At 71.6% G+C, this 41,032-nt stretch carries 42 protein-coding genes (1 of these 42 running past the window's edge); 24 read left to right on the forward strand and 18 right to left on the reverse strand.

Translation table 11 applies throughout. The annotated features are described in order from the left end of the window. Nucleotides 1–77 carry the end of an alkaline shock response membrane anchor protein AmaP gene (amaP, locus tag ACFWEE_RS21935; protein ID WP_386891357.1) on the forward strand. The gene continues 502 nt to the left of window position 1, outside the view, so the window shows 77 of its 579 coding nt (coding positions 503–579); its start codon lies off the left edge, out of view; its stop codon occupies nt 75–77. Nucleotides 78–99: 22 nt separating this feature from the next. On the opposite strand, the gene ACFWEE_RS21940 is transcribed toward amaP, so the two are convergent. The 5 genes from ACFWEE_RS21940 to ACFWEE_RS21960 form a co-directional block, all read right to left on the reverse strand. Continuing rightward, complete coding sequence (locus ACFWEE_RS21940) at nt 100–855, reverse strand: SDR family oxidoreductase (RefSeq protein WP_386891358.1); 756 nt, start codon at nt 853–855, stop codon at nt 100–102. Nucleotides 856–859: 4 nt separating this feature from the next. Next, the gene (locus ACFWEE_RS21945) at nt 860–2,653 is read right to left on the reverse strand and encodes a glycoside hydrolase family 15 protein (RefSeq protein ID WP_386891360.1); all 1,794 of its coding nucleotides are present in this window, start codon (nt 2,651–2,653) and stop codon (nt 860–862) included. A 75-nt stretch (nt 2,654–2,728) separates the two neighbouring features. Continuing rightward, nucleotides 2,729–3,535 (reverse strand): SURF1 family protein, encoded by an 807-nt coding sequence (locus tag ACFWEE_RS21950; RefSeq protein WP_386891362.1) that lies wholly within the window; start codon nt 3,533–3,535, stop codon nt 2,729–2,731. 60 nt (nt 3,536–3,595) lie between these two features. Continuing rightward, a complete protein-coding gene (locus ACFWEE_RS21955) occupies nt 3,596–3,829 on the reverse strand; it encodes a hypothetical protein (protein ID WP_136320436.1) in 234 nt (77 codons plus the stop codon). A gap of 69 nt (nt 3,830–3,898) precedes the next feature. Then, nucleotides 3,899–4,879 (reverse strand): DEDDh family exonuclease, encoded by a 981-nt coding sequence (locus ACFWEE_RS21960; RefSeq protein ID WP_386891364.1) that lies wholly within the window; start codon nt 4,877–4,879, stop codon nt 3,899–3,901. A 105-nt stretch (nt 4,880–4,984) separates the two neighbouring features. On the opposite strand from ACFWEE_RS21960, the gene ACFWEE_RS21965 reads away from it, so the two are divergent. The 4 genes from ACFWEE_RS21965 (at nt 4,985) to ACFWEE_RS21980 (ending at nt 8,516) form a co-directional block, all read left to right on the forward strand. Next, on the forward strand, nt 4,985–5,707 hold the full coding sequence (locus ACFWEE_RS21965) for a VIT family protein (protein ID WP_386891366.1): 723 nt from the start codon (nt 4,985–4,987) through the stop codon (nt 5,705–5,707). Nucleotides 5,708–5,846: 139 nt separating this feature from the next. Continuing rightward, nucleotides 5,847–6,749, forward strand: a complete 903-nt coding sequence (locus tag ACFWEE_RS21970; RefSeq protein ID WP_386891367.1) for a sterol desaturase family protein — start codon at nt 5,847–5,849, stop codon at nt 6,747–6,749. Further along, the gene (locus ACFWEE_RS21975; RefSeq protein ID WP_386891369.1) at nt 6,746–7,453 is read left to right on the forward strand and encodes a lysoplasmalogenase; all 708 of its coding nucleotides are present in this window, start codon (nt 6,746–6,748) and stop codon (nt 7,451–7,453) included. Before ACFWEE_RS21970 ends, ACFWEE_RS21975 begins: the two co-directional genes overlap by 4 nt. Before the next feature lie 19 nt (nt 7,454–7,472). After that, complete coding sequence (locus ACFWEE_RS21980; RefSeq protein WP_386891371.1) at nt 7,473–8,516, forward strand: zinc-dependent alcohol dehydrogenase family protein; 1,044 nt, start codon at nt 7,473–7,475, stop codon at nt 8,514–8,516. 62 nt (nt 8,517–8,578) lie between these two features. On the opposite strand, the gene ACFWEE_RS21985 is transcribed toward ACFWEE_RS21980, so the two are convergent. Further along, complete coding sequence (locus ACFWEE_RS21985; protein ID WP_386891373.1) at nt 8,579–10,102, reverse strand: S8 family serine peptidase; 1,524 nt, start codon at nt 10,100–10,102, stop codon at nt 8,579–8,581. A 306-nt stretch (nt 10,103–10,408) separates the two neighbouring features. Here ACFWEE_RS21985 and ACFWEE_RS21990 point away from each other — a divergent pair, with 306 nt between their 5' ends. The 3 genes from ACFWEE_RS21990 (at nt 10,409) to moaA (ending at nt 13,644) form a co-directional block, all read left to right on the forward strand. Then, complete coding sequence (locus ACFWEE_RS21990) at nt 10,409–10,774, forward strand: DUF485 domain-containing protein (protein WP_386891375.1); 366 nt, start codon at nt 10,409–10,411, stop codon at nt 10,772–10,774. Further along, a complete protein-coding gene (locus ACFWEE_RS21995; protein WP_386891376.1) occupies nt 10,771–12,411 on the forward strand; it encodes a cation acetate symporter in 1,641 nt (546 codons plus the stop codon). Before ACFWEE_RS21990 ends, ACFWEE_RS21995 begins: the two co-directional genes overlap by 4 nt. A 243-nt stretch (nt 12,412–12,654) precedes the next feature. Further along, nucleotides 12,655–13,644, forward strand: coding sequence for a GTP 3',8-cyclase MoaA (moaA, locus tag ACFWEE_RS22000; RefSeq protein WP_386891427.1), 990 nt, complete (start codon nt 12,655–12,657; stop codon nt 13,642–13,644). Nucleotides 13,645–13,722: 78 nt separating this feature from the next. On the opposite strand, the gene ACFWEE_RS22005 is transcribed toward moaA, so the two are convergent. Together ACFWEE_RS22005 and ACFWEE_RS22010 are read right to left on the reverse strand one after the other, a co-directional pair. Then, complete coding sequence (locus tag ACFWEE_RS22005; protein WP_386891378.1) at nt 13,723–13,968, reverse strand: hypothetical protein; 246 nt, start codon at nt 13,966–13,968, stop codon at nt 13,723–13,725. A 222-nt stretch (nt 13,969–14,190) separates the two neighbouring features. Next, nucleotides 14,191–14,613 (reverse strand): DUF3099 domain-containing protein, encoded by a 423-nt coding sequence (locus ACFWEE_RS22010; RefSeq protein WP_386891380.1) that lies wholly within the window; start codon nt 14,611–14,613, stop codon nt 14,191–14,193. A 206-nt stretch (nt 14,614–14,819) separates the two neighbouring features. On the opposite strand from ACFWEE_RS22010, the gene ACFWEE_RS22015 reads away from it, so the two are divergent. Continuing rightward, nucleotides 14,820–15,098: a GlsB/YeaQ/YmgE family stress response membrane protein gene (locus tag ACFWEE_RS22015; protein WP_266702929.1), complete on the forward strand. Its 279-nt coding sequence runs from the start codon at nt 14,820–14,822 to the stop codon at nt 15,096–15,098. Between the two features lie 71 nt (nt 15,099–15,169). Here the strand turns inward: ACFWEE_RS22015 and tyrS are convergent, their stop codons facing one another. The 3 genes from tyrS to ACFWEE_RS22030 all read right to left on the reverse strand — a co-directional run bounded on the left by tyrS (nt 15,170) and on the right by ACFWEE_RS22030 (nt 19,563). Then, nucleotides 15,170–16,438, reverse strand: a complete 1,269-nt coding sequence (gene tyrS, locus ACFWEE_RS22020) for a tyrosine--tRNA ligase (RefSeq protein ID WP_386891382.1) — start codon at nt 16,436–16,438, stop codon at nt 15,170–15,172. Nucleotides 16,439–16,648: 210 nt separating this feature from the next. Next, entirely contained in the window at nt 16,649–18,043 is a 1,395-nt protein-coding gene (locus ACFWEE_RS22025; RefSeq protein WP_386891383.1) for a metallopeptidase TldD-related protein, read from the reverse strand. Then, nucleotides 18,040–19,563 (reverse strand): TldD/PmbA family protein, encoded by a 1,524-nt coding sequence (locus ACFWEE_RS22030; RefSeq protein WP_386891386.1) that lies wholly within the window; start codon nt 19,561–19,563, stop codon nt 18,040–18,042. The genes ACFWEE_RS22025 and ACFWEE_RS22030 overlap by 4 nt, the downstream gene beginning before the upstream one ends. 262 nt (nt 19,564–19,825) lie before the next feature. Between ACFWEE_RS22030 and fabG the strand changes: the two genes are divergently transcribed. The 3 genes from fabG (at nt 19,826) to ACFWEE_RS22045 (ending at nt 22,038) form a co-directional block, all read left to right on the forward strand. After that, complete coding sequence (gene fabG, locus ACFWEE_RS22035; RefSeq protein WP_386891388.1) at nt 19,826–20,545, forward strand: 3-oxoacyl-[acyl-carrier-protein] reductase; 720 nt, start codon at nt 19,826–19,828, stop codon at nt 20,543–20,545. A 5-nt stretch (nt 20,546–20,550) separates the two neighbouring features. Continuing rightward, nucleotides 20,551–21,318: an enoyl-ACP reductase FabI gene (gene fabI / locus ACFWEE_RS22040; protein ID WP_327175012.1), complete on the forward strand. Its 768-nt coding sequence runs from the start codon at nt 20,551–20,553 to the stop codon at nt 21,316–21,318. 330 nt (nt 21,319–21,648) lie between these two features. Next, complete coding sequence (locus ACFWEE_RS22045; RefSeq protein WP_386891389.1) at nt 21,649–22,038, forward strand: hypothetical protein; 390 nt, start codon at nt 21,649–21,651, stop codon at nt 22,036–22,038. 20 nt (nt 22,039–22,058) lie between these two features. Here the strand turns inward: ACFWEE_RS22045 and ACFWEE_RS22050 are convergent, their stop codons facing one another. After that, nucleotides 22,059–22,733, reverse strand: coding sequence for a FadR/GntR family transcriptional regulator (locus tag ACFWEE_RS22050; protein WP_386891390.1), 675 nt, complete (start codon nt 22,731–22,733; stop codon nt 22,059–22,061). Nucleotides 22,734–22,982: 249 nt separating this feature from the next. Between ACFWEE_RS22050 and ACFWEE_RS22055 the strand changes: the two genes are divergently transcribed. The 4 genes from ACFWEE_RS22055 to ACFWEE_RS22070 all read left to right on the forward strand — a co-directional run bounded on the left by ACFWEE_RS22055 (nt 22,983) and on the right by ACFWEE_RS22070 (nt 25,498). Further along, the gene (locus tag ACFWEE_RS22055; RefSeq protein WP_386891391.1) at nt 22,983–24,287 is read left to right on the forward strand and encodes a CynX/NimT family MFS transporter; all 1,305 of its coding nucleotides are present in this window, start codon (nt 22,983–22,985) and stop codon (nt 24,285–24,287) included. A 17-nt stretch (nt 24,288–24,304) separates the two neighbouring features. After that, nucleotides 24,305–24,421 carry an SGM_5486 family transporter-associated protein gene (locus ACFWEE_RS22060; RefSeq protein ID WP_327175008.1) on the forward strand — a complete coding sequence of 39 codons (117 nt, stop codon included), beginning with the start codon at nt 24,305–24,307 and terminating at the stop codon, nt 24,419–24,421. 255 nt (nt 24,422–24,676) lie between these two features. Then, entirely contained in the window at nt 24,677–24,889 is a 213-nt protein-coding gene (locus ACFWEE_RS22065) for a hypothetical protein (protein ID WP_386891392.1), read from the forward strand. A gap of 90 nt (nt 24,890–24,979) precedes the next feature. Continuing rightward, a complete protein-coding gene (locus ACFWEE_RS22070) occupies nt 24,980–25,498 on the forward strand; it encodes a SixA phosphatase family protein (protein ID WP_386891394.1) in 519 nt (172 codons plus the stop codon). Nucleotides 25,499–25,632: 134 nt separating this feature from the next. Here the strand turns inward: ACFWEE_RS22070 and serB are convergent, their stop codons facing one another. Then, complete coding sequence (gene serB, locus ACFWEE_RS22075) at nt 25,633–26,889, reverse strand: phosphoserine phosphatase SerB (RefSeq protein WP_386891396.1); 1,257 nt, start codon at nt 26,887–26,889, stop codon at nt 25,633–25,635. 274 nt (nt 26,890–27,163) lie between these two features. On the opposite strand from serB, the gene ACFWEE_RS22080 reads away from it, so the two are divergent. Then, on the forward strand, nt 27,164–29,737 hold the full coding sequence (locus ACFWEE_RS22080) for an FHA domain-containing protein (RefSeq protein ID WP_386891398.1): 2,574 nt from the start codon (nt 27,164–27,166) through the stop codon (nt 29,735–29,737). 136 nt (nt 29,738–29,873) lie between these two features. On the opposite strand, the gene ACFWEE_RS22085 is transcribed toward ACFWEE_RS22080, so the two are convergent. Then, a complete protein-coding gene (locus tag ACFWEE_RS22085) occupies nt 29,874–30,674 on the reverse strand; it encodes a transglycosylase SLT domain-containing protein (RefSeq protein WP_386891399.1) in 801 nt (266 codons plus the stop codon). A gap of 485 nt (nt 30,675–31,159) precedes the next feature. Here ACFWEE_RS22085 and ACFWEE_RS22090 point away from each other — a divergent pair, with 485 nt between their 5' ends. Beyond that, nucleotides 31,160–32,305 (forward strand): GAF domain-containing sensor histidine kinase, encoded by a 1,146-nt coding sequence (locus tag ACFWEE_RS22090; RefSeq protein WP_386891401.1) that lies wholly within the window; start codon nt 31,160–31,162, stop codon nt 32,303–32,305. Further along, nucleotides 32,298–32,942, forward strand: a complete 645-nt coding sequence (locus ACFWEE_RS22095) for a response regulator (protein WP_386891403.1) — start codon at nt 32,298–32,300, stop codon at nt 32,940–32,942. Before ACFWEE_RS22090 ends, ACFWEE_RS22095 begins: the two co-directional genes overlap by 8 nt. A gap of 93 nt (nt 32,943–33,035) precedes the next feature. Here the strand turns inward: ACFWEE_RS22095 and ACFWEE_RS22100 are convergent, their stop codons facing one another. Then, entirely contained in the window at nt 33,036–33,824 is a 789-nt protein-coding gene (locus ACFWEE_RS22100; protein WP_386891405.1) for a hypothetical protein, read from the reverse strand. A 145-nt stretch (nt 33,825–33,969) separates the two neighbouring features. Here ACFWEE_RS22100 and ACFWEE_RS22105 point away from each other — a divergent pair, with 145 nt between their 5' ends. The 4 genes from ACFWEE_RS22105 to ACFWEE_RS22120 all read left to right on the forward strand — a co-directional run bounded on the left by ACFWEE_RS22105 (nt 33,970) and on the right by ACFWEE_RS22120 (nt 37,510). Further along, on the forward strand, nt 33,970–34,767 hold the full coding sequence (locus ACFWEE_RS22105) for an ABC transporter ATP-binding protein (protein ID WP_386891406.1): 798 nt from the start codon (nt 33,970–33,972) through the stop codon (nt 34,765–34,767). A 260-nt stretch (nt 34,768–35,027) separates the two neighbouring features. Beyond that, nucleotides 35,028–35,450, forward strand: a complete 423-nt coding sequence (locus ACFWEE_RS22110) for an NfeD family protein (protein WP_386891408.1) — start codon at nt 35,028–35,030, stop codon at nt 35,448–35,450. A gap of 132 nt (nt 35,451–35,582) precedes the next feature. Next, nucleotides 35,583–36,527, forward strand: coding sequence for an SPFH domain-containing protein (locus ACFWEE_RS22115; protein ID WP_386891409.1), 945 nt, complete (start codon nt 35,583–35,585; stop codon nt 36,525–36,527). A 215-nt stretch (nt 36,528–36,742) separates the two neighbouring features. Continuing rightward, nucleotides 36,743–37,510 (forward strand): sulfite exporter TauE/SafE family protein, encoded by a 768-nt coding sequence (locus ACFWEE_RS22120; RefSeq protein ID WP_386891410.1) that lies wholly within the window; start codon nt 36,743–36,745, stop codon nt 37,508–37,510. 174 nt (nt 37,511–37,684) lie between these two features. Here ACFWEE_RS22120 and ACFWEE_RS22125 read toward each other — a convergent pair whose 3' ends face one another. The 3 genes from ACFWEE_RS22125 to ACFWEE_RS22135 all read right to left on the reverse strand — a co-directional run bounded on the left by ACFWEE_RS22125 (nt 37,685) and on the right by ACFWEE_RS22135 (nt 39,786). Next, nucleotides 37,685–38,197: an HNH endonuclease gene (locus ACFWEE_RS22125; protein ID WP_386891412.1), complete on the reverse strand. Its 513-nt coding sequence runs from the start codon at nt 38,195–38,197 to the stop codon at nt 37,685–37,687. A gap of 142 nt (nt 38,198–38,339) precedes the next feature. Continuing rightward, nucleotides 38,340–38,873, reverse strand: a complete 534-nt coding sequence (locus ACFWEE_RS22130; protein WP_386891413.1) for a YbhB/YbcL family Raf kinase inhibitor-like protein — start codon at nt 38,871–38,873, stop codon at nt 38,340–38,342. A gap of 130 nt (nt 38,874–39,003) precedes the next feature. Continuing rightward, nucleotides 39,004–39,786 carry a sporulation protein gene (locus ACFWEE_RS22135; protein ID WP_386891415.1) on the reverse strand — a complete coding sequence of 261 codons (783 nt, stop codon included), beginning with the start codon at nt 39,784–39,786 and terminating at the stop codon, nt 39,004–39,006. Nucleotides 39,787–39,875: 89 nt separating this feature from the next. Between ACFWEE_RS22135 and ACFWEE_RS22140 the strand changes: the two genes are divergently transcribed. After that, on the forward strand, nt 39,876–40,541 hold the full coding sequence (locus ACFWEE_RS22140) for a DNA-3-methyladenine glycosylase (RefSeq protein WP_386891416.1): 666 nt from the start codon (nt 39,876–39,878) through the stop codon (nt 40,539–40,541). The last annotated feature ends 491 nt before the right edge of the window (nt 40,542–41,032 follow it).

Below are 41,032 nucleotides of genomic sequence, written 5' to 3' on the forward strand. Positions count from 1 at the left end.
CCTCGGCCGGACTGGACGAGCTGCCGGCCGAGGTGCTGCTGAAGGCCGTCAAGCACCGCGCGGAACGCGTCACCTGACGGAGCGGTACGCGGTCCGGGCTCAGAACCCGCGCCGGGTACCGCCGTCCACCGGCAGCATGACGCCGGTCAGATAGGACGCGGCGGGGGAGAGCAGGAAGGCCGCGGTCTTCCCGAACTCCTCGGGCGTGCCGTACCGGCGCAGCGGGATGCCGGCCTCACTCGCGGCCCGCGCCGCTTCCGCGTCGCCCGAGAGCGCGTCGAGCTCGCGCACCCGGTCGGTGTCGATCCGCGAGGGCAGCAGCCCGATCACCCGGATGCCGCGCGGCCCGAGCTCGCTCGCCAGGGACTTGGCGAAACCGGCCAGCCCCGGGCGCAGCCCGTTGGAGATGGTGAGGCCGGGGATCGGCTCGTGGACCGATCCGGAGAGCACGAAGCCGATGACCCCGCCCTCGCCGAGTTCGGCCGCCGCCGCGCGGGCCAGGCGCACCGCGCCGAGGAAGACCGACTCGAAGGCCGACTGCCACTGCTCGTCGGTGTTCCCGGCGGCGGTGCCGGGCGGCGGGCCGCCGACGCTGATCAGCACCCCGTCGAGTCGGCCGAACCGTTCCTTCGCGGTGTTCAGCATCATCCGGGCGGCCGTCGGGTCGCCGTTGTCGGCCGCGACGCCGAGGGCGTCCGGTCCGAGTGCGGTGGCGGCGGCCGTGACGCTCTTCTCGTCCCGGCCGGTGATGAGCACCTTCGCGCCGTCCGCCGCCAGGGCGGTCGCCGCGGCGTTGCCCAGCCCCCGGCTGGCCCCGGTGACGACGTAGACGCGGTCCTTCAGTCCAAGATCCATGGCCCTATCCTGCCGCCTCCTCCCCGGCGAGGGCCACCGCCGTGTTCACCAGGCCGATGTGGCTGAACGCCTGCGGGTAGTTCCCGAGCTGACGGCCGGCCACCGTGTCGTACTCCTCGGCCAGCAGGCCCACGTCGTTGCGGAGCTCCAGCAGCCGCTCGAAGATCTCCTCGGCCTCGGCGGCCCGCCCGGTCCGCAGCAGCGCGTCCGCGAGCCAGAAGGTGCAGACGATGAAAGCCCCTTCCTCGCCCGGCAGCCCGTCGACCGACGCCCCCTCGGTGCTGTAGCGGCGGACCAGGCCGTCACTGCCCAGCTCCGCGCGGATCGCGTCGACCGTGCCGACGATCCGCGGGTCGTCCGGCGGCAGGAAACCCGTACGGACCATGAGGAGCGTCGCCGCGTCCAGCGCCTTCGACCCGTACGACTGGGTGAAGGTGTTCCGCACGGGGTCGTACCCCTTCTCGCACACCTCGGCGTGCACCGCGTCGCGCATCGCCCGCCAGCGGTCCGGGTCGCCCGGCAGCGAGGGGTCGGACTCCAGGGAGGCCACCGCCCGGTCCGCCGCGACCCAGGCCATCACCTTCGAGTGGACGAAGTGCTGCCGCTCGCCCCGGATCTCCCACAGGCCCTCGTCCGGCTCGCGCCAGGTGGACTCCAGGAAGCCGAGCAGGCTGAGCTGGAGGTTCCAGGCGTGCGGCTTGTCGGTCAGACCGGCGTCCCGGGCGAGGCGGAGGGAGTCGATGACCTCGCCGTACACGTCGAGCTGGAGCTGACGGACCGCCGCGTTGCCGGTGCGGACCGGCCGGGAGCCTTCGTACCCGGCCAGCCAGGGCAGCTCCGTCTCGGGCAGCCGGCGCTCACCGGCGAGCCCGTACATGATCTGGAGGTCGGCCGGGTCTCCGGCGACGGCGCGCAGCAGCCAGTCCCGCCAGGCCGCCGCCTCGTCCAGGTAACCGACCGCGAGCAGCGCGCCGAGGGTCAGCGTGGCGTCCCGCAGCCAGCAGTAGCGGTAGTCCCAGTTCCGTACGCCGGCGATCTCCTCGGGCAGCGAGGTGGTCGGGGCCGCCACGATCCCGCCGGTCGGCCGGTAGGTCAGGGCCTTCAGCGTGATCAGCGACCGGACCACCGCGTCCCGGTACTTCCCCCGGTACGCGCAGGTCTCCGCCCACTTCGCCCAGTCCTTCAGGGTGTGCTTGAGCGCCTTGTACGGGTCGATCAGCTTGGGGCGCGGCGAGTGCGAGGGGTGCCAGGTCAGGACGAAGGCCACCTGCTCGCCCTCGGCGACCGTGAAGGAGGAGCACGTACTGAACTGCTGCCCCCACGTCTTGACCGGCGGGTCGCTGCGCAGCCAGACCGAGTCCGGACCGGCGACCGCCACCCGGTGGCCGTGGGAGCGGCGCATCCACGGCACGATGGAGCCGAAGTCGAAGCGGAGGCGCAGCACCGAGCTCATCTCGACGCTCCCGCTGACCCCCTCGACGATCCGCATCACGTCGGGCGACTTGTCGCGCATCGGCATGAAGTCGATGACCTTGACGGTGCCGGTGGGGGTCTCCCAGTACGTCTCCAGGACGAGCGAGTCACCGGCGTAGCCGCGGCGGGTGCAGGTGTCGGACGCGGCGGTGCCTTCGGGCGCGATCCGCCAGTGGCCGTTGTCCTCGTCGCCCAGCAGCGCCGCGAAGCAGGCGCCCGAGTCGAAGCGGGGCAGGCAGAGCCAGTCGACGGAACCGTTTCTGCCGACGAGTGCGGCCGTCTGGAGATCGCCGATGAGGGCGTAGTCCTCGATACGTTGAGTCACGCAGTTGCGTTTTCCCGAAGGGGGCTGTTGCTAAGCAGGCCGGGCCGACCGGGTGGGTACGGCCCGGCGCGCGCTTCACGCGTGCGCGGGCTCCGGCTCCTCGGCGCCGCCCGCGGCCCCGGCGGCCTTCGCCGCCGCCTCGGCCCGATCGGCCCTCTCGCGGCGCACCAGGACCGTCCAGCCCACCGGGACGGCGGCGGCGAACAGCCACCACTGCACGGCGTACGCCATGTGCGGGCCGATGGAGTCGTGGTCGGGGGTGGCGATCTGCTCGGGAGAGTTCCCCGCCGCCTCGGGCGCGGTCATCTCGATGTAGCCGCCGAGGACCGGGCGGGAGAGCAGCGCGGACTGCTGGGCGCTGTTGATCAGCATCACCTGGCGGTCCGGCAGACCCTTGAGGTCCTTGATGCCGCTGGTGCCCGTCGTCTCGTCCGCCATCAGGCGCCCGGTGACGGTGACCTCGCCCTTCGGGGCGGCCGGCACGTCGGGGAAGGCCTCCTGGTCGGCGGCGGACTCGACCCAGCCGCGGTTCACCATGACGGTGCCGCCGCCGTCGAGGTCGAGCGGGGTGAGGACGTGCACCCCGATCCGGCCGTCGTCGGAGGTGCGGCGGCGCACCACGACCTCGTGGGCGGTGTCGAAGGTGCCGCGGGCGCTGACCGTGCGCCAGTAGTCCGCGCGGGGCACCGTGTGGCCGGGCGACGTGAGCCGCTGGACCGGTTCCGGATCGGCCGCGAGGTTCCGCGCGATCAACGCGTTCTGCGCGACCTTGTGCTGGTGGCGGTGCAGCTGCCAGAAGCCCAGCTCGACCATGGTCGGGATCAGGACGAGGACGAGGAGGGTGACGAGCACCCACTGCCGGGTCAACAGGAAGCGGTACACCCCATGACCGTACAACCGGGGTCATGGGGTGCGTCACGCTGGGGTGGTCCGTCGGGCCCGTCACACTTTGTCCACGATGCCCGCCTTCCCCTCGGCGCGGGCGCAGTGGCCGCCGCAGAACCAGTGTCCGTCCACCTCGACGCCCTGCCCGATCACCTGCACCCGGCAGTGCTCGCAGATCGGCGCCATGCGGTGGATGGCGCAGGCGAAGCAGTCGAAGACGTGCACCGCGCCCTGCGCGTGCACCTCGAAGGACATCCCGTAGTCGTTTCCGCAAACCTCACAACGTGCCATGCGCCACAGGGTGGGACGCGGGCGCGCGGCGGGCGAGCGGGCGGCGGGCGAGTCGCCGCCGGTTCACTCCTATGCCGGTGGTGAAGCCGGTGCCACGTCCCGCAGCAGATGGGTGAAGGCCGCCTCGTCCACCACCGGTGTACCGAACGACTTCGCCTTGACCGTCTTCGAGGTCGCGGAGTCCGGGTCGTTGGTCACCAGCAGGCTGGTGAGCCGCGACACACTCGTCGCCACATGGAGTCCGGCCTCCACCGCGCGGTCCTCCAGCAGTTCGCGGTCGACCGAGGTGTCCCCGGAGAACGCCACCCGCATGCCCTGCATCAACGGCCGGTCCGGGCTGTAGCGCCCCGGGTTGGGGTACGGGCAGGCCGGCCGCTTCCGCGCGGGGCGCCAGCTGTTCTGCCCGTACGACGGCTGGTGGCCGATCTTCGGCCGGACCGGCGAGTCCGACCACTCGGTCAGCGGCCGGCACTCCAGCAACGGCAGCCGCACCCCGTCCCGCGCCGCCGCCCGCAGGCTCGGCCGGAACGCCTCGGCCAGCACCCGGGCGTCGTCCAGCGCGTGGTGCGCGTGCTCCTGGACCACCCCGAAGTGCGAGGCCAGCGAGGAGAGCTTGTGGTTCGGCAGCGGCAGCCGCAGCTCCTTGGCGAGCGCGATGGTGCAGAGCCGCTGCTCGACCGGGGCGACCACGGAGGCGCGGGCGTACTCCCGGGCGATCATCGACCAGTCGAACGCGGCGTTGTGGGCGACCAGCACCCGGCCGGCGAGGTACTCCGAGAACCGTGCGGCGATGTCCGTGAAGAGCGGGGCGCCTTCGAGCATCTCGGAGGTCAGACCGTGGATCCACACCGGCCCCGGGTCGCGCTCCGGGTTGACCAGCGTGTACCAGTGGTCCTCGATCTCGCCCCGGGCGTCCAGGCGGTAGACGGCGGCGGAGATTATCCGGTCGTCGCGGGCGAGGCCGGTGGTCTCCACGTCGACGACCGCGTACCCCTGGGGATACGCGGCCGGCCACGGCGCTGCGGTCTGACGGTCGTCGAGCATGGTCACAGAGAATACGGGCCCCGACCGACAGTCCCCTATTCGGCCGCGTCCCGGACGCCGACGCGGTACGGGTCCTCCCTCCCGCGCCTCGTGCGGTGAGACGATCCGGAGGTGACGGAGACCCAGCCCCGAAACGGGCACGACGAGCCCCACGACGGGGCCCTCGGAACCCGGCTGAACTGGCTGCGGGCCGCCGTCCTCGGAGCCAACGACGGGGTGGTCTCCACCGCCGGCCTCGTCGTCGGTGTGGCGGGCGCCACGGGCGACCGGAGCGCGCTCCTGACGGCGGGACTCGCCGGCCTGCTCGCCGGATCGATGTCCATGGCCGCCGGGGAGTACGTCTCCGTCTCCACCCAGCGCGACTCCGAGAAGGCCGCCCTCGCCACCGAGCGCCGCGAACTGCGGGACGAACCGGAGGCCGAACTCGTCGAGCTGACCGACCTCCTGGAGGGCAAGGGCCTCAGCCGCGAGGTCGCCCGCGAGGCCGCCCTCCAGCTCACCGAGCGCGACGCGCTGCGCGCCCACGCCGAGGTGGAGCTCGGCATCGACCCGGACGAGCTCACCAACCCCTGGCACGCGGCGGGCGCCAGCTTCCTCGCCTTCACGGCGGGCGCGCTGCTGCCGCTGCTCGCGATCGTGCTGCCCCCGCCCTCGTACCGGCTGCTGGTGACCGTGGTGTCGGTGCTCGTCGCCCTCACCGCGACCGGCTGGTGGAGCGCCCGCCTGGGCGACGCGCCGGTGGGCCCGGCGGTGCTGCGCAACGCGGGCGGGGGAGCGGTGGCGATGGGCGTCACCTACGCGGCGGGGACCCTGCTGGGGATGGCCGGGGCGTAGGTGGTGTCCGACCTTGATCCGCCGGACACCACCCGGGCCGCATTGGAGGAACTCACCAAACATCAGGGGTGGTTGACCCTGCTTACTTGGTGGTAACAACATCTGTTCGACCACCCTTCGGCGGCCCTAACGTCGTCGCATGGAGCCGAACCTGCCCGATGTCGTGCTGTGGTCCCTGCCGGCCTTCGTCCTGCTCACCGTCGTCGAGATGATCAGCTACCGCCTCCATCCCGACGAGGACGCCGCCGGGTACGACGCCAAGGACGCGGCGACCAGCGTGACCATGGGGCTCGGCTCGCTCGGCTTCGACCTGCTGTGGAAGATCCCGGTCGTCGCGGTCTACACGGCGCTGTACGAGCTCACCCCGCTGCGGGTCCCCGTCCTGTGGTGGACGGTCCTGCTCATGCTGCTCGCCCAGGACTTCCTCTACTACTGGTCCCACCGGGGCCACCACGTCGTCCGCCTGCTCTGGGCGTGCCACGTGGTCCACCACTCCAGCCGGAACTTCAACCTCACCACCGCGCTGCGCCAGCCCTGGACCTCCGCGACCGTCTGGCCCTTCTACCTGCCGCTGGTCGCCTGCGGAGTGCACCCGGCCGCGCTCGCCTTCTGCCAGTCGGCCAACCTCGTCTACCAGTTCTGGGTGCACACCGAACGCGTCGGGAAACTGCCCCGGCCCTTCGAGTACGTCCTCAACACGCCCTCCCACCACCGGGTGCACCACGCCTCCCAGGGCGGCTACCTGGACCGGAACTTCGGCGGCATCCTGATCCTCTGGGACCGGGCCTTCGGATCGTTCACCGAGGAGACCGAACGGCCCGTCTACGGCCTCACCAAGAACATCGCCACCCACAACCCGCTGCGCGTCGCCACCCACGAGTACGCGGCGATCGCCCGGGACGTCCGCGCGGCGACGAGCTGGAGCGAGCGCGCCGGACGGGTCTTCCGCGGCCCCGGGTGGCAGCCCGCCGCACATTCCACCACCGCCCCCGCCACAGCCGCGCCCCCGCAGCACCCTCCGGTCGCCGGGACCACCGGATGACCGGCGGCGCGGAAGCCCGCCCCGAGGGCAGGACGCGCCACGCGCGGGCCGGCCGGATCGCGTCCCTGCTGCTCGCCGGATACCTCCTCGTGTCGGCCGTCGACCTGGGCGGGCTGCTGGCCGGGGCGGACACCGCCCACCTCCTCGCCAAGCCGCTGCTGATGCCGCTGCTCGCCGCGTACGCCGCCGTCCGGGGCGGACCCCGGTGGCTCGTCGCCGCGCTCCTCTTCGGATGGGGCGGCGACGTGGCCCTGATGGTGGACCACGACACCGCCTTCCTCCTCGGCATGGGCTCCTTCGCCGCCGGACACCTCTGCTACCTCCGGCTCTTCGGCCGGGCACCCGCCCCGCGGGTCGCGGGCGGCGCCTACGCGGCCCTGCTCACCGCCGTCCTGGTGGCGATGTGGGGCGACCTGCCGGCCGGGATGCGCCTGCCGATGGCCGGGTACAGCCTGCTGCTCGCCACCATGGCCTGGCGCTCCGGCGCCCTCGGCCGGCACGCCGCCGCGGGCGGGGCGCTCTTCCTGCTCTCCGACTCCCTGATCGCCACCGGCGTCGCCGGCTGGCCGCAGCCGCCCGGCCACGACGTCCTCGTCATGCTCACCTACCTCGCCGCCCAGCTCCTGCTGACCACCGGAGCACTCGGGGGCATCGGGAGGCCCACGCGGGCCAGGGCGTACCGTGGAAAGGTTGAAACCGCCTGAAACCAGCAAGGACCCCCACATGCGCGCCACCGTCATCCACGCCCCGCACGACATCCGGGTGGAGGACGTGCCGGACCCGGTCGTCCAGCAGCCCACCGACGTCGTGGTCCGGGTGCTGCGCGCCTGCATCTGCGGCAGCGACCTGTGGGCCTACCGGGGCGAGTCCGCCCGCAAGCCCGGCCAGCGCATCGGCCACGAGTTCCTCGGCGTCGTGGAGCAGGCCGGTTTTGACGTCACCGGCTTCACCGCCGGCGACCTCGTCGTCGCCCCCTTCGTCTGGTCGGACGGCACCTGCGCCTACTGCGCCGACGGCCTCCACACCTCCTGCCCGCAGGGCGGGTTCTGGGGCTCCGAGGGCTCCGACGGCGGCCAGGGCGAGGCCGTCCGGGTCCCCTTCGCCGACGGCACCCTCGTCAAGCTCCCCGCCGAGGCCGCGTCCGACGACCGGCTGCTCACCGCGCTGCTGGCCCTCTCCGACGTGCTCGGCACCGGCCACCACGCCGCCGTGGGCGCCGGGGTGAAGCCCGGTTCCACCGTCGCGGTCGTCGGTGACGGCGCGGTCGGCCTCTGCGGCGTCATGGCCGCCAAGCGCCTCGGCGCCGACCGGATCATCGCGCTGGGCCGCCACACCGCCCGTACCGACATCGCGCGGGCCTTCGGCGCCACCGACGTCGTCGCGGCGCGGGGCGAGGAGGCCGTGGCCGCCGTGCGCGAGCTGACCGGCGGCGCCGGCGCGCACAGCGTCATCGAGGCGGTCGGCACCGAGCAGTCCATGCGGACCGCGTTCGGCATCGCCCGCGACGGCGGGGCGGTCGGCTACGTCGGCGTCCCGCACGGCAGCGGCACCGGCCTGGACCTCGGCGACATGTTCAACCGCAACGTCGCCCTGCGCGGCGGGGTCGCCCCGGTCCGCGCGTACATCCCCGAGCTGCTCCCCGACGTGCTGGACGGCACCATCGACCCCTCGCCGGTCTTCGACCTGACGGTCGGCCTGGACGAGGTGCCCACCGGATACAAGGCGATGGACGAGCGGACCGCGCTGAAGGTCCTCGTCAAGCCGTAGGGAACGGACGCCGGAGGGGCCCGGAGCGCCGACGCGCTCCGGGCCCCCGCGTTCGGGCGTCGTCAGTAGCGGACCGCGTCCAGCGCGTCCGCGTTGCCGGCTCCGTAGAAGCCGTTGTACGCCTTGCCGCCCTTGCAGACCGCGTCGACGGTGCCGTCGCTGTCGATGTCGTACGGGGCTCCGCACGCGGTGGCGTCGGCCTCCAGGGCCAGCAGCGCCTTCACCGCGGCGGGCGAGGCGTGCGGGTGCTTCGACTCGATCAGGGCCACGACGCCCACGACGTGCGGGGTCGCCATCGACGTACCGGCCTTGTAGCCGTACTGGCCGCCCGGCAGCGTCGAGAGGATGAGGCCGCTGGTCGCCGGGGCCTCGGGCTTCTGGTAGATCGTCGAGTCACCGCCCGGGGCGGCCACGTCGACCACGCCGTAACCGTAGTTCGAGTACGACGCCTTGAGGCCCTTCGCCCCCGTGGCGGAGACGGTCACCACGCCCGGCAGCATCGACGGGATGTCGAGGCAGGTGCGCGGGTCGATGACCCGGTCCTCGGTGACGGTGTCGTTGGGGCTCGTCGAGTCCTCGATCGTCTTGGCGGCCAGGTCCTCGGCGGAGTTGCCGGCCGCCGCGACGTTCACGACGCCCTTGCCCTCGGCGTAACGGGTGGCCCGGCCGAGCGCCTCGACCAGGGCGCCCTGGTCGGGGTCGTTCTTGCAGTTGTAGAGCCACGGGTCGGTGTAGTAGCTGTTGTTCGTCACGTCGACACCGTGCTCGGCGGCCCAGACGAAGCCGCAGACGACGGCCTCCGTGTAGAAGAACCCGTCCGAGGTCGCGACCTTGATCCCGGCGACCTTCACGCCCGGGGCGACGCCCGTGACGCCGATCCCGTTCTTCGCCGCGGCGATCGTGCCGGCCACGTGGGTCCCGTGGTCGCTCTCACCCGCGGCGGGGCGCCAGGAACCGGGCGTGGTGTCGGGGGCGCCGGAGACGCAGTTGGCGGAGGCCGCCGCGTCGAAGTTGGGCGCCAGGTCCGGGTGGGTGTCGTCGACGCCCGTGTCGATCACGGCCGCCGTGACGTTCCTGCTGCCGAGGGTGATCTCATGGGCCTTGTCCGCCTTCATCGCGGGCAGGTCCCACTGCAGGGGCTCCAGCGGGTCCTGCGACGCGGTCGCCCCCTCGGCCGCGCCGGCCGCCTCCGCCGCCGTGAGCGGCTGTGCCGCCGCGCCCACGTCGGTCGTCGCCTGCGGGACGATCGGGTTGGTGCGGGTGGCGCCGGCCGACTCGACACCGCGCACCTTGCGGATGGTCTCCGCGAACGCGGGGTTCTGCGAGTGGACGACGATGACGCCGATCTGGTCGTACGAGACGACGATCGTGCCGCCGGCCTTCGTGATGGCCTTCTCGACCTGCTCGACGGTCTTGTGACTGCCTTCGGTGTTCACGACGTAACTGAGCTTCGGGCCGTCTAGCGACACGGCCGGGGCCGACGCGGCCGAGGCGGTGGTGGCCGGAAGGAAGCCGAGGGAAGCGGTGAGCGCGATTCCTACGGGCAGCGCGACTGCACGTACGCGCCTGGATGCCAGATGAGCCATGGGTTCTCCACATCATCCGTATCAGCCGGCCGGACACCTTGCGTGTCTGGTCGGGTACATGACCAGTGAAGTTAGCGTCGATCATCGCCACGCATCAACGAATTGAGGCAAACGAGTTCGAAGGGTGATCTACGCGGGCCGTTCGGGGGGCTTTCGCGTCATCCGCTACGGCCGAAAGCGGGAGTGAACCGCTTCGTCGCGCCGCACGTGCCGTTGTCAGGGGAGTCGCACGACCGATTCCGGCGGAGGTTCCCCATGAGACCGATCACGTCGCCCACCACCACACCCGCGTCGCGAGGAGAATCCGTGGCTACCGATGCACCGCCGCCCGAGCGCGGTACGGACACCAGTCCGGCCCAGCCCACCACCGAGGCCTACCTGGAGGTCCAGGAGAGCGCGGAATTCGCCGAACTGCGCCGCTCGCACCGGTCGTTCGCGTTCCCGCTGACCGTCGCCTTCGTCGCCTGGTACCTGGTCTACGTCCTGCTCTGCAACTACGCGGGCGACTTCATGGGCACCAAGGTCGCCGGCAACATCAACGTCGCGCTCGTCCTCGGGCTCGCCCAGTTCGCCACGACGTTCCTCATCGCGTGGTTCTACTCCCGCCACGCCGCCACCAAGCTCGACCCGAAGGCTGCGGCCATCAAGTCCCGTATGGAGGCCGACGCATGAGCGCCGCCCAGGTCGCGCACCCCGCCGTCCAGCTCGCCGCCGAGGGCGCGAGCGACCACCGGACGCTGATCATCACCCTCTTCGCGGTCTTCGTCGTCGCCACCCTCTGCATCACCGTGTGGGCCGGCCGCCAGACCAAGAACGCCGCCGACTTCTACGCGGGCGGACGCCAGTTCACCGGCTTCCAGAACGGACTCGCCGTCTCCGGCGACTACATGTCCGCCGCGTCCTTCCTCGGCATCGCCGGAGCCATCGCCCTCTTCGGGTACGACGGCTTCCTCTACTCCATCGGCTTCCTCGTCGCCTGGCTCGTCGCCCTGCTCCTGGTCGCCGAACCCCTGCGCAACTCCGGCCGCTACACGATGGGCGACGTCCTCGCCTACCGCATGCGCCAGCGCCCCGTACGCACCGCCGCGGGCGTCTCCACCATCGTGGTCTCGATCTTCTACCTGCTCGCCCAGATGGCCGGGGCCGGCGTCCTCGTCTCGCTGCTCCTCGGCATCACCAGCGACGGCGGGAAGATCGCCATCGTCGCCCTGGTCGGCCTGCTCATGATCGTCTACGTCACCATCGGCGGCATGAAGGGCACCACCTGGGTCCAGATGGTCAAGGCCGTCCTGCTCATCGCGGGCACCCTGCTCATCACCTTCCTGATCCTGCTGAAGTTCCACTTCAACATCTCGGACCTGCTGGGCACCGCCGCCACCAACAGCGGCAAGGGCTCCGCCTTCCTGGAGCCCGGCCTCAAGTACGGCGCCACCGGCACCTCGAAGCTGGACTTCCTCTCCCTCGGCATCGCCCTGGTCCTCGGCACCGCCGGACTGCCGCACATCCTGATCCGCTTCTACACGGTGCCCACCGCGAAGGCGGCCCGTAAGTCCGTCAACTGGGCCATCGGCATCATCGGCGCCTTCTACCTGATGACGATCGTGCTCGGCTTCGGTGCCGCCGCGCTGCTCAAGCCGGACGACATCATTGCCTCCAACAAGGCGGGCAACACCGCGGCCCCGCTGGCCGCCCTGGAGATCGGCGGCGGCTCCGGCTCCACCGGCGGAGCCGTACTGCTCGCGGTGATCTCCGCCGTCGCCTTCGCCACCATCCTCGCCGTGGTCGCCGGACTCACCCTGGCGTCCTCGTCGTCCTTCGCCCACGACATCTACGCCAACGTCATCCGCAAGGGGAAGGCGACCGAGAAGGAGGAGGTCCGCGCCGCCAAGTGGGCCACCGTCGCCATCGGTATCGTCTCCATCGGCCTCGGCGCCATGGCCCGCGACCTCAACGTGGCCGGACTCGTCGCCCTGGCCTTCGCCGTCGCCGCCTCCGCCAACCTGCCGACGATCCTGTACAGCCTCTTCTGGAAGCGGTTCACCACCCAGGGCGCCCTCTGGTCCATCTACGGCGGGCTCGCCTCCTCCGTCCTGCTGGTGCTCTTCTCGCCGGTCGTCTCCTCCAAGCCGACCTCGATGTTCCCGGACGTCGACTTCGCCTGGTTCCCGCTGGAGAACCCCGGCCTGATCTCCATCCCGCTGGGCTTCCTGCTCGGCCTGATCGGCACCCTGCTCTCCAAGGAGGAGCCCGACAAGGGCAAGTACGCCGAGCTGGAGGTCAAGTCCCTCACCGGCGTCGCCGCGCACTGAGCGCGAGAGTTCACACAAGCGTACGGATCGAGCACGTCCCACCGCGCCGGTCACACCGTAGAGTCCTCACGGGTGACCGGCGCCGGGCGTGGAACCACCGGTCGCGGCACCACCCGTCGTGGAATCACCGGGCGCGGAACCACCGCGCGCGGGGTCCGGCCGCCCGGCTCGCGTAGTCTCAAAAGAGCAGGGACAGGACCGAACCACGGACACGCCGTGAACACCATCGGGGGAGGGGCGCACATGCTCATCGACACCTTTGACCGGGTCGCCACCGACCTGCGTGTCTCCCTGACCGACAAATGCAACCTCCGCTGCACCTACTGCATGCCCGAAGAGGGCCTCCAGTGGCTCGGCAAGAGCGAACTGCTCAGCGACGAGGAGATCGTCCGGCTCGTCCGGATCGCCGTCGGACTCCTCGGCGTCACCGAGGTGCGCTTCACCGGCGGCGAGCCCCTGCTCCGCCCGGGACTGGTGGGCATCGTCGAGCGGTGCGCCGCGCTGACCCCCCGCCCCCGGATGTCCCTCACCACCAACGGCATCGGGCTGGGGCGCACCGCCGCCGCCCTCAAGGCCGCCGGGCTCGACCGGGTCAACGTCTCCCTCGACACCCTGCGCCCCGACGTCTTCAAGACCCTGACCCGCCGCGACCGGCACCGGGACGTGCTCGACGGACTCGCCGCCGCGCACGAGGCGGGCCTCAGCCCCGTCAAGGTCAACTCCGTGCTCATGCCCGGACTCAACGACGACGAGGCCCCCGACCTGCTCGCCTGGGCGGTCGCCCACGGCTACGAGCTCCGCTTCATCGAGCAGATGCCCCTCGACGCCCAGCACGGCTGGAAGCGCGACGGCATGATCACCGCCGGTGACATCCTCGCCTCGCTGCGCACCCGCTTCACGCTCACCGCCGAGGACGACGGGGCCCGCGGCTCCGCCCCCGCCGAACGCTGGACCGTGGACGGCGGCCCGCACCGCGTCGGGGTCATCGCCTCGGTGACCCGCCCGTTCTGCCGGGCCTGCGACCGTACCCGGCTCACCGCCGACGGACAGGTCCGCACCTGCCTCTTCGCCCGCGAGGAGACCGACCTGCGGACCGCGCTGCGCTCCGGCGCACCGGACGAGGAGATCGCCCGGCTCTGGCGCGTCGCGATGTGGGGGAAGAAGGCAGGATCGGGCCTGGACGACCCGTCCTTCCTGCAGCCCGACCGGCCGATGTCCTCCATCGGCGGCTGACCGGGGCGCGTACCGGACCCGCGGGTGTCGCGGCCCGCGCGTCAAAGGCCCCTCGGCCGGGTCCCGCGCGTGAGGGGGTCAGGCCTCGGCCGGGTCCTCCCAGTCGGCCAGCGCCACGACGTCCTTCAGGAAACCCCGTACGCCCAGGAACTGCGACAGGTGCTCGCGGTGCTCCTCGCACGCCAGCCAGGTCTTGCGCCGCTGCGGGGTGTGCAGCTTGGGGTTGTTCCAGGCGAGCACCCAGACCGCGTCCGCGCGGCAGCCCTTGGCGGAGCAGATGGGGGTACCGGTGTCGCTCTCGGCGGAAGTCAGGGGGAAGTTCACGGCCTCCACCCTAAAACAGCCGGTCGGGCCGTCTTCGCGCGCGTCCGGAGGGCGAGAAAAAACGACGCCGAGCAGCCACGGGGGGAGCTGCTCGGCGTCGGTCTCTCGCTCCGACGGGGGATGCGGAGCGCATAAAGGAGTATGTCACGCACGCCCTGTCGGGGTGCACCGGAACTCCACGATTGAGTTGAGGTTTTCCTGGGCCTTGCCCGATGGGGAAGCTCATCCGTGCCCGTGCGGATACCGGGGGCGACCGTCCGCCCCGGCGGCCGTGTCCGTACCGGTCCCGGCACGGTCCTCGAACGCGTGCCCCGCGCCCGGTGCGCCGCCCGTTCCCGCCCCGACGCCCGACTCGAGGGCCGGCAGCACGGGCGCGGGCACGAAGGTCGACGGCAGCGAAGGGGTGTTCTCCCGGCCCGCGTTGGCGATGACCACCGCCACGTACGGCAGCAGCAGGCCCAGGGCCAGCGCCACGATCGAGATGTGCCGCTCGACGTTCCAGAGGACCGCGGCGAGGATCACCGACACCGTCCGCACGGACATCGAGATCACGTACCGGCGCTGCCGGCCGCGCACGTCGTCCGCCAGCCCCTGCCGGGCCCCGGTGATCCGGAAGACCTCCGCCTCGCCGCGCTTGCCCATCATGTCTCCACCGCCTGCTCGCTGTGCCCGACGCCCCGGACCGGACCAGGGGCTTCTCCACGGTACGCCCGGCCGGCTCCGCGATCGAGACCGGGTGGGCCGGCCGCGCCCCGCCCGGCTCCCGTACGGCACCGCCCGACATGCGCGAGAAGCGCCCGCACACGACACTTGAGCCCATATGCGCAGGACGCGCAGTTCGAGGAGGCGGTATGAGCTGGTTGTGGGCGATCATCGTGGGCCTGGTGCTGGGTCTGATCGCGAAAGCGATCCTTCCGGGCAAGCAGGACATCCCGCTCTGGCTGACGACCGTGTTCGGCATCATCGGCAGCATCCTCGGAAACGCCGTCGCGGCTTGGATCGGCGTCGAGGACACCAAGGGCATCGACTGGATCAGGCACGTGCTCCAGTTGATCGGCGCGGTGGCGGTGGTCGGTGTCGGCGACGTGGTCTGGCAGTCGATCCGGGGACACGGCAAACAGAGAACCTGATCCCGGAGGCACGAACGGCGGAGGCCGGGCACGCAGGACGCGTGCCCGGCCTCCGCCGTGTCCGGAAGGGGTCAGCCCGCGGCGATCTCGACCACCGCGAGGTTCTTCTTGCCCCGGCGCAGCACCAGCCACCGGCCGTACAGCAGGTCCTCGGCGGCGGGCAGGGCGTCGCCGTCGGTGACCTTGACGTTGTTCAGGTAGGCGCCGCCCTCGTTCACCGTGCGGCGGGCACCCGACTTGCTCGGCGCGAGACCGACCTCGACGAGCAGGTCCACCAGCGGCGCCGGCTCGGCGACCTTCGCGTGCGGCAGCTCGGAGAGCGCGGCCCCCAGCGTCGCCTCGTCCAGCTCACCCAGCTCGCCCTGGCCGAACAGCGCCTTCGACGCGGCGATGACGGCCGCGCACTGGTCGGCGCCGTGCACCAGGGTCGTCAGCTCCTCGGCCAGCGCGCGCTGCGCCGTACGAGCCTGCGGACGCTCCTCGGTGACCTTCTCCAGCTCCTCCAGCTCGGCCTGCGACTTGAAGCTGAGGATGCGCATGTACGGGGAGATGTCACGGTCGTCGACGTTCAGCCAGAACTGGTAGAACGCGTACGGGGTCGTCATCTCCGGGTCCAGCCAGACGGCGCCGCCCTCGGTCTTGCCGAACTTCGTGCCGTCCGCCTTGACCATCAACGGCGTCGCCAGCGCGTGCACCGTCGCCGCGGGCTCCAGGCGGTGGATCAGGTCGATGCCCGCCGTGAGGTTGCCCCACTGGTCGCTGCCGCCCTGCTGGAGGATGCAGCCGTGGCGCCGGTACAGCTCCAGGAAGTCCATGGACTGGAGCAGCTGGTAGCTGAACTCGGTGTAGCTGATGCCCTCCTGGGACTCCAGGCGGCGGGCCACGGAGTCCTTGGTCAGCATCTTGTTGACCCGGAAGTGCTTGCCGATGTCCCGCAGGAACTGGATCGCGGACATCCCGGCGGTCCAGTCCAGGTTGTTCACCATGACCGCGGCGTTCTCGCCCTCGAAGGAGAGGAACGGCTCGATCTGCGAACGCAGCCGGGTCACCCAGGCTGCGATGGTCGCGGGGTCGTTCAGCGTGCGCTCGGCGGTCGGCCGCGGGTCGCCGATCTGACCGGTCGCCCCGCCCACCAGCGCCAGCGGACGGTGGCCCGCCCGCTGGAGACGGCGCATGGTGAGGACCTGGACCAGGTGGCCGACGTGCAGGCTCGACGCGGTCGGGTCGTAGCCGCAATAGAAGGTGACCGGACCGTCGCCAAGAGCCTTGCGCAGGGCGTCCTCGTCAGTGGACTGGGCGAACAGCCCGCGCCACTTGAGCTCGTCGACGATGTCCGTCACGGTTCCGTGTCTCCTTCAGCGAGTGGACGGTGGACCTCCGTGCCTGGTGGGCCCACGCCCGGCAAGTCTAAGCGGTGTCCCGGGCCGCACCCGATGGGTTTGCCGGGCCGGGCCCGCTCACCCCGGGGACCGCACCCGACGGGCCGAGCGGGCGGGCCCGGTGGACCCATGGCGCACGCCCCGGTCGACACCCCCGGTTCACGCCCCGGTTCACACCCCCAGGCTCACCGAACTCATGTTGAAGTCCGGGACGCGCAGCGCGGGCATCGCGGCGCGCGTGAACCAGTCGCCCCACTCGCGCGGCAGGGTCCGCTCGGTGCGGCCCGCCTCGGAGGCGCGGGAGAGCAGGTCGACGGGGGACTCGTTGAACCGGAAGTTGTTCACCTCGCCGACCACCTCGCCGTCCTCCACCAGGTAGACGCCGTCCCGGGTCAGCCCGGTCAGCAGCAGCGTCGCCGGATCGACCTCCCGGATGTACCAGAGGCAGGTCAGCAGCAGCGCCCGGCCGGTGGTCGCGGCCACCATCTCGTCCAGCGACCGTTCGCCACCGCCCTCCAGCAGCAGGTTGTCGATGGCGGGGGCCGACGGAAGACCGGTCGACGCCGCCGTGTGCCGGGTGGTGCTCAGCCGCTCCAGCCGTCCGCCGCCGATCCAGTCGGTCGGCTCCAGCGGCAGCCCGTTGTCGAAGACGGACGCCTCGTCCCCCGAGGAGTGCGCGATCACGAACGGAGCCGCCTCCAGCCCCGGCGCGTGCGGGTCGCTGCGCAGGGTCAGCGGCAGTGGCGAGAGCGTCTCGCCCAGCCGGGTCCCGCCACCCGGCCGGGAGAACACCGTCCGGCCCTCGGCGGCGTCCCGCGCGGTCGACGACCAGAGCTGGTAGATCAGCAGGTCGGCCACGGCGGTCGGCGGCAGCAGGGTCTGGTAGCGGCCGGCCGGCAGCTCGATCCGCCGCTGTGCCCAGCCGAGGCGCCGGGCCAGCTCGGCGTCGAGGGCCGCCGGGTCGACGTCCTTGAAGTCCCGGGTGGCCCGCCCGGCCCACGCGGACCGGGTACGGTCCGGCGACTTGGCGTTCAGTTCGAGGGTGCCGGTCGGCTGGTCGTGGCGGAGCCGCAGCCCGGCCGAGGTGCCGAGGTAGGTGGAGACCATCTCGTGGCGGGCGAAGCCGTACAGCTCCCGGCCCCCCGCGCGGGCCCGGGCGAAGGCTTCGCCGAGGGCCGGAGCGAAGTCGGCGAAGACCTCCGGCCCGGTCTCGGCGGGCGCGTCGGCGAAGTCGGGGGAGGCCGGTACGCCGGTGACCGGCGGCTGGGCGTCCTCGGCGGGGCCCGCCGCGCGGGCCGCCGCCTCCGCCGCCCGTACCAGCGGTTCCAGGTCGTCCGCCGTGACGGCGGAGCGCGAGACGACCCCGGAGGCGGTGCCCTCGGTGCCGTCCACGGTCGCGATGACGGTGAGCGTCCTGCCCCGGGTCACGCCGTTGGTGGTCAGGGCGTTGCCCGCCCAGCGCAGATTCGCCGAGGAGGCCTCCTCGGCGATGACCACGCAGTTGTCGGCGGTGGACAGGTCGAGGGCGCGCTCGACGATCTCGTACGGCTTGCTCGCGCGGCTCATCGGCCCGCCTCCTGCGTCGTGTTGAGGATGTTCACGCCCCGGAAGAGAGCGGACGGGCAACCGTGCGAGACCGCCGCGACCTGACCCGGCTGGGCCTTGCCGCAGTTGAACGCGCCGCCCAGCACGTACGTCTGCGGGCCGCCGACCTTCTCCATCGAGCCCCAGAAGTCGGTGGTCGTCGCCTGGTACGCGACGTCCCGCAGCTGACCGGTCAGCTCGCCGTTCTCGATGCGGAAGAACCGCTGCCCGGTGAACTGGAAGTTGTAGCGCTGCATGTCGATCGACCAGGAGCGGTCACCGACCACGTAGATCCCGCGCTCCACCCCGCCGATCAGATCCTCGGTGGAGAGCCCGCCCGGATCGGGGCGCAGCGAGACGTTGGCCATCCGCTGCACCGGCACATGGCCCGGAGAATCGGCGTACGCACACCCGTTGGACCGGCCGAGGCCGGTCAGCCTGGCGATCCTCCGGTCGAGCTGGTAGCCGACGAGGGTGCCGTCCTTGACCAGGTCCCAGGACTGCGCCTCGACGCCCTCGTCGTCGTAACCGATCGTCGCCAGCCCGTGCTCGGTCGTCCGGTCGCCCGTCACGTTCATCACCGGGGAGCCGTACGCCAGCTTCCCCAGCTGGTCGAAGGTGGCGAACGAGGTCCCCGCGTACGCCGCCTCGTACCCCAGCGCCCGGTCCAGCTCGGTGGCGTGGCCGATCGACTCGTGGATCGTCAGCCAGAGGTTCGACGGGTCGACGACCAGGTCGTACCTCCCCGCCTCCACGCTCGGCGCCCGCATCTTCTCGGCCAGCAGCCCCGGGATGCGCTCCAGTTCGTCGTTCCAGTCCCAGCCGGTGCCGGTCAGGTACTCCCAGCCGCGGCCGGCCGGCGGGGCGATCGTCCGCATCGAGTCGAACTCGCCCGTCGTGCCGTCCACCGACACCGCCGTCAACTGCGGATGCACCCGCACCCGCTGCTGCGTGGTGACCGTGCCCGCGGTGTCCGCGTAGAACTTGTTCTCGTGGACGGCCGTCAGCGAGGCGTCCACGTGCGCGACCCCCTCCGCCCCGAGCAGCCGCCCGCTCCACTCGGCGAGCAGCCCCGTCTTCTCCTCGTCCGGTACGGAGAACGGGTCGATGCCGTACGAGGAGACCCAGGTCCGCTCGCCGTGCACCGGCTCGTCCGCCAGCTCCACCCGCTCGTCCGAGCCCGCCGCCGCGATCACCTTCGCCGACAGCTTCGCCATGGCGACGGCCTGCGAGGCCACCTTCGCCGCCGCGTCCATCGTCAGGTCCACACCGGACGCGAACCCCCACGCCCCGCCGTGCACGACCCGCACCGCGTACCCGAGATCGGTGGAGTCCGAGGCCCCGGAGAGGCGGGCGTCGCGCAGCCGCAGCGAGGCGCTGCGCACCCGCTCGAAGCGGAAGTCCGCGTGCGTGGAGCCGAGCGCGCGGGCCCGCGCGAGGGCGGCGTCGGCGAGGGCCCTCAGGGGCAGGGCGAGAAACGACGGGTCGATGTCATGGGCCACGGACGGCCTCCCTTGCGCTGTGGAATCGTGCCCGGGCGTGAAGTCAATCACGGGGCGGCCGGGGGGTGATGGACGGTCGGGCGGATCTCCGGCCGCGCGGAAGCCGCCCCGCGCGGCCCGCCAGGCGCGCCACCTGCGGCTGCGCCGACTGTAGAAACCCCACAGCACCTCGCACGAGCCACTGTCAGGGGCCGATTCTCCGTACACCGCACCGTACCGATAGGTTTTCGACGTACCAGACCGTCAAGGAAAGGGTGATCCGTTGAGCCGCTCGGTTCTCGTCACCGGAGGAAACCGGGGCATCGGCCTCGCCATCGCCCGCGCCTTCGTCGACAACGGCGACAAGGTGGCGATCACTTACCGCTCCGGCGAGCCGCCTCAGGAACTCGCCGAGGCGGGTGTTCTCGCGGTCCGCTGCGACATCACCGACGCCGAGCAGGTGGAGCAGGCCTACAAGGAGATCGAGGAGAAGCAGGGCGCCGTCGAGGTGCTGGTGGCCAACGCCGGCATCACCAAGGACCAGCTCCTCATGCGGATGTCGGAGGAGGAGTTCACCTCCGTCGTCGACACCAACCTCACCGGCACCTTCCGTGTGGTCAAGCGCGCCAACCGCGCCATGCTGCGCGCGAAGAAGGGCCGCGTCGTCCTCATCTCCTCCGTCGTGGGCCTCCTCGGCTCGGCCGGGCAGGCCAACTACGCCGCCTCCAAGGCCGGACTGGTCGGGTTCGCCCGGTCGCTGGCCCGCGAACTCGGCTCGCGGAACATCACTTTCAACGTCGTCGCGCCCGGTTTTGTCGACACCGACATGACGCAGGTGCTCACCGAGGACCAGCGCAAGGGCATCGTCGCCCAGGTCCCGCTCGGCCGCTACGCGCAGCCCGCGGAGGTCGCCGCGGCGGTTCGCTTCCTCGCCTCCGACGACGCGTCGTACATCACTGGAGCCGTCATCCCCGTTGACGGCGGATTGGGCATGGGTCACTGATCACCATGAGCGGAATTCTCGACGGCAAGCGCATCCTCATCACCGGGGTGCTGATGGAGTCCTCCATCGCGTTCCACACCGCCAAGGTGGCCCAGGAGCAGGGCGCGGAGATCATCCTCACCGCCTTCCCCCGCCCCACCCTGACGGAGCGCATCGCCAAGAAGCTCCCCAAGCCCGCTAAGGTCCTCGAACTCGACGTCACCAACGCCGAGCACCTCGACCGGCTCGCCGGTCTGGTCCGCGACGAGCTCGGCACGCTGGACGGTGTCGTCCACTCCATCGGCTTCGCGCCGCAGGACGCCCTCGGCGGCAACTTCCTGAACACCCCGTTCGAGTCGGTCGCCACCGCGATGCACGTCTCGGCGTTCTCGCTGAAGTCGCTCGCCATGGCCTGCAAGCCGCTGATGGCGGAGGGCGGCTCGATCGTCGGCCTCACCTTCGACGCGCAGTTCGCGTGGCCGCAGTACGACTGGATGGGCCCGGCGAAGGCCGCGCTGGAGGCCACCTCCCGCTACCTCGCCCGTGACCTGGGCTCGGACAACATCCGCTGCAACCTGATCTCCGCGGGCCCCCTCGGCTCCATGGCCGCGAAGTCCATCCCGGGCTTCGGCGACCTCGCGAAGGTCTGGGACACCCGGTCGCCGCTGGCCTGGGACATGACCGACCCGGAGCCCGCCGGCCGGGGCGTCGTCGCCCTGCTGTCGGACTTCTTCCCGAAGACCACGGGCGAGATCATCCACGTCGACGGTGGCGTGCACATGATCGGCGCCTGACCCGTACGGACCCCTGTCGGCCGCGCACCCGCATCCGGATCCCCTCCGGAGGGTGCGCGGCCGACGCGCGTCCCGGGGCCGGTGTCTCCCGCTGCGGCGCGCGCCGGAAGGAGGGGGCCGTGCGGACCTGACCGTGCGGACCGCGCCGGGTGACCGGGCCCCGCGGACCGGGCCGGGGAACCGCGCGCCGGGCCGGGGAGCCGCGCGCCTCTGGCCCGGCCGGAACCTTGTCCGTGCACGGTCCGTGACTCCCCGGGTCGAAAAGACCGCCGATCCACCGCAGAATGTGGAGGAACCGGACTCTGGTCAGGCTGCGGGGAGGAGAACGCCGTGCGTCCCACGCGTCGCCGCACCTGGGTTCTCCTCGGGACCGCCGCAGCCGTCGCGGTCCTCGTGGTCCCGGCCGGCATCCACGTCGCCGGATCGGGCGGGGCCGCCGAATCCGGGGGCTCGGGCACCCGCGCACCGTCCCCGGAGCCCGCCGGATCGGAGTGCCGCACCACGGTCGAGGGCTCCCTGGTGGTCGCCTACTGCCACAACCCGTACCCCTCCCTCGACCACGTCCGGCTGCACACGGAGTGCGCCCGGTGGTGGGACGTGGACGGCGACGGCGCGGCGGTCGTCGTCGAACCGGGGCGTACGGTCCGGCTCCAGGACCGCTGCTGGAAAGAGGTGGCCACCGCCTGGGTCACCCACAGCGCGACGCCGGAGACCGTCTGAGAGCCGCCCAGGGCTCCGGGTCAGGGGCTCTCGGGCGGGCAGTGCAGCGCGTGGCCCCCCGCCTCCTCGGCCGCCGTCCGCGCGTCGCCCTCGCGGATCGCCTCGACCAGCCGCCCGTGGTCCATGAGGTTCTCCGGCCGCAGTTCCGGGTCCACGTCACCGCGCAGGTAGTCGCGCAGCACGTCGCCCAGATCCGCGTAGATCCCGGTCAGCACGTCGTTGTGCGCGGCGGCCACGATCGCCAGGTGCAAGGTGGCGTCGGCCTCGACGAACCCCTCCGCGTCCCCCGCCGCCCAGCTCTCCTCGCGCCGCGCCAGCAGGGCGTCCATCTGCTTGAGGTCCCGGTCGGTGCGCCGCCCGGCGGCCAGTCGCGCCGCCGACGACTCCAGTACGGACCGGAGCTCGGAGACGTGACGCGGATCGGCGGTCGCGAAGCGCCGCTGCATCACCCCGGCCAGCTCGCTGGTGGCCACCACGTACGTCCCCGAGCCCTGGCGGATGTCCAGCAGGCCGTTGTGGGCGAGGGCGCGCACCGCCTCGCGGACCGTGTTCCGGGCCACCCCCAGCTGCTCGACCAGCTCCGGTTCGGTGGGGATGCGGGAGCCGACGGGCCACTCGCCCGAGGTGATCTGGTTCCTCAGCTGGGCAATCACCTGGTCGGCGAGTGCCGAGCGCCGGGGGGACGTCAGCGCCATGAGACTCCTTGCTTCGCAGTGCTCCGCAGTGCTCCGAGCCCTCGGTGGCCCGGAAACCTCCCGGCTTCCGGGGTGCGGCGAGGCGTGGTCCGGATTCTGTCAGGAGCGCCCGGGGAGTCGGCGCCCCGGGAGCGCCCTCTCCGATGGCGTCCGCGCCCCGGAAGCGCTGTCTCCCACGGCGTCCGCGCCCCGGGTGCGCCGTCGCGCCGGGGTGGACAACCAATCATCCCATGATTCTATGATGACGTCATGCTGGAAGACGTCACCGAGACACCCGACCCGGCCGCCGCGCCCCCGGCACGGGAGCCCGAACCCACCGTCCCGAAGGCCGCGCCGCCCACCACGGGCGCCCCCGCGGCGGCCTCCCCGTGGCTGCCGCGCCTGCTCGCGGTGGGCCTCGTCCTGGCCGCGCTCAACCTCCGCCCGGCCATCACCAGCCTGGGCTCGCTCCTCGAAGAGGTGCGCGACGGGCTCCACATGAGCGGCGGAGTCGCCGGTGCCCTCACCTCGGTGCCGCAGCTCTGCTTCGCGGTGTTCGGGATCACCGCCCCCCGCCTCGCGCGCCGCTTCGGCCCGGCCGCCGTCGTCCTCGCGGGCATGGTCGCGATCACCGCCGGCCTGCTGATCCGCCCCTTCACCGGCTCCACCATCGGATTCCTGCTCGCCAGCACGCTCGCGCTGATGGGCATCGCGGTGGGCAACGTCCTGATGCCGGTGATCGTCAAGCGCTGGTTCCCCGACCGCGTCGGGTCGATGACCGGCCTCTACTCGATGGCCCTCGCCTTCGGCACCGCCCTGGCAGCCGCGGCCACCGTGCCGGTGACCGACGCGCTGGGCGGCAGCTGGCGGACCGGCCTCGCCGTCTGGGCCACGCTCGGCGTCCTCGCCGTACTGGTCTGGATCCCGCTGGTGATCCGCAGTCGCGCGGGCGCCACCGGAGAGGCGGCGGCCGTCCCGCAGCAGCCGGCCGCCGACTTCAGGATCACCAGGATCCCGACCGCCTGGGCCCTCGCCTGCTACTTCGGGCTCCAGTCCACCGCCGCCTACATCACCATGGGGTGGATGCCGCAGATCTTCCGGGACGCGGGGATCTCCGCGAGCACGGCGGGCGTGCTGCTCGCCATCACCATGGTCATGGGCGTGCCGCTGGCCTTCGTCATCCCCCGGGTCGCCGCCGGGATGCGCAACCAGGGCCCGATCGTCCTCTTCCTGGGAGTCTGCGGCCTCGCCGGGTACGCGGGCCTCTTCCTCGCTCCGGCGGGCGGCGCCTGGTTCTGGGCGGTGCTGCTCGGCATCTCCAACTGCTCCTTCCCGCTCGCCCTCACTATGATCGGCATGCGCACCCGTACCGGCGCGGGCGTGGCCCGGCTCTCGGTGTTCGCCCAGTCCACCGGCTATCTGATCTCGATCCCCGGCCCGCTGCTCGTCGGCGTGCTCAACGAGCACAGCGGCGGCTGGGGCCTGCCCATCGCCTTCATGGCGGCGCTGATGGTTCCGCAGATCGTGGTCGGTGTGTTCGCCGGGCGGGACCGGACGATCGACGCCCACGGGTGAGATGCGAGACTTGCCTCATGCCAGTGCTCGATCCGCATCCCCAGAACGGCCAGAAGAAGCTTCTCCTCGTCCTCGGGGCCATGCTTCTCATCACTGTGATCATCGGAGTCATCGCCTCGGTCTTCGCCCCCTGACGACGGTGGGCGTCCGCCCGCCGGACCCGCCCTCCGGACCCGCCCTCCGGACCCGCCCGCCGGACTTGCCCTCCGGACCCGCCCTCCGGGCGGACGGCGCCCACTTCCGACACACGGCCCGGGGGAGGGTGGGGACAGCCCCACCGTCCCCTAGGGGGCCAGGTTCAGGGTCGAGTGGGTGGGTCTCCGGATGGGCGGCCCGTCCGCCCTTCCGTAGGTTCTGGGTGAAGGAACCCACGACCCTCGGAGGCGGCCATGCCGGCCCGTACGAACCCCCGGTCCGCGCGCGGGGCGACCGCCGGGGCACCGGTGCGACTGCCCTGGTGGGCGCTGGCGCTGCCGGTGCTCGCGTTCGCCGTGCTGCTGCTCATGATCACCGACCCGGAGCAGGCGCAGGCCGCCTCCGCCGACCCCGACCCCGGTTTCGGCCGTTTCGTCGAGCGCGCGATCGATCAGTTGTCCTACTGAAAGCGCCTCCGGGCCCTGTCCGTCACCCCTGGCGGTCGAGCCCGTCAACACCCTGCGCCCGGGCCGCCGATTCGTGCGAAGCTGAACCACATGAGCGTCGACACACCTCGCAGGATCGTTCTTCTCCGGCACGCGAAGGCGGAATGGTCGCAGGCCTCCGATCACGAGCGACCGCTCGCGGAGCGCGGACGCAAGGACGCGCCCGTGGCCGGACGGAAGCTCGCCGATTCCGGCATCGACTTCGACCTTGCCCTGTGCTCGACCGCCGCCAGGACGCGGGAGACCTGGAAGCTGGCGGTCCACGAGTTCGCCCAGCGCCCCAGGACCGTGTACGAGGAGCGGCTGTACGACGCCTCCCTCGGTGAACTCGTCGCCCTCTTCAACGAGACCCCCGACGAGGTGCGCAACCTGCTCGTCATCGGCCACAACCCGGGGATGCACGGTGCGGCGGACGCCCTCGCGGGCTCGGCCGAGGGCGATGTGCTGGCCCGGCTGACCAGGGACGGCTTCGCGACCGCCGCCTACGCCGTCCTGGAGTTCCCGGGCACGTGGAAGAGCGTCGAACTCGGCTCGGGCAGACTCACCGACTACTGGACGCCCATCGACTGACCGGTTCCACCGCACGGAAGGGCCCCGGCACGCCGCGTGTGCGTACCGGGGCCCTTCCGTACGTACGGGGAACGGGCGGACCGCTCCCGTACGCCCCCGGGGCATCCGGGGCGGACGGTTCCTGCGGACGGTTCTCAGGCGCCGGGGGCGTCCGCCGCCTCGACCTCTTCGCGGGTGATGCCCAGCAGATAGAGCACGGTGTCCAGGAACGGCACGTTCACGGCCGTGTGCGCCGCCTGCCGGACGACCGGCTTGGCGTTGAACGCCACCCCGAGCCCCGCGGTGTTCAGCATGTCCAGGTCGTTGGCGCCGTCCCCGATCGCCACCGTCTGCGCCAGCGGAACGCCCGCCTGCCCGGCGAAGCTGCGCAGCAGCCGGGCCTTGCCCGCCCGGTCCACGATGTCGCCCACGACCCGTCCGGTGAGCTTCCCGTCGACGATCTCCAGCGTGTTGGCGGAGGCGAAGTCCAGCCCCAGCCGCTCCTTGAGGTCGTCCGTGACCTGGGTGAACCCGCCCGACACGACGCCGACCTGGTAGCCGAGCCGCTTCAGCGTACGGATGAGGGTACGGGCCCCGGGGGTCAGCCTGACCTCCGCGCGCACCTTCTCCACCACGGACTCGTCGAGTCCGGCCAGCAGGGCCACCCGGGCGTGCAGGGACTGCTCGAAGTCCAGCTCCCCGCGCATCGCCTGCTCGGTCACCGCGGCGACCTCCTTCTCGCAGCCCGCGTGCGCGGCGAAGAGTTCGATCACCTCGTCCTGGATCAGCGTGGAGTCCACGTCCATCACCACCAGGCGCTGGGCCCGGCGGCTCAGACCGGCCGACATCACCGCCACGTCCACACCGATCTGCGCCGCCCCGACCGCGAGCGCGGTCCGCAGCTCCTCGGTGCCCGCTCCGGAGACCGCGAACTCGACGGCCGTCACCGGGTACTTCGCGAGCCGGAAGATCCGGTCGATGTTGGCGCCGGTCGAGGTGATCCTGGCCGCTATGGCGGCGGTCGACTCGGCGGTCAGCGGGTTGCCCAGCACGGTCACGTGGGAACGGCCGTCGCCGCGCGGACGGTTGTCACCCGTCCCCGAGATGATCTCGGCCTGCAGCTTCAGGGACTCGGCCCAGCTGTGCACGGTCGCCCGCAGGTCGCCCTCGGTGGTGCCGCCCGCGGTCGGGGTGGTCACCAGCGCGCACAGCACGATCCGGCCACGCGTGACCACCTGCTCGATGTCCACGACATCCACCGCGTAGGCGGCGAGCGTGTCGAAGAGCCCGGCGGTGATGCCGGGACGGTCCTTCCCGAAGATCTTCACGAGAAGAGTGGGGGAGTCGCTGCCCGGACGGGACCCAGGGAGCTCGGAGGACGAGGGAGACTGAGATGGCTGAGATGCGCTCATGGTGGTTCCACCGTATCGGTCGCCCCTGAAGGCCCGGCACGCCGTCCCGAGTGGCGGACACCGGGCCCCGCGACCTGCGAGACCGCCCGGGACAGTGCCCGGGGCGCCTGCCGGGACGGCCTCGGGACGCCCGCCGCGCCGCCCCGGAACCCGCCCCCGCCAACGCGCCCCGGGACGCCCGGCTTTCGGATCGGGGAGTCTGCCTGGAATAGTGCCCCCCGATGTTCAGCATCCCTGGGCTTCCGCACAGCGGGGGGATATCGGGGGACGACAAGTGGGGCGCGGAGTGCCAGAACTCGTACTGGAACTGAATGGCAGAACCTGGCGGCTCGATCCGTCCAGGTCGTACACGCTCGGACGTGATCCTCAGGGGGACCTGACGTTCGAGGACGCCCGGGTCTCGTGGCGGCACGCCACGATCGGCTGGGGCGGAAACGGCTGGTTCATAGAGGACCACGGCAGCACCAACGGCACCTATGTGCAGGGCAGCCGCGTACAGCGGGCGGAGATCGGCCCCGGCACCGAGGTGCGCCTCGGCAACGCCGGCGACGGGCCCAGGGTCGGCCTGACCGCGCCCGCCGCAGCGCCGCAGCAGGCGCAGCCCGGACCGGCCCAGCAGGCCCCTTACCAGCAGGCCCCGTACCAGCCGCCGGTGGCGCAGGCCCAGCCGCCGGTGGCGCAGGCCCAGCCGGCGGCGCCGTACCAGCCTCCGGCCGCGCCGCCGCAGCAGCAGCCCGCGCCGCAGCAGTCCTGGCCGCAGCAGCATCCGCAGGACCGGGGGGCGCAGGTCCCGCACCAGCAGGGGCCCTTCGCGGGGGCGGGGGGACCGGTGCACAGCGACCGCAGCCCGACCACCTTCCACCAGCTGGCGCTCGGCCGGGTCATGCGCATCGGCCGTGCCCTGGAGAACGAGCTGGTCGTCTCGGACCTCCAGGTCTCGCGCCTCCACGCCGAGTTCCACGCGACCCCCGACGGCCGCTTCGAGATCCGCGACCTCGGCTCGCACAACGGCACCTACGTCAACGGCCAGCAGCTCCAGAAGTCCGGTTCCGCGTTCCTCGGGCCGAACGACATCGTCGGCGTCGGCCACTCCACCTTCCGGCTGGTCGGCGACCGGCTGGAGGAGTTCGTCGACACCGGTGAGGTCTCCTTCTCCGCCCGCCACCTCACGGTGACGGTCGACGGCGGCAAGCAGATCCTCAGGGACGTCTCCTTCGGCGTCCCCGAGAAGTCGCTGGTCGCGGTCATCGGCCCGTCCGGCTCCGGCAAGTCCACCCTGCTCAAGGCGCTCACCGGCTACCGGCCCGCCGACCAGGGCGACGTCCTCTACGACAACCGTGACCTCTACAAGCAGTTCGCCGAACTGCGCCAGCGCATCGGGCTCGTCCCGCAGGACGACATCCTGCACAAGGAGCTCACGGTCACCAAGGCCCTGAAGTACGCGGCCAAGCTCCGGTTCCCCGCCGACACCACCGAGGCCGAGCGCCAGGCCCGTATCCACGAGGTCCTCGTCGAGCTGAAGCTCGACATCCACAAGGACAAGAAGGTCACCTCCCTCTCCGGAGGCCAGCGCAAGCGCGTCTCGGTCGCCCTGGAGTTGCTGACCAAGCCGTCCCTGATATTCCTGGACGAGCCGACCTCGGGTCTCGACCCGGGCATGGACCGCGACGTGATGCAGCTGCTGCGCGGCCTCGCCGACGACGGCCGCACGGTCCTCGTCGTCACCCACTCCGTCGCCGAGCTGGCGATCTGCGACAAGCTGCTCGTCATGGCACCCGGCGGTGCGGTGGCGTACTTCGGTCCGCCGGAGGAGGCGCTCAACTTCTTCGGCTACGACACCTGGGCCGACGTCTTCTCCGCCTTCGAGAACTACCGCGACTACGACTGGGCCGGCCGCTGGCGCGGCTCGCAGCACTACCAGCTGTACGCCGCCGACATCGACGCCGTCGCCGCGCAGCCCGTGAACACCGCGCCCCCGCAGCAGCTGCGCCCGCCCAAGCCGCAGGGCTGGGCGACGCAGCTGTGGACCCTGATCCGCCGGTACGTCTCGGTCATCGTGTCCGACCGGGGCTTCCTGGCCCTGATGGTCGTACTGCCCGCCGTCCTGGGGATCGTGAGCGTGATCATCCCGGCCAAGCTCGGCCTGGCCGCCCCCGCCGATCCCCGCAAGTTCAACGGCAAGGCGGGCACGATCCTGCTGATCCTCGCGGTCGGCATGTGCTTCTCCGGGGCGGCCAACTCCGTACGAGAACTGATCAAGGAACGCGTCATCTACGAACGGGAACGGGCCACCGGCCTCTCCCGGTCCGCATATCTGATGTCCAAGGTCATCGTGCTCGGCGTGATCACGATGCTGCAAGGCGTCATCATCTGCGCCATCGGCCTCTCCACCCGGCAGTTGCCGGAGGAAGGGCTGGTCCTGCCGCCGGCCGTCGAGATCTGTGTCGCGATCATGGTGCTCGGCTTCACCTCGATGATGATCGGCCTGGTCATCTCCGCGCTGGTCAAGACGGCCGAGAAGACCATGCCGCTGCTCGTCATGTTCGCCATCGTGCAGGTCGTCTTCACCGGGGTGCTCTTCCAGATCCACGGCTCGCCCGGCCTGGAGCAGTTCGCCTGGCTGATGCCGTCCCGTTGGGCCGTGGCCGCCGCCGGTGCCACGCTCGACCTCTCCCACCTCATGCCGCCGTGGGACCCCGCGAACCCGACCGACCTCGACCCGCTCTGGGAGCACTCGACGGGCGTGTGGGCCACCGACCTCACGGTGCTGGTGGCGCTGGGGGTCCTCTGCTGCTTCGTGGTCGCCCGGCTGCTGCGCCGCCACGAGCCCGAGGTCATGCGCAAGTAGGGGACACCCCCGCCTTCCCGGGCCGTGCCCCGGGAACGTGAACGCGCCGGAGGGCGGCACCCCACTCGGGGTGCCGCCCTCCGGCGTATCAGTCGTGCTCAGGCACTGGGCCCGCGGTCCCGCCGCGAGGAGCCGGTCAGTACGCGCTGTCGACGTTGTCGATCGTGCCGTACTTGTCGGCCGCGTAGTTGGCCGCGGCGGTGATGTTGGCGACCGGGTCGTACTGGCTGTGGACCGTACCCGGGACGTGGTAGTAGTCGAAGGTCGGCTTGATGATCTGCAGCAGACCGATCGACGGGACGCCGTTCTGGGCGTTGATGTCCCAGTCGTTGATGGCCTGCGGGTTACCGCTGGACTCGCGGATGATGTTGCGGTGCAGCCCCTCGTAGGTACCGGGGATGCCCTTCTCCTTCATGATCGCGAGAGACTCGCGGATCCAGCCGTCCAGGTTGTTCGCGTAGACCGGCTTCCGCTCGGCGGAGCGGCTGGCGGACTCGTTGGACGAGCGCTGCGCGGCGTCGGCCTTCGCCTTGGCGGCGGCCTTGGCCTTGGCCTCGTCGGCGGCCTTCACCTTCGCGGCGGCCTCGGCACGCTCCCGGGCCTTCGCGTCGGTCAGGGCCTTCGCGTCGGCGACGGCCTTGGTGCGGGCGGCCTCGTCCTTCGCCTTGGCGGCGTCGGCGGCCTTCACCAGCTTGGCGGCGGTCGAGTTCTGCTCGATCACGCTGTCCTGCACGGCCTTGGCCTGAGCCGAGTCGGCTGCCGACGCGAAGACGACCGGGGACGACGCCACGGAGGCGTCGGTGCTCTCGGCCTGGGCGTTGCTCGGAACCAGCGAGAACGTCAGGGCGGCAACACCCAGCGCGGAGACGCCGGCGACGGACAGCTTCTGCGTCTTGTTCAGACGACGGGTTCGGTCAAATATGCGGGACGCGGACATGCAGACGTACCTCTTCGAATCGTTGGAACCCCGTGCGGGGCGCCAGGACGGAGAGTGGCGGTGCGCCTCTCTGTCAGGTGGAGATGCAATTCTTAGCGACCGCAAAATGCCCTGGCAAAGGTGTGACGTACGAAGTCGCCTAGTGGATCAGAGTCTTATGTCCGTTTCGTCGAGGCCTGTCATGACGGCTTAAATCACCCTTATTCGTCCACTAACGGGCTTCGTACGTGACGTGAGTCCTATGCGTGGGCTCACATGGCCGGGTCGCCTGTCTCACTGCGCGTTGCAGGAGCAACCCGCTGCGTCAGCGGTTTTCCCGAGGGCGGGGAACGAGATCCCGAAGCCGCACGGCGACGGACGTACGCCTTCGGCGGGCCCCGGCCGCCCGGCCGGGCCCAGGGCCCGGGGACCTACGCCGGAAGGCCCCGGTCGTCGCCGTCCACAGGCCGATACGGGGCCCGCGCACCGCCGGTACCGTGAGGCGTATGAGCCACCTCCGACCGTCGGGTCTCGCCGCCGTGAGCGCCGCGCTGCTCGCGATGAGCCGGCAGCTGGACATGCGCGACGTCCTCAAGACGATCGTCGCCTCCGCCCGCGAGCTGCTGGACGCCGAGTACGCGGCGCTGGGCGTCCCCGACGACCACGGGGGCTTCGCCCAGTTCGTCGTCGACGGCGTCAGCGAGGAGCAGTGGAAGGCGATCGGCCCGCTGCCCCGGCAGCACGGCATCCTCGCCGCGATGCTCCACGAGGCGAAGCCCGAGCGGCTCAGCGACGTCCGCAAGGACCCGCGTTTCGGCGGCTGGCCCGATGCCCACCCCGACATGTCGGACTTCCTCGGCCTGCCCATCCAGGACGGCGACGAGACCATCGGCGCGCTCTACCTGGCCAACAAGAGGTGCCCCAAACCCGAGGGGAGCTGCGGTTTCACCGCCGAGGACGAGGAACTCCTCTCGATCCTCGCCCAGCACGCCGCCATCGCCCTCACCAACGCCCGTCTCTACGAGCGCAGCCGCGAGCTCACCATCGCGCAGGAGCGCTCCCGCCTCGCCCACGAACTGCACGACGCCGTCAGCCAGAAGCTGTTCTCCCTGCGGCTGACCGCCCAGGCCGCCGCCGCCCTGGTCGACCGCGACCCCGCACGCGCCAAGGGAGAGCTCCAGCAGGTCGCCGCCCTCGCCGCCGAGGCCGTGGACGAACTCCGCGCCGCCGTCGTCGAGCTCCGCCCCGCCGCACTCGACGAGGACGGCCTCGTCGCCACCCTCCGTACCCAGGTCCAGGTCCTCGACCGGGCGCAGAGCGCCCGGGTCACCTTCGAGAGCCAGGGCGTACGGGCGCTGCCCGCGGCGCAGGAGGAGGCGCTGCTGCGCGTCGCGCAGGAGGCCCTGCACAACGCGCTGCGCCACTCCGGCGGCGCCCGCGTCACCGTCGCCCTGACCCGGCGCGGCGCGGGCACCGTGCTGCGGATCACCGACGACGGCCACGGGTTCGACCCCACGGCGGTCCGCCAGGCGGGCCGGCACCTCGGCCTCGTCTCGATGAGCCATCGCGCGCACAGCGTCGGCGGCACCCTCAGCGTGGAATCGGCGCCCGGACAGGGCGCCACGATCGAGATGGAGGTCCCCGGTGGCTGACAAGACCATCCGCGTCCTGCTGGTCGACGACCACCAGGTCGTCCGGCGCGGGCTGCGCACCTTCCTGGAGGTGCAGGAGGACATAGAGGTCGTCGGAGAGGCGTCCGACGGCGCGGAGGGGGTCGCCCAGGCCGAGGCGCTCCGCCCCGACGTGGTGCTGATGGACATCAAGATGCCCGGCACGGACGGCATCGAGGCGCTGCGCAAGCTCCGCGAGCTGGCCAACCCCGCGCGGGTCCTCGTCGTCACCAGCTTCACCGAGCAGCGGACCGTCGTCCCAGCCCTGCGCGCCGGAGCCTCCGGGTACGTCTACAAGGACGTCGACCCTGACGCCCTGGCCGGCGCCATCCGCTCCGTCCACGCGGGCCACGTCCTGCTCCAGCCCGAGGTGGCCGGAGCGCTCCTCGCCCAGGAGGACGGCGGCGGCGGTACGGGCCGGGGCACCACCCTGACCGAACGCGAGCGCGAAGTGCTCGGGCTCGTCGCGGACGGCCGGTCCAACCGCGAGATCGCCCGGGCGCTGGTGCTGTCCGAGAAGACCGTCAAGACCCACGTCTCGAACATCCTGATGAAGCTGGACCTGGCCGACCGCACCCAGGCCGCCCTGTGGGCCGTACGCCACGGAATGGCGGACTGAGCGGGGGACGGCGGCCGGTCCGGAGCGGCGGCCGGTCCGGACCGGCGCCCTTTCCGGTCGGTGGCGGACCCGGACCGGCCAGGCAAAGGGCGTCTACCGCCGTCCCCGCTCGCCCTCCTCCACGTACGCGTTGTACGCGGCCACCTGCGCCCTGCGCGCCACCCGCTCCACCGGACGCAGCGCCTCGCCCCGCGCCGCGATCTCGGAGGCGCTCACCGCGCCGCCGTGCCCGTTCTCGTACGCCAGCGAGATCAGCAGTCCCACCCGCTGGGCCAGCTCCAGCACGCGTACCGCCCGGGGCGGATACCCCGGGGCCAGCACCTCGCGCCCGCGCTCCGCCCGCGCCCGGTAGGCGTCGACGGCCGCCTCGGCCACCGGCCCCGAGCCGGCCACGTCCAGCCGCGACAGCAGCGCCGTCGCGTCCCGCAGCGCCTCCGCGAGCTCCCGCTCCGCCTCGCCCAGCGACGGCACGTCCGCCGGCGGGGCCTCCCGTACGGGTGTGACCCGCCACACCACCTCGACGTGCAGGTCGCCGGGCGGCCCGGCCTCGGTCACCTCCGGCACCAGCCCGTACGCCGCCCCGGAAGCGACCACCGCCTCCCCGGTCTCCAGCGCACGCGCGTTGAACTCCGGCGGACCGCTCAGCCCCAGCGGATGCCCCGGGGCCGGCAGCGCCACCCGGTAACCCGTCACCCCCAGCCCGCGCAACCGCCCCAGCGCCAGCGTGAGCCCCACGGGCCCCGCCTCACCGGGCAGTCCCTCGACGCGGTGCACCGCGTCCTCTCCGACGATCGCGTCCGCCGCGTCGTCCGGAGACACCAGTCCGGCGAGCAGCGCGTTTCCCCAGGCGGCCAGCAGCCCTGAGCGTGGTTCCGAAAGCATGGAGACAGCCTAAGAGCTGCCGCGCGCTCCCCGGCGGGAACGGACCTCGCGGCCGGAGCGCTCCCGGGGTGGCGTAAGTTTTGCGTGGGAGCTGTGCCCTCCGGCACGCGACGATCTCGACACTGCATGGGGAGACAACGCGCTCATGAGCGATGTACTGGAGCTGGTGGACGTATCCGTGGTCCGCGACGGACGCGCTCTGGTGGAAGACGTCTCCTGGTCGGTCAAGGAGGGGGAGCGCTGGGTCATCCTCGGCCCGAACGGCGCGGGCAAGACGACGCTGCTCAACATCGCCTCCAGCTACCTCTTCCCGTCCAAGGGAACCGCCAAGGTCCTCGGTGAGCAGCTCGGCGGCGTCGGCACCGACGTCTTCGAGCTCCGCCCGCGCATCGGCATCGCCGGCGTCGCCATGGCGGAGAAGCTCCCCAAGCGCCTCACCGTCCTGCAGGCGGTGCTCACCGCCGCGTACGGCATGACGGCGACCTGGCACGAGGACTACGAGGACGTCGACGAGCAGCGCGCCCGCGCCTTCCTCGACCGGCTCGGCATGAACGACTACCTCGACCGCAAGTTCGGGACCCTCTCCGAGGGCGAGCGCAAGCGCACCCTGATCGCCCGCGCGATGATGACCGACCCGGAGCTGCTCCTGCTCGACGAGCCCGCCGCCGGACTCGACCTCGGCGGACGCGAGGACCTGGTGCGCCGCCTCGGCCGCCTGGCCCGTGACCCGTACGCCCCCTCCATGATCATGGTGACCCACCACGTCGAGGAGATCGCGCCGGGATTCACCCACGTCCTGATGATCCGGCAGGGCAAGGTGCTCGCCGCCGGCCCCATGGAGACCGAGCTCACCTCGCGCAACCTCTCCCGCTGCTTCGGCCTGCCGCTCGTCGTCGAGCACCAGGGCGACCGCTACACCGCGCGCGGCCTGCCGCTGTCGTAGGCGAACCACCCCTGCCCCAGGCGGTGTCCGGCCTCGATCCGCCGGACACCGCCTGGTGTCCGGCCCTGCGCCGGCCGGACATCGCGCCCTTTCGGGGCCTCGATCCGCCGGAGACACCGCGCGCCCTTTTGGCCCCGCACCGGCCGGACGCCGCGCCCTGCCGGCTTCGATCCGCCGGACCCCCGGCTTGGACACCCCTGGCCGGATCCCGCCCCCCAGGGCCCCTGTCCCTGGGGCACATGCGGTCCTACCATGACGACATGGACGCGTGGGTGTGGTGGCTGATCGCGGCGGTGGGGCTGGGCATTCCCCTGGTCCTCACCGCCATGCCGGAGTTCGGGATGTTCGCGGTCGGCGCTGTCGCGGGGGCGATCGTCGCCGCCCTCGGCGGCGGCATCGTGGCCCAAGTGCTGGTGTTCGTCGTCGTCTCCGTCGCGCTGGTCGCCGTGGTGCGCGTGGTCGCCGCCCGCCACCGGGGCGACGGCCCCCAATTCTCCTCCGGGATCGACGCGTTGAAGGGTCGCCGGGCCGTCGTGCTCGAACGCGTCGACGGCGCGGGCGGGCGCGTCAAGCTGGCGGGCGAGATCTGGTCGGCCCGCGCGCTCGACGACACCCAGAGCTTCGAGCCGGGCCAACAGGTCGACGTCGTCGAGATCGACGGGGCCACCGCCGTCGTCATGTGACCGAACCGGCCACGCGGCAGGGCGAGTTCTGCGACACTCGAAGTCGATCATGTCGGCTCGCCCGGTCCGTCACAGTGAGAGCACGACCCGATCACCAGGATCCGTCGGCTATCGAAGGGCTTGAGGCACACGATGCAACCGGTCATCATCGTCCTGATCATTTTGGTGGTGCTCGTCTTCATCGCCCTGATCAAGACGATCCAGATCATTCCGCAGGCCAGCGCCGCCATCGTCGAGCGCTTCGGGCGTTACACCCGCACGCTCAACGCGGGGCTGAACATCGTCGTCCCGTTCATCGACTCCATCCGCAACCGCATCGACCTCCGCGAGCAGGTCGTGCCCTTCCCTCCGCAGCCGGTGATCACCCAGGACAACCTGGTCGTCAACATCGACACGGTCATCTACTACCAGGTGACCGACGCCCGCGCCGCGACGTACGAAGTCGCCAGCTACATCCAGGCGATCGAGCAGCTCACCGTCACCACCCTCCGCAACATCATCGGCGGCATGGACCTGGAGCGGACCCTGACCTCCCGCGAGGAGATCAACGCGGCCCTGCGCGGCGTCCTGGACGAGGCCACCGGCAAGTGGGGCATCCGCGTCAACCGCGTGGAGCTCAAGGCCATCGAACCGCCCACCTCCATCCAGGACTCGATGGAGAAGCAGATGCGCGCCGACCGTGACAAGCGCGCCGCCATCCTCACCGCCGAAGGCATCCGGCAGTCACAGATCCTCACCGCCGAGGGCGAGAAGCAGTCCTCGATCCTGCGCGCCGAAGGTGACGCCAAGGCAGCCGCCCTGCGCGCCGAGGGCGAGGCCCAGGCCATCCGGACCGTCTTCGAGTCCATCCACGCCGGAGACCCGGACCAGAAGCTCCTCTCGTACCAGTACCTCCAGATGCTGCCGAAGATCGCCGAGGGCGACGCCAACAAGCTCTGGATCGTGCCCAGCGAGATCGGTGACGCCCTCAAGGGCCTCAGCGGCGCCTTCGGCAACCTCGGCGGCGGCGTCCCGGGATTCGACACCGGCGGCCCCCGCCCGAGCAAGGAGCGCCGCGAGGAGCCCCCGGTCGACTGACCCGGCCCTCCCGGGCGCGCGGCCCCTCCCGCGTACGGCGGCGGATCCTCGCCCGCGCGGCGGCTCCCCGCGCACCCGGCCCGGTGGCGCGGCCGGACGGCGCAACTCCCCTTCACGGGGCCCCCGTCCGGCCCGCCCCGGGCCGTCGTGCATGATCGGTGCGGCACCCCGACCTTCATGGCGGGGATGCGTCAACGCTCACCGAAGGAGTGGCCTTGTCCCTCTGGGAAATGCTCGCCGTCCTCGCCGCCGGCACCGCCGCGGGAACGATCAACACCATCGTCGGATCAGGCACGTTGATCACCTTCCCCGTGCTGCTCGCCGTCGGCCTGCCGCCGGTCACCGCCACCGTCTCCAACGCCCTCGGCCTCGTACCCGGCTCCGTCAGCGGGGCGATCGGCTACCGCGAGGAGCTCAAGGGCCAACGCTCACGAGTCATCAGACTGGGCGTCAGCTGCCTGATCGGCGGACTCGCCGGTGCCACCCTCCTGCTGGCCCTGCCCTCCACCGCGTTCGAGACCGTCGTCCCGGTCCTGGTCACCCTCGCCCTCGTGCTGATCGTGCTCCAGCCCCGCATCAGCAGGGCCGTGCAGCGCCGCCGCGAACGCTCCGGCGCCCCCGCCCACCCCGAGGGCGGCCCGCTGCTCGCCGTCGGACTCCTCCTCGCCAGCGTCTACGGCGGCTACTTCACGGCCGCCCAGGGGATCATCTACCTCTCCCTGATGAGCATGCTGATCGACGACACCATGCAGCGCCTCAACGCCGTCAAGAACGTCCTGGCCGCCGTCGTCAACAGCGTCGCCGCGCTCTTCTTCCTCTTCGTCGCCGACTTCGACTGGACCGCCGTCCTGCTCATCGCGGTCGGCTCCACCCTCGGCGGCCAGATCGGCGCCCGGGTCGGCCGCCGCCTCAGCCCCACCGTGCTGCGCTGCCTCATCGTGGCGGTGGGAATCTGCGCCGTCGTCCAACTGCTGCTCCGCTGACGCGCGGAAGCCCGCCTCCCCCATGGAGACGGGCTTCCGGTACGCCATCGGGCGTACGTCGATCGGACTCGGGCGGACGTCGGCGGGACCCGGGCGGGCGTCGGCGGGACCCGGGCGGGCCCGGGACGCCCGCGGCGGTCCCAGGACCTCGTGGCGGGACCCGGGCTCTCGCGGTCAGGCCGCGGTACGGTCCCGGTCCAGCCAGTCCGGCAGCGAGGAACGGTCGGCCGACGCCATCGCCAGCAGCATCGCCTCGGCCGGCGAGGGGACGAACGGCTGCCGCAGCAGCGGCATCTGAGCCTGCTCCGGAGTCCGGGCCGCCTTGCGGTGGTTGTCCTCCGCGCAGGACGCCACCGTGTTCAGCCAGGTGTCCTGACCGCCCTGGGCCCGCGGCACGACATGGTCCACGGTGGACGCCCGCCGCCCGCAGTACGCGCAGCGGTGCTGGTCACGTATGAGGACTCCCCGTCTCGACCACGGCGCCTGTCTTCGGAACGGCACGCGTACGTACCGGCAGAGCCTGATCACGCGGGGCACCGGGATGTCGACGTCGGCACCACGCATCCGCAGCCCGGGATCCGCCTGCTCGACGACCGCCTTGTCCGTCAGGACGAGGACCACCGCGCGGTTGAGGGTCACCGTCGACAGCGGCTCGAAGCTCGCGTTGAGAACCAACGTGTCACGCATCCTGCCCGCCTCCCCATGTGCCGCCCGCGCTCCGGCGGGCCCGGACCAACTCTGGCCGGACGGGCCGTACGGGACAACGCAATAAAAAGTGCCCTGCCCAGATCTCTCCAAGACCGGGGCAGGGCAAACGGGAGAAGAACGCTCAGCTTTCGGGGGAGGCGTACTCGCCGATCAGCTGCGCGCGGCCCAGCGTGTGGAAACGCAGGTTGAATCCGACCACGGCCGGGGAGGCGTCGCTGTCCGGACCGAGCTTCTCCGTGTCCACGGCGTACACGGTGAAGACGTAGCGGTGGTTCTCACCGGCCGGCGGGGCGGCACCGCCGAAGTCCTTCGACCCGTAGTCGTTGCGCGCCTGCACGGCTCCCGCGGGCAGCCCGGCGAAGGCACCGCTGCCCGCGCCGGCCGGCAGCTCGGTGACCGAGGCGGGGATGTCGAACAGAACCCAGTGCCAGAACCCGCTGCCGGTGGGGGCGTCCGGGTCGAAGCACGTCACGGCGAAGCTCTTCGTCCCGGCCGGGAATCCCTCCCAGCGCAGCTGCGGGGAGGTGTTGCCCTCCGCGTACACCTGCGCGTCCGCCAGCACGGCGCCCGGCGCGACGTCGTCGCTCACCACGGTGAACGCGGGCACCTCGGGGTGGAAGTCGTGCGGGAGCGGGGCCCTCTTCGCTGCGGTCACATCAGCACCTTTCCTTCGGTACGGTCCCGGCGGGGCGCTCCCCGCCGGGACCAGGACGTCTCCCACGGATCATGCCGGACGCCCCTCCGGGCCCCGGCACGACCCGGCGGACGACGGCCCGGCAGGAGGCTCACAGCCAGTTGCGCTGACCGCCCACCTGGGCCAGCCACTGGTTGAGGTAGGCCGCCCAGTCCGTCTGGTGGAAGTCGTCGAAACCGACCCGGAAGGAGCGGTACGAGTCGCTGCCCTCGCTGAACAGCCCCGGCTTCTTGTCCATCTCCAGGACGACGTCCATCTCGCGGTCGTCCGCGACGAAGGAGAGCTCGACCTGGTTCAGGCCGCGGTACTGCTGCGGCGGCACGAACTCGATCTCCTGGTAGAACGGCAGCTGCTGGCGGGTCCCGCGGATGTGGCCGCGCTCCATGTCCGCGCTGCGGAAACGGAAGCCGAGCTGCCCGAACGCGTCCAGGATCGCCTGCTGGGCGGGGAGCGGGTGGACGTTGATCGGGTCCAGGTCACCGGAGTCCAGCGCGCGGGCGATGTCCAGCTCGGTCGTCACCCCGATGTTCATGCCGTGCAGGTTCTGCCCCGCGAACGTGGTGATGGGCGTCTCCCACGGGATCTCCAGCCCGAACGGCACCACGTGGACGGCACCGGCCTGCACCTCGAACGCGCCGCCGAGCCGCAGCTTGGTGAACTCGATGTCCTGCTTGAACTCCTGGTCGTTGCCCTCCACCTCGACCCGCGCCTGCAGGCCGACCGACAGCCCCTGGATCTGCTGGGCGACGGACCCGCCCTGGACCCGCACCTCGCCCTGGACGACGCCACCGGGGACGACGTTGAGCTCGATGAGCTCCGTCTCCACCGACGCGCCGCCGGCGCCCATGCTCGCGAGGAGCCGCTTGAAGCCCATGGTTTTCTCCTTACAGGTGTGTGACCCCTACATACGCGCCCTGACCGTAGCCGGTTCCCCCCACGTTTCCGCCAGTACCCTCGGACGCCATGAACGACGCCACCGACGACGCCACGACGGACCTCCCGGACCGCACGCCACTGACGCGGGACTTCTTCGACCGCGACGTCCTGGACGTGGCCCCGGACCTGCTCGGCCGCACGCTGGTACGGCGCACCGCCGACGGACCCATCGAGCTGCGCCTGACCGAGGTGGAGGCGTACGCGGGCGAGATCGACCCCGGTTCGCACGCCTTCCGCGGCAGAACGGCCCGCAACGGCGTGATGTACGGCCCGCCGGGCCACGCGTACGTCTACTTCACGTACGGGATGTGGCACTGCCTGAACCTGGTGTGCGGCCCGGAGGGGTGGGCGAGCGGGGTGCTGCTGCGGGCCGGTGAGATCCGTACCGGTGCGGATCTGGCCCGCCCCCGTCGACTTTCGGCCCGGCACGACCGAGAACTCGCCAAAGGCCCGGCCCGGCTGGCGACGGCTCTCTCGGTCGACCGGGCGCTCGACGGAAGCGATGTCGTCGCCGGCCCGTCCGATCCGATGTCCGTCCTGTACGGCACCCCGCCACCGCGTGACCAGGTGCGGAGCGGCCCGCGTACCGGCGTGGGCGGTGACGGTGCCCACCAGCCCTGGCGCTTCTGGATCGACGGCGACCCGACCGTGAGCCCCTACCGGGCCCACACCCCGCGGCGGCGCCGGACTTGACGCAGCCTCGGGCAGTCCCTAATGTAGTCCGAGCCGCTTTACACGGGTGCAGTTGTCGGACCGGTCCTCCGGACCTCGCCGACTGGCCCCGATGCGGCCAACCACTACCTTCGATCCGCCCTGACGGGCGCGAATTCGGCATGTCCGAATTTCGCTTCGAACGCTCGATTATGAGTCGTCACGGAAATGGACTACGGTAGCGGCATCGCCGAAAGGAAGCCGAAAGGCAGACATGAGGCAAAGGCCCCCGACTGGCCGCCGGAATCAATTTCGGACCGGAAACGGAACGAAAAAGAGTCTGGTAGAGTCGGACTCGCCGGAAAGGGAAACGCGAAAGCGAAGAACTGGAAAGCGAAAATCGCTTGACCCGCTTCGATCGGGAATCGGACCGATAAGAGTCTGATAGAGTCGGAAACGCAAGAACGAAGGGAAGCGCCCGGAGGGCCCCGGTGAAACGGGACCGAAGGAAGCGTCCGTTCCTTGAGAACTCA

This window comes from Streptomyces sp. NPDC060184, from assembly GCF_042728795.1.
Taxonomy (GTDB): domain Bacteria; phylum Actinomycetota; class Actinomycetes; order Streptomycetales; family Streptomycetaceae; genus Streptomyces.

Excerpts from the sequence above, each read along its gene's own strand:
- ACFWEE_RS21940 (WP_386891358.1), bottom strand. The coding sequence starts at position 855 with ATGGATCTTGGACTGAAGGACCGCGTCTACGTCGTCACCGGGGCCAGC.
- ACFWEE_RS21955 (WP_136320436.1), bottom strand. The coding sequence starts at position 3,829 with ATGGCACGTTGTGAGGTTTGCGGAAACGACTACGGGATGTCCTTCGAG.
- ACFWEE_RS21970 (WP_386891367.1), top strand. The coding sequence starts at position 5,847 with ATGGAGCCGAACCTGCCCGATGTCGTGCTGTGGTCCCTGCCGGCCTTC.
- ACFWEE_RS21975 (WP_386891369.1), top strand. The coding sequence starts at position 6,746 with ATGACCGGCGGCGCGGAAGCCCGCCCCGAGGGCAGGACGCGCCACGCG.
- ACFWEE_RS21980 (WP_386891371.1), top strand. The coding sequence starts at position 7,473 with ATGCGCGCCACCGTCATCCACGCCCCGCACGACATCCGGGTGGAGGAC.
- ACFWEE_RS21985 (WP_386891373.1), bottom strand. The coding sequence starts at position 10,102 with ATGGCTCATCTGGCATCCAGGCGCGTACGTGCAGTCGCGCTGCCCGTA.
- ACFWEE_RS21995 (WP_386891376.1), top strand. The coding sequence starts at position 10,771 with ATGAGCGCCGCCCAGGTCGCGCACCCCGCCGTCCAGCTCGCCGCCGAG.
- moaA (WP_386891427.1), top strand. The coding sequence starts at position 12,655 with ATGCTCATCGACACCTTTGACCGGGTCGCCACCGACCTGCGTGTCTCC.
- ACFWEE_RS22010 (WP_386891380.1), bottom strand. The coding sequence starts at position 14,613 with ATGATGGGCAAGCGCGGCGAGGCGGAGGTCTTCCGGATCACCGGGGCC.
- ACFWEE_RS22015 (WP_266702929.1), top strand. The coding sequence starts at position 14,820 with ATGAGCTGGTTGTGGGCGATCATCGTGGGCCTGGTGCTGGGTCTGATC.
- ACFWEE_RS22025 (WP_386891383.1), bottom strand. The coding sequence starts at position 18,043 with ATGAGCCGCGCGAGCAAGCCGTACGAGATCGTCGAGCGCGCCCTCGAC.
- fabI (WP_327175012.1), top strand. The coding sequence starts at position 20,551 with ATGAGCGGAATTCTCGACGGCAAGCGCATCCTCATCACCGGGGTGCTG.
- ACFWEE_RS22050 (WP_386891390.1), bottom strand. The coding sequence starts at position 22,733 with ATGGCGCTGACGTCCCCCCGGCGCTCGGCACTCGCCGACCAGGTGATT.
- ACFWEE_RS22055 (WP_386891391.1), top strand. The coding sequence starts at position 22,983 with ATGCTGGAAGACGTCACCGAGACACCCGACCCGGCCGCCGCGCCCCCG.
- ACFWEE_RS22060 (WP_327175008.1), top strand. The coding sequence starts at position 24,305 with ATGCCAGTGCTCGATCCGCATCCCCAGAACGGCCAGAAGAAGCTTCTC.
- ACFWEE_RS22065 (WP_386891392.1), top strand. The coding sequence starts at position 24,677 with ATGCCGGCCCGTACGAACCCCCGGTCCGCGCGCGGGGCGACCGCCGGG.
- ACFWEE_RS22070 (WP_386891394.1), top strand. The coding sequence starts at position 24,980 with ATGAGCGTCGACACACCTCGCAGGATCGTTCTTCTCCGGCACGCGAAG.
- serB (WP_386891396.1), bottom strand. The coding sequence starts at position 26,889 with ATGAGCGCATCTCAGCCATCTCAGTCTCCCTCGTCCTCCGAGCTCCCT.
- ACFWEE_RS22085 (WP_386891399.1), bottom strand. The coding sequence starts at position 30,674 with ATGTCCGCGTCCCGCATATTTGACCGAACCCGTCGTCTGAACAAGACG.
- ACFWEE_RS22090 (WP_386891401.1), top strand. The coding sequence starts at position 31,160 with ATGAGCCACCTCCGACCGTCGGGTCTCGCCGCCGTGAGCGCCGCGCTG.
- ACFWEE_RS22100 (WP_386891405.1), bottom strand. The coding sequence starts at position 33,824 with ATGCTTTCGGAACCACGCTCAGGGCTGCTGGCCGCCTGGGGAAACGCG.
- ACFWEE_RS22105 (WP_386891406.1), top strand. The coding sequence starts at position 33,970 with ATGAGCGATGTACTGGAGCTGGTGGACGTATCCGTGGTCCGCGACGGA.
- ACFWEE_RS22110 (WP_386891408.1), top strand. The coding sequence starts at position 35,028 with ATGGACGCGTGGGTGTGGTGGCTGATCGCGGCGGTGGGGCTGGGCATT.
- ACFWEE_RS22115 (WP_386891409.1), top strand. The coding sequence starts at position 35,583 with ATGCAACCGGTCATCATCGTCCTGATCATTTTGGTGGTGCTCGTCTTC.
- ACFWEE_RS22125 (WP_386891412.1), bottom strand. The coding sequence starts at position 38,197 with ATGCGTGACACGTTGGTTCTCAACGCGAGCTTCGAGCCGCTGTCGACG.
- ACFWEE_RS22135 (WP_386891415.1), bottom strand. The coding sequence starts at position 39,786 with ATGGGCTTCAAGCGGCTCCTCGCGAGCATGGGCGCCGGCGGCGCGTCG.
- ACFWEE_RS22140 (WP_386891416.1), top strand. The coding sequence starts at position 39,876 with ATGAACGACGCCACCGACGACGCCACGACGGACCTCCCGGACCGCACG.